The 55,249-nt window shown below is 60.4% G+C and carries 57 protein-coding genes, 1 tRNA gene and 1 pseudogene (2 of these 59 cut by a window edge); 31 read left to right on the top strand and 28 right to left on the bottom strand.

Annotated elements, in window-relative coordinates:
* Window positions 1-1,063, bottom strand: partial view of an MATE family efflux transporter gene (locus tag ACR3FE_RS12290; protein ID WP_458207420.1) — the 5' portion only. It extends 341 nt beyond the left edge of the window; only the first 1,063 of its 1,404 coding nucleotides appear in the window; its start codon is at window positions 1,061-1,063; its stop codon lies beyond the left edge, outside the window.
* Window positions 1,064-1,244: 181 nt separating this feature from the next.
* A complete protein-coding gene (locus ACR3FE_RS12285; protein WP_458207419.1) occupies window positions 1,245-1,559 on the bottom strand; it encodes a DUF378 domain-containing protein in 315 nt (104 codons plus the stop codon).
* Window positions 1,560-1,637: 78 nt separating this feature from the next.
* Here ACR3FE_RS12285 and lipA point away from each other — a divergent pair, with 78 nt between their 5' ends.
* The 4 genes from lipA to ACR3FE_RS12265 all read left to right on the top strand — a co-directional run bounded on the left by lipA (window position 1,638) and on the right by ACR3FE_RS12265 (window position 6,556).
* Window positions 1,638-2,672, top strand: coding sequence for a lipoyl synthase (gene lipA / locus ACR3FE_RS12280; protein WP_458207418.1), 1,035 nt, complete (start codon window positions 1,638-1,640; stop codon window positions 2,670-2,672).
* A 265-nt stretch (window positions 2,673-2,937) separates the two neighbouring features.
* Window positions 2,938-4,059 carry a pyruvate dehydrogenase (acetyl-transferring) E1 component subunit alpha gene (gene pdhA, locus ACR3FE_RS12275; RefSeq protein WP_458207417.1) on the top strand — a complete coding sequence of 374 codons (1,122 nt, stop codon included), beginning with the start codon at window positions 2,938-2,940 and terminating at the stop codon, window positions 4,057-4,059.
* 3 nt (window positions 4,060-4,062) lie between these two features.
* Window positions 4,063-5,058, top strand: coding sequence for an alpha-ketoacid dehydrogenase subunit beta (locus ACR3FE_RS12270; protein WP_458207416.1), 996 nt, complete (start codon window positions 4,063-4,065; stop codon window positions 5,056-5,058).
* Between the two features lies 1 nt (window position 5,059).
* On the top strand, window positions 5,060-6,556 hold the full coding sequence (locus ACR3FE_RS12265) for a 2-oxo acid dehydrogenase subunit E2 (RefSeq protein ID WP_458207415.1): 1,497 nt from the start codon (window positions 5,060-5,062) through the stop codon (window positions 6,554-6,556).
* Window positions 6,557-6,598: 42 nt separating this feature from the next.
* Here ACR3FE_RS12265 and ACR3FE_RS12260 read toward each other — a convergent pair whose 3' ends face one another.
* Window positions 6,599-6,784, bottom strand: coding sequence for a hypothetical protein (locus tag ACR3FE_RS12260; RefSeq protein ID WP_458207414.1), 186 nt, complete (start codon window positions 6,782-6,784; stop codon window positions 6,599-6,601).
* A gap of 125 nt (window positions 6,785-6,909) precedes the next feature.
* Here ACR3FE_RS12260 and lpdA point away from each other — a divergent pair, with 125 nt between their 5' ends.
* Window positions 6,910-8,334, top strand: coding sequence for a dihydrolipoyl dehydrogenase (gene lpdA, locus ACR3FE_RS12255; protein WP_458207413.1), 1,425 nt, complete (start codon window positions 6,910-6,912; stop codon window positions 8,332-8,334).
* Between the two features lie 193 nt (window positions 8,335-8,527).
* Here lpdA and ACR3FE_RS12250 read toward each other — a convergent pair whose 3' ends face one another.
* On the bottom strand, window positions 8,528-10,039 hold the full coding sequence (locus ACR3FE_RS12250; protein ID WP_458207412.1) for a DNA-directed DNA polymerase II small subunit: 1,512 nt from the start codon (window positions 10,037-10,039) through the stop codon (window positions 8,528-8,530).
* Between the two features lie 85 nt (window positions 10,040-10,124).
* Here ACR3FE_RS12250 and ACR3FE_RS12245 point away from each other — a divergent pair, with 85 nt between their 5' ends.
* Both ACR3FE_RS12245 and ACR3FE_RS12240 read left to right on the top strand, forming a co-directional pair.
* Complete coding sequence (locus ACR3FE_RS12245) at window positions 10,125-10,877, top strand: S24/S26 family peptidase (RefSeq protein ID WP_458207411.1); 753 nt, start codon at window positions 10,125-10,127, stop codon at window positions 10,875-10,877.
* A 74-nt stretch (window positions 10,878-10,951) separates the two neighbouring features.
* Complete coding sequence (locus ACR3FE_RS12240; protein WP_458207410.1) at window positions 10,952-11,170, top strand: DUF7569 family protein; 219 nt, start codon at window positions 10,952-10,954, stop codon at window positions 11,168-11,170.
* Window positions 11,171-11,430: 260 nt separating this feature from the next.
* Here ACR3FE_RS12240 and ACR3FE_RS12235 read toward each other — a convergent pair whose 3' ends face one another.
* Window positions 11,431-13,512: a S9 family peptidase gene (locus tag ACR3FE_RS12235; RefSeq protein WP_458207409.1), complete on the bottom strand. Its 2,082-nt coding sequence runs from the start codon at window positions 13,510-13,512 to the stop codon at window positions 11,431-11,433.
* 163 nt (window positions 13,513-13,675) lie between these two features.
* Between ACR3FE_RS12235 and ACR3FE_RS12230 the strand changes: the two genes are divergently transcribed.
* The 3 genes from ACR3FE_RS12230 (at window position 13,676) to ACR3FE_RS12220 (ending at window position 17,884) form a co-directional block, all read left to right on the top strand.
* Entirely contained in the window at window positions 13,676-14,689 is a 1,014-nt protein-coding gene (locus tag ACR3FE_RS12230; RefSeq protein ID WP_458207408.1) for a TAXI family TRAP transporter solute-binding subunit, read from the top strand.
* A 136-nt stretch (window positions 14,690-14,825) separates the two neighbouring features.
* The gene (locus tag ACR3FE_RS12225; RefSeq protein ID WP_458207558.1) at window positions 14,826-15,209 is read left to right on the top strand and encodes a DUF1850 domain-containing protein; all 384 of its coding nucleotides are present in this window, start codon (window positions 14,826-14,828) and stop codon (window positions 15,207-15,209) included.
* A complete protein-coding gene (locus tag ACR3FE_RS12220) occupies window positions 15,206-17,884 on the top strand; it encodes a TRAP transporter permease (protein ID WP_458207407.1) in 2,679 nt (892 codons plus the stop codon). The genes ACR3FE_RS12225 and ACR3FE_RS12220 overlap by 4 nt, the downstream gene beginning before the upstream one ends.
* Window positions 17,885-17,965: 81 nt before the next feature.
* Here the strand turns inward: ACR3FE_RS12220 and ACR3FE_RS12215 are convergent, their stop codons facing one another.
* Window positions 17,966-18,160, bottom strand: coding sequence for a hypothetical protein (locus tag ACR3FE_RS12215; protein ID WP_458207406.1), 195 nt, complete (start codon window positions 18,158-18,160; stop codon window positions 17,966-17,968).
* Between the two features lie 273 nt (window positions 18,161-18,433).
* Window positions 18,434-19,153 carry a DedA family protein gene (locus ACR3FE_RS12210; RefSeq protein WP_458207405.1) on the bottom strand — a complete coding sequence of 240 codons (720 nt, stop codon included), beginning with the start codon at window positions 19,151-19,153 and terminating at the stop codon, window positions 18,434-18,436.
* 89 nt (window positions 19,154-19,242) lie between these two features.
* On the opposite strand from ACR3FE_RS12210, the gene hemB reads away from it, so the two are divergent.
* Both hemB and ACR3FE_RS12200 read left to right on the top strand, forming a co-directional pair.
* A complete protein-coding gene (hemB, locus tag ACR3FE_RS12205; protein ID WP_458207404.1) occupies window positions 19,243-20,223 on the top strand; it encodes a porphobilinogen synthase in 981 nt (326 codons plus the stop codon).
* Between the two features lie 65 nt (window positions 20,224-20,288).
* The gene (locus ACR3FE_RS12200) at window positions 20,289-20,849 is read left to right on the top strand and encodes a hypothetical protein (protein ID WP_458207403.1); all 561 of its coding nucleotides are present in this window, start codon (window positions 20,289-20,291) and stop codon (window positions 20,847-20,849) included.
* Between the two features lie 25 nt (window positions 20,850-20,874).
* Here ACR3FE_RS12200 and ACR3FE_RS12195 read toward each other — a convergent pair whose 3' ends face one another.
* Complete coding sequence (locus ACR3FE_RS12195) at window positions 20,875-21,273, bottom strand: hypothetical protein (protein ID WP_458207402.1); 399 nt, start codon at window positions 21,271-21,273, stop codon at window positions 20,875-20,877.
* 407 nt (window positions 21,274-21,680) lie between these two features.
* On the opposite strand from ACR3FE_RS12195, the gene ACR3FE_RS12190 reads away from it, so the two are divergent.
* Entirely contained in the window at window positions 21,681-23,378 is a 1,698-nt protein-coding gene (locus ACR3FE_RS12190; RefSeq protein WP_458207557.1) for an ammonium transporter, read from the top strand.
* A gap of 80 nt (window positions 23,379-23,458) precedes the next feature.
* On the opposite strand, the gene ACR3FE_RS12185 is transcribed toward ACR3FE_RS12190, so the two are convergent.
* The 3 genes from ACR3FE_RS12185 to ACR3FE_RS12175 all read right to left on the bottom strand — a co-directional run bounded on the left by ACR3FE_RS12185 (window position 23,459) and on the right by ACR3FE_RS12175 (window position 25,954).
* On the bottom strand, window positions 23,459-24,235 hold the full coding sequence (locus tag ACR3FE_RS12185) for a DUF7089 family protein (protein WP_458207401.1): 777 nt from the start codon (window positions 24,233-24,235) through the stop codon (window positions 23,459-23,461).
* Window positions 24,235-24,327, bottom strand: a complete 93-nt coding sequence (locus tag ACR3FE_RS12180; RefSeq protein WP_458207400.1) for a hypothetical protein — start codon at window positions 24,325-24,327, stop codon at window positions 24,235-24,237. Before ACR3FE_RS12180 ends, ACR3FE_RS12185 begins: the two co-directional genes overlap by 1 nt.
* A 148-nt stretch (window positions 24,328-24,475) precedes the next feature.
* Window positions 24,476-25,954 carry an MATE family efflux transporter gene (locus tag ACR3FE_RS12175; RefSeq protein ID WP_458207399.1) on the bottom strand — a complete coding sequence of 493 codons (1,479 nt, stop codon included), beginning with the start codon at window positions 25,952-25,954 and terminating at the stop codon, window positions 24,476-24,478.
* Window positions 25,955-26,399: 445 nt separating this feature from the next.
* Between ACR3FE_RS12175 and ACR3FE_RS12170 the strand changes: the two genes are divergently transcribed.
* Window positions 26,400-27,221 (top strand): hypothetical protein, encoded by an 822-nt coding sequence (locus ACR3FE_RS12170; protein ID WP_458207398.1) that lies wholly within the window; start codon window positions 26,400-26,402, stop codon window positions 27,219-27,221.
* A gap of 57 nt (window positions 27,222-27,278) precedes the next feature.
* Here the strand turns inward: ACR3FE_RS12170 and ACR3FE_RS12165 are convergent, their stop codons facing one another.
* The 3 genes from ACR3FE_RS12165 to ACR3FE_RS12155 are packed head-to-tail and all read right to left on the bottom strand — an operon-like array spanning window position 27,279 to window position 29,025.
* A complete protein-coding gene (locus ACR3FE_RS12165) occupies window positions 27,279-27,992 on the bottom strand; it encodes an OapC/ArvC family zinc-ribbon domain-containing protein (protein WP_458207397.1) in 714 nt (237 codons plus the stop codon).
* A complete protein-coding gene (locus ACR3FE_RS12160) occupies window positions 27,992-28,378 on the bottom strand; it encodes a DUF2073 domain-containing protein (protein WP_458207396.1) in 387 nt (128 codons plus the stop codon). Before ACR3FE_RS12160 ends, ACR3FE_RS12165 begins: the two co-directional genes overlap by 1 nt.
* A 5-nt stretch (window positions 28,379-28,383) precedes the next feature.
* Complete coding sequence (locus ACR3FE_RS12155; protein WP_458207395.1) at window positions 28,384-29,025, bottom strand: Era-like GTP-binding protein; 642 nt, start codon at window positions 29,023-29,025, stop codon at window positions 28,384-28,386.
* 1,521 nt (window positions 29,026-30,546) lie between these two features.
* Here ACR3FE_RS12155 and ACR3FE_RS12150 point away from each other — a divergent pair.
* From ACR3FE_RS12150 to ACR3FE_RS12140, 3 genes and pseudogenes are all read left to right on the top strand, one after another.
* A complete protein-coding gene (locus ACR3FE_RS12150) occupies window positions 30,547-32,037 on the top strand; it encodes a Cdc6/Cdc18 family protein (protein WP_458207394.1) in 1,491 nt (496 codons plus the stop codon).
* A gap of 216 nt (window positions 32,038-32,253) precedes the next feature.
* Window positions 32,254-32,658, top strand: a complete 405-nt coding sequence (gene tnpA, locus ACR3FE_RS12145; RefSeq protein ID WP_458207393.1) for an IS200/IS605 family transposase — start codon at window positions 32,254-32,256, stop codon at window positions 32,656-32,658.
* A gap of 4 nt (window positions 32,659-32,662) precedes the next feature.
* Window positions 32,663-33,904, top strand: a pseudogene (locus ACR3FE_RS12140) (RNA-guided endonuclease InsQ/TnpB family protein).
* 10 nt (window positions 33,905-33,914) lie between these two features.
* Here ACR3FE_RS12140 and ACR3FE_RS12135 read toward each other — a convergent pair.
* A complete protein-coding gene (locus ACR3FE_RS12135; protein WP_458207392.1) occupies window positions 33,915-34,157 on the bottom strand; it encodes a ferredoxin in 243 nt (80 codons plus the stop codon).
* A 119-nt stretch (window positions 34,158-34,276) separates the two neighbouring features.
* Here ACR3FE_RS12135 and ACR3FE_RS12130 point away from each other — a divergent pair, with 119 nt between their 5' ends.
* From ACR3FE_RS12130 to ACR3FE_RS12120, 3 genes are all read left to right on the top strand, one after another.
* Window positions 34,277-36,544, top strand: a complete 2,268-nt coding sequence (locus ACR3FE_RS12130) for an ATP-dependent DNA helicase (protein ID WP_458207391.1) — start codon at window positions 34,277-34,279, stop codon at window positions 36,542-36,544.
* Entirely contained in the window at window positions 36,541-37,047 is a 507-nt protein-coding gene (gene cgi121, locus ACR3FE_RS12125) for a KEOPS complex subunit Cgi121 (protein ID WP_458207390.1), read from the top strand. Before ACR3FE_RS12130 ends, cgi121 begins: the two co-directional genes overlap by 4 nt.
* Before the next feature lie 61 nt (window positions 37,048-37,108).
* A complete protein-coding gene (locus tag ACR3FE_RS12120; protein ID WP_458207389.1) occupies window positions 37,109-37,489 on the top strand; it encodes a DUF5789 family protein in 381 nt (126 codons plus the stop codon).
* 53 nt (window positions 37,490-37,542) lie between these two features.
* On the opposite strand, the gene ACR3FE_RS12115 is transcribed toward ACR3FE_RS12120, so the two are convergent.
* Window positions 37,543-37,776: a hypothetical protein gene (locus ACR3FE_RS12115; RefSeq protein ID WP_458207388.1), complete on the bottom strand. Its 234-nt coding sequence runs from the start codon at window positions 37,774-37,776 to the stop codon at window positions 37,543-37,545.
* Window positions 37,777-37,874: 98 nt separating this feature from the next.
* Window positions 37,875-37,947: transfer RNA gene (locus ACR3FE_RS12110), tRNA-Gln, on the bottom strand.
* Between the two features lie 133 nt (window positions 37,948-38,080).
* Between ACR3FE_RS12110 and ACR3FE_RS12105 the strand changes: the two genes are divergently transcribed.
* On the top strand, window positions 38,081-38,680 hold the full coding sequence (locus ACR3FE_RS12105) for an IMP cyclohydrolase (protein WP_458207387.1): 600 nt from the start codon (window positions 38,081-38,083) through the stop codon (window positions 38,678-38,680).
* A gap of 25 nt (window positions 38,681-38,705) precedes the next feature.
* The gene (locus ACR3FE_RS12100) at window positions 38,706-39,365 is read left to right on the top strand and encodes a metallophosphoesterase family protein (RefSeq protein ID WP_458207386.1); all 660 of its coding nucleotides are present in this window, start codon (window positions 38,706-38,708) and stop codon (window positions 39,363-39,365) included.
* Window positions 39,366-39,911: 546 nt separating this feature from the next.
* Here ACR3FE_RS12100 and mdh read toward each other — a convergent pair.
* Together mdh and ACR3FE_RS12090 are read right to left on the bottom strand one after the other, a co-directional pair.
* Window positions 39,912-40,826 carry a malate dehydrogenase gene (mdh, locus tag ACR3FE_RS12095; protein ID WP_458207385.1) on the bottom strand — a complete coding sequence of 305 codons (915 nt, stop codon included), beginning with the start codon at window positions 40,824-40,826 and terminating at the stop codon, window positions 39,912-39,914.
* A gap of 173 nt (window positions 40,827-40,999) precedes the next feature.
* Window positions 41,000-41,680 (bottom strand): class I SAM-dependent methyltransferase, encoded by a 681-nt coding sequence (locus ACR3FE_RS12090; protein WP_458207384.1) that lies wholly within the window; start codon window positions 41,678-41,680, stop codon window positions 41,000-41,002.
* Window positions 41,681-41,770: 90 nt separating this feature from the next.
* Between ACR3FE_RS12090 and ACR3FE_RS12085 the strand changes: the two genes are divergently transcribed.
* The 4 genes from ACR3FE_RS12085 (at window position 41,771) to ACR3FE_RS12070 (ending at window position 45,150) form a co-directional block, all read left to right on the top strand.
* On the top strand, window positions 41,771-42,211 hold the full coding sequence (locus tag ACR3FE_RS12085) for a DUF2391 family protein (RefSeq protein WP_458207383.1): 441 nt from the start codon (window positions 41,771-41,773) through the stop codon (window positions 42,209-42,211).
* Between the two features lie 48 nt (window positions 42,212-42,259).
* A complete protein-coding gene (locus ACR3FE_RS12080) occupies window positions 42,260-42,850 on the top strand; it encodes a DUF7090 family protein (protein WP_458207382.1) in 591 nt (196 codons plus the stop codon).
* A 243-nt stretch (window positions 42,851-43,093) separates the two neighbouring features.
* Window positions 43,094-43,951, top strand: a complete 858-nt coding sequence (locus ACR3FE_RS12075) for a universal stress protein (protein ID WP_458207381.1) — start codon at window positions 43,094-43,096, stop codon at window positions 43,949-43,951.
* Between the two features lie 50 nt (window positions 43,952-44,001).
* Window positions 44,002-45,150, top strand: a complete 1,149-nt coding sequence (locus ACR3FE_RS12070) for an inorganic phosphate transporter (protein WP_458207556.1) — start codon at window positions 44,002-44,004, stop codon at window positions 45,148-45,150.
* Window positions 45,151-45,163: 13 nt separating this feature from the next.
* Here ACR3FE_RS12070 and ACR3FE_RS12065 read toward each other — a convergent pair whose 3' ends face one another.
* Window positions 45,164-46,162, bottom strand: a complete 999-nt coding sequence (locus ACR3FE_RS12065; protein ID WP_458207380.1) for a prepilin peptidase — start codon at window positions 46,160-46,162, stop codon at window positions 45,164-45,166.
* A gap of 152 nt (window positions 46,163-46,314) precedes the next feature.
* Here ACR3FE_RS12065 and ACR3FE_RS12060 point away from each other — a divergent pair, with 152 nt between their 5' ends.
* Window positions 46,315-46,452, top strand: a complete 138-nt coding sequence (locus tag ACR3FE_RS12060; protein WP_458207555.1) for a DUF3238 domain-containing protein — start codon at window positions 46,315-46,317, stop codon at window positions 46,450-46,452.
* A gap of 6 nt (window positions 46,453-46,458) precedes the next feature.
* Here the strand turns inward: ACR3FE_RS12060 and ACR3FE_RS12055 are convergent, their stop codons facing one another.
* The 3 genes from ACR3FE_RS12055 to ACR3FE_RS12045 all read right to left on the bottom strand — a co-directional run bounded on the left by ACR3FE_RS12055 (window position 46,459) and on the right by ACR3FE_RS12045 (window position 48,930).
* On the bottom strand, window positions 46,459-47,088 hold the full coding sequence (locus ACR3FE_RS12055; RefSeq protein WP_458207379.1) for an NAD(P)-dependent oxidoreductase: 630 nt from the start codon (window positions 47,086-47,088) through the stop codon (window positions 46,459-46,461).
* A gap of 121 nt (window positions 47,089-47,209) precedes the next feature.
* A complete protein-coding gene (fer, locus tag ACR3FE_RS12050) occupies window positions 47,210-47,599 on the bottom strand; it encodes a ferredoxin Fer (protein WP_458207378.1) in 390 nt (129 codons plus the stop codon).
* 134 nt (window positions 47,600-47,733) lie between these two features.
* A complete protein-coding gene (locus ACR3FE_RS12045) occupies window positions 47,734-48,930 on the bottom strand; it encodes an inorganic phosphate transporter (RefSeq protein WP_458207377.1) in 1,197 nt (398 codons plus the stop codon).
* A 75-nt stretch (window positions 48,931-49,005) separates the two neighbouring features.
* Here ACR3FE_RS12045 and hisA point away from each other — a divergent pair, with 75 nt between their 5' ends.
* A complete protein-coding gene (hisA, locus tag ACR3FE_RS12040) occupies window positions 49,006-49,728 on the top strand; it encodes a 1-(5-phosphoribosyl)-5-[(5-phosphoribosylamino)methylideneamino]imidazole-4-carboxamide isomerase (RefSeq protein WP_458207376.1) in 723 nt (240 codons plus the stop codon).
* Window positions 49,729-49,770: 42 nt separating this feature from the next.
* Here hisA and ACR3FE_RS12035 read toward each other — a convergent pair whose 3' ends face one another.
* Window positions 49,771-49,947 carry a hypothetical protein gene (locus tag ACR3FE_RS12035; protein ID WP_458207375.1) on the bottom strand — a complete coding sequence of 59 codons (177 nt, stop codon included), beginning with the start codon at window positions 49,945-49,947 and terminating at the stop codon, window positions 49,771-49,773.
* A gap of 135 nt (window positions 49,948-50,082) precedes the next feature.
* Here ACR3FE_RS12035 and hisB point away from each other — a divergent pair, with 135 nt between their 5' ends.
* Window positions 50,083-50,670: an imidazoleglycerol-phosphate dehydratase HisB gene (hisB, locus tag ACR3FE_RS12030; protein WP_458207374.1), complete on the top strand. Its 588-nt coding sequence runs from the start codon at window positions 50,083-50,085 to the stop codon at window positions 50,668-50,670.
* A gap of 129 nt (window positions 50,671-50,799) precedes the next feature.
* Here hisB and ACR3FE_RS12025 read toward each other — a convergent pair whose 3' ends face one another.
* Entirely contained in the window at window positions 50,800-51,555 is a 756-nt protein-coding gene (locus tag ACR3FE_RS12025) for a class I SAM-dependent methyltransferase (protein WP_458207373.1), read from the bottom strand.
* Window positions 51,556-51,599: 44 nt separating this feature from the next.
* Window positions 51,600-52,169, bottom strand: a complete 570-nt coding sequence (locus ACR3FE_RS12020; RefSeq protein ID WP_458207372.1) for a putative glycolipid-binding domain-containing protein — start codon at window positions 52,167-52,169, stop codon at window positions 51,600-51,602.
* 85 nt (window positions 52,170-52,254) lie between these two features.
* Here ACR3FE_RS12020 and ACR3FE_RS12015 point away from each other — a divergent pair, with 85 nt between their 5' ends.
* A complete protein-coding gene (locus ACR3FE_RS12015) occupies window positions 52,255-52,758 on the top strand; it encodes an ACT domain-containing protein (RefSeq protein WP_458207371.1) in 504 nt (167 codons plus the stop codon).
* Here the strand turns inward: ACR3FE_RS12015 and ACR3FE_RS12010 are convergent.
* Entirely contained in the window at window positions 52,755-53,429 is a 675-nt protein-coding gene (locus tag ACR3FE_RS12010; RefSeq protein ID WP_458207370.1) for an HAD family hydrolase, read from the bottom strand. The genes ACR3FE_RS12015 and ACR3FE_RS12010 overlap by 4 nt on opposite strands.
* 127 nt (window positions 53,430-53,556) lie before the next feature.
* On the opposite strand from ACR3FE_RS12010, the gene ACR3FE_RS12005 reads away from it, so the two are divergent.
* Window positions 53,557-54,186, top strand: coding sequence for an IMPACT family protein (locus ACR3FE_RS12005; protein ID WP_458207369.1), 630 nt, complete (start codon window positions 53,557-53,559; stop codon window positions 54,184-54,186).
* Between the two features lie 33 nt (window positions 54,187-54,219).
* On the opposite strand, the gene ACR3FE_RS12000 is transcribed toward ACR3FE_RS12005, so the two are convergent.
* Window positions 54,220-55,249 carry the 3' portion of an inorganic phosphate transporter gene (locus ACR3FE_RS12000; protein WP_458207368.1) on the bottom strand. Its footprint extends 155 nt past the window's final position, so the window shows 1,030 of its 1,185 coding nt (coding positions 156-1,185); its start codon lies beyond the right edge, outside the window; the stop codon is at window positions 54,220-54,222.

Raw genomic sequence — 55,249 nt, 5'->3', positions numbered from 1 at the left:
CGGGGACGAACAGGTTCGTCAGCAGTTCGGGGATGAACCACTGGACGATTCCGATGATAGTGAGACCGACGGTAGCGATGCCGACACCGACCCACGTCGTTCGACTCGCACGCAGTGGATTGTTGGCCCCGATGTTCTGTCCGATGATACTCTGTGCCGCCTGTGCGAGGCCACCTGCGGGAATGAAGGCGACGCTCGCGATTCGTGCACCGACCGTGTACGCCGCGACGGCAGCAGTGCCACCGGCCACGGTGACGATGCCGACGATGATGATGCGGACAGACTGCCCGGCAGCGCGCTGGCCGAACATGGGAAGCCCGATATCGAGGATCTCACGGTAGTCGTCCAGGCGAAACGTCATCGACTTCTGGGTCAACGTGTACCCGTTCCGTCCACGAACCATCATTCCGAGGGCGAGAAGCGCTGAGCCACCGTAGCCGAGGATAGTGGCCAGTGCTGCACCAGCGATATCGAACCCGTCGAATCCGGGAATGCCGTAGCCGAAGATGAGGAACGGATCGAGAACGATGTTGATGACGACTGCGACGATGTTGATGTAGAGTGCAGCGCGCGAATCACCCCATCCGATGAATCCCATCTCGATAGCATCACCCATCCCCGCGAGTGGTATTCCGAACGCGAGCGTGGTCAAGTAGACGATGGTGAGCGACGTGACTGTCGGTGTCGCACCGAACAGCGGTATCAGCTGCGGGGCGGCGAAGATGACGATAATGGTGAGCATCGAACACAGAACGAATGCCAATGTGATTCCATGAAACACCGCGCGACGAGCACTCGATTCGTCGCCAGCGCCGACACGTTGCGACACGAGCACCTGTGTCCCAACGTTGGTGATCGCGAAAACGGCGAACAGGAGAGCCGTGACGGGAAAGCTCAATCCGACTGCAGCAACCGCATCCTCGCCGAGTCGACCGACCCAAAACGTGTCGACGACCTGCTGGGCAACCTGTACAAAATTCTGCATGACGAGAGGTGCTGCAAGAAGCACGAGGGCCCGCCCTAATGACCCGTCGGTTATTTCGTCTCGTGATACCTCGAACATGGTTTTCTGGATATACAAGTTATAAATCCTGATAGTATTTATAGGTATTGAGATCGAATGTAGTAAATCATTTTATAGGAGAAAAAATGAACGGTCGGTCGGGGAGAGACAAGGTGGGTCTCTGTCACCAATCGCATCGAGAGAAGCGACTCGAACTAGTCAGTTCGGTCTGCTGTGTGAGCTACTCTGTCTGCTGTGCGGGCTGCTGGCGTGCCTGTCTGCTCGCACGACCGATCTTGTAGCTGGTGTAGATGAAGTACAACCCTGCCAGACCGACGAGAATGTAGATGAGGTTCGTGACCGTCTGGGCGACATCAGGGAGGAACAACAGTCCCATCGCCTGCTGGACGACGTTCAGCTGCTCGCCGATCAGCGCCGTCAAACCGATGATTCCCCAGTTGAGTGCCCCGATTACGATGAGGAGCATACTGAACCAGTCTAGCCCGTTCGTGTTCATGCCCTGGTTCGTCGCCATGCTGCCTTCGTTCGTAGCCATGTCACAAAAGTAGACGAATGAGCGTCATTGTTATTTGCTACTTGTACCGCACCGAATGCGGGTACTCCGGAGTTTCCGGTGGACAATCGAGGAATACACGTGGATTTCGAGTCAAGCTGGCGACCTTCCTCGAATACCCTATCCTTTTGTCGTGGTAGCGCTAAGCTGCCACTAATGAGTGGGCGGCGCAAGCCCGACTGGTTGAAGATGCGGCCGCCGTCGGGACAGGAATTTACGGGGATCAAACAGACGCTTCGAGAACACGACCTTAACACCGTCTGTGAGGAGGCTAACTGCCCGAATCTCGGAGAGTGCTGGAGTGGCAGAGACGACGATGGTGGTGGGACGGCCACCTTCATGCTGATGGGCCACCAGTGCACGCGGAGCTGTGGCTTCTGCGACGTGGACACCGGCGGCGGAGAACCACTCGATCCAAACGAGCCCGTGAGCGTGGCGAGCGCCATCGCGAAGATCGGTCTCGACTACGTCGTTCTCACGTCGGTCGACCGCGACGACCTCGACGGGCAGGGGGCGGGCCACTTCGCGCAGACGATCCGAGAGATAAAGAAACGCCATCCGGGAATCCTCGTGGAAGTGTTGATTCCCGACTTCCAGGGCGAAGAACACCTGATTCAGAAGATAATCGACGCCGAGCCGGACGTTATCGCCCACAACGTCGAGACGGTCGAACGACTCCAGCGAACCGTTCGTGACCCGCGTGCGGGCTACGAACAGAGTCTCGGCGTGCTCGAACAGGTCGAGCGTGAGTCGGACATCTACACGAAGACGAGTCTGATGCTCGGCCTCGGCGAGTACGACCACGAGGTGTACCAGACGCTGTCCGATCTTCGAGAGACCGACGTGGATATCGTCACGCTCGGCCAGTATCTCCAACCGTCTCGCACGCACCTCGACGTGGAGGAGTACGTCCATCCCGCGAAGTTCGAGACGTGGCGGCAGGTTTCGGAGGACGAACTCGGGTTCCTCTACTGTGCGAGCGGGCCGATGGTTCGGTCGTCGTACAAGGCTGGCGAGTTGTTCATCGACGCGATCCTTCGGGACGGGAAGAGCGTCGAGCAGGCGAGGCGGGAAGCGCGTCGCGCTTCCGTATGAGTGAACGGTGAAACCGTGAGGCGCGAGGCCCTCCGGGCCTCGGTCTGAGACGCGACGAAGACTGTGTGCAATGAAGTCCGTAGACGCCCTAACTTGTACAGATCTGTCCATCGTGAGACCGACATCCGGACAGCAATTTTAAATGTGCAATTTATCTCGCCAGTTGTAGCACAAACCTGCAAAAATGACATACGGAGCGGTTCCTATGGGAAGTTAATTACGAAAACCCTATAATGCGCGCGAGAGTTTTTTCGCACATGTCAGGATGGGTTCGACCGTGAGCATCGTACACCAAGACCCCCAGGAACGAGTACAGATACTGGACGAAGACGGCACGGTGCTGGACGGTGCGGAGGTGCCGGACCTCTCCGACGAGGAGTTGGTGGACATCTACCGCAAGATGCGACTCGCACGTCACTTCGACGAGCGAGCAGTCAGCCTCCAGCGTCAGGGCCGGATGGGTACCTACCCACCACTCTCGGGACAGGAAGGCGCACAGATCGGGAGCGTCTACGCGCTCGGCGACGACGACTGGATGTTCCCGAGCTACCGTGAACACGGTGCGGCGCTCGTCCGTGGTCTCTCGCTTAAACAGACCATGCTCTACTGGATGGGCCACGAAGCGGGCAACGAGATTCCCGCGGACTCGAACATCTTCACCGTCGCAGTTCCGATTGCAACGCAGATTCCCCACGCGACGGGCGCTGCGTGGGCATCGCGCCTGAAGGGAGAGGAGAAAGCGTTCCTCTGTTACTTCGGCGACGGCGCGACGAGCGAAGGCGACTTCCACGAGGGACTGAACTTCGCGGGCGTCTTCGACGCACCCGCCGTCTTCTTCTGTAACAACAACCAGTGGGCTATCTCGGTGCCACGAGAACGCCAGACCGCCTCGAAGACCATCGCCCAGAAAGCACAGGCGTACGGTTTCGAGGGTGTGCAGGTCGATGGGATGGATCCCCTCGCCGTGTACAAGGTGACGAAAGAAGCCGTGGACAAGGCGAAAAATCCCGGTGAGGACGAACTGCGTCCGACGCTCATCGAAGCGGTGCAATACCGCTTCGGCGCGCACACCACCGCCGACGATCCGACCGTCTACCGCGACGACGACGAAGTCGAACGCTGGAAAAAAAAGGACCCGATCCCGCGTATGGAGAAGTTCCTGCGGAACACGGGCCGGATCGACGACGACGGCGTCGAGGAAATCGAGGCCGACATCAAACAGGAGGTCGCCGATGCCATCGACGAAGCAGAGGCTGTCGAGCGACCCGACCCCGAAGAGATATTCAAACACGTGTACGCGGGCATGCCGAAGCGATTACAGGAACAACGTGACTGGTTCGAGCGCATCCGCGAGCAGTACGGGGACGAAGCACTTCTGGAGGACTAAGCAATGAGTCAGGCAACCACTGAATCGGAAAACCTCACGCTCGTGCAGGCAGTCCGCGACGGGCTGTACACTGAAATGAAACAGGACGACGACGTCATCGTCATGGGCGAGGACGTCGGCAAGAACGGCGGTGTGTTCCGCGCCACGGAAGGCCTCTACGAGGAGTTCGGTGACGACCGCGTCATCGACACGCCGCTGGCCGAGTCCGGTATCGTCGGGACGGCCATCGGGATGGCCGCCTACGGTCTGAAGCCGGTGCCGGAGATGCAGTTCTCCGGATTCATGTATCCGGCATTCGACCAGATCGTCTCGCACGCGGCCCGCCTGCGCACGCGATCACGCGGACGGTTCACCTGTCCGATGGTCGTTCGCGCACCGTACGGTGGCGGAATCCGCGCGCCCGAACACCACTCCGAGTCGATGGAGGCGTTCTACACCCACCAGCCCGGCCTCAAGGTCGTCATGCCGAGCACGCCATACGACACGAAGGGACTGCTCACGTCGGCGATTCGAGACCCCGACCCGGTCATCTTCCTCGAACCGAAGCTCATCTACCGCGCGTTCCGCGGCGACGTGCCAACGGAATCCTACGAGGTGCCGCTGGGTGAGGCCGCAGTTCGCAAGGAAGGGACGGATATCTCGGTGTTCACGTGGGGTGCGATGATGCGCCCGACGATGGAAGCCGCCGAGGAGTTGGCGGATGAGATCGACGTGGAAGTCGTCGACCTTCGAACCGTGTCGCCGCTCGACACGGACACCATCATCGAGTCGTTCAAGAAGACCGGACGCGCGGCGGTCGTCCACGAAGCCCCGAAGACGGGGGGGCTCGCTGGCGAGATCGCGGCGACGATCCAGGAGGAGGCCCTCCTGTATCAGGAAGCACCGGTCGAGCGCATCACCGGCTTCGACACGCCGTTCCCGTTGTACAGCCTCGAAGACTACTACCTGCCAGAGCCAGCCCGCATCAAGGAAGGCATCCGCGACGCGGTGAACTTCTAACATGGTACGCGAATTCAAACTCCCGGACGTTGGCGAAGGCGTGGCCGAGGGTGAACTCGTCAGTTGGATGGTCGAGGAAGGCGACCCGGTCAGCGAAGACCAACCGGTCGCGGAGGTCGAGACGGACAAAGCCATCGTGGAGGTTCCCTCGCCCGTCAACGGATCGGTTCGTGAACTGCGAGCCGAAGAGGGCGAGGTCGTCCCCGTCGGCAACGTCATCATCACGTTCAACGTGGAAGGGGAAGAGGACGAAGAGCCGACCACCGAGAGCGCCGAAGCAGACCAGCCGACCGAGTCGCAGGAAGAGGTCGCCGAAGAGCCGGAAGTCTCAGAGGAGACGACGACGCCAGAGGGTCGCGTATTCGCTGCCCCGAGCGCGCGCCGACTCGCACGCGAACTCGGTGTGGATATTGGCGGAGTCGACGGAACCGGCCCGAGTGGCCGAGTGACGGAACAGGACGTTCGGTCGGCAGCAGAGAGCGAGACCGAATCGGTCGAAGCCGAGGTAAGCGACATCGAGACGGACGACGAGATCGAGATCCAGCCGGCCAACGGCAGCGACAGTTCTGGCGGTCCGTCGTCGACCACGGTCGAATCGGCAGACCGCGACCGCACGCTGGCCGCGCCCGCGACCCGGCGACTCGCCGACGAGCAGGGTGTCGACCTCGACGCCGTGCCCGCAACTGAAGAACGCGACGGCGAGGCGTTCGTCACGCCCGAAGCCGTCATGGAGTACACCGAGGCACAACAGCAGGCCCAGGCCGCAGACGCCGCGGCAGTCGCCACGGGCGAGACCGGGCCGCGCGAAGAGCGCGTCCCCTACCGCGGTATCCGACGCACCATCGGCAAGCAGATGGAGAAGTCGAAGTACACCGCGCCGCACGTCACTCACCACGACTCCATCGACGTGACGGAACTGGTCGAGACGCGCTCCGAACTCAGGGATATCGCCGAAGAACAGGGTATCAAGCTGACCTACATGCCCTTCGTGCTGAAGGCCATCGTGGCGGCACTGAAAGACTTCCCGTATCTCAACGCCGCGCTGGACGAGGAGAACGAGGAGATCGTTCTCAAGAACTACTACAACATCGGCATCGCGGTGGCCACGGACAACGGCCTGATGGTGCCCGTCATCAAGAACGTCGACCAGAAGGACATGCTCCAGATCTCCTCGGAGATGAACGAGCTGGTCGAGAAGGCCCGCGACCGCACCATCTCGCGCGAGGAGATGCAGGGCGGGACGTTCTCCATCACGAACTTCGGTGCCATCGGCGGCGAGTACGCGACGCCCATCATCAACTACCCCGAGGTCGGTATCCTCGGACTCGGCGAACTCAAAAAGCGCCCCGTCGTCGTCGGCGACGAGGTCGAAGCCCGCTACACGCTCCCCATCTCGATGTCCATCGACCACCGCATCGTGGACGGAGCGGTCGTCGCGGCGTTCGCCAATCAGGTGCTCGAATACCTGAACAACCCGAAACTGCTCCTGTTGGAGTAATCGGGAGTCGCTGATTTTTCGTCCGACGATTCGTTTTCCGGCTCACTCCCACAGCCAGTCGGTCACCCACGCCAGCACAGCGATAACGACCATCGACGCACCGACGACATCGGCTCTCGGGACGAGCAGTACTGTTACGCCGATCAGCATCAGCAGTAGTGCCAGTAGCTCGTCGATGTATCGCGTGGCGAACTCCCCCACCGCCGAACTCGAAACGACGTCGTTCATGATTCTATCTGATGTTAGAATCGGAGAAGGGCAACACCTTGGCTTGCTATGGCATGCCGCTTTATTGCTCCAGACGACACCCGAATCCACCTGATTTTTTACCCGGTAGCCACTCTGTCCAGGTAATGGTCGTCGGAGATATCTCGACTGGAACGGACGTGCTGGTTATCGGCGCAGGACCGGGCGGTTACGTCGCCGCCATCCGCGCAGGCCAACAGGGGCTCGACGTGACGCTCGTCGAAAAGGACGCCTACGGTGGAACTTGCCTGAACTACGGCTGCATCCCGTCGAAGGCGATGATTACGGCATCTGACCTGGCTCACGAGGCGAGCAACGCCGAAGACATGGGCATCTACACGAAACTCGACGTGAACTTCGGCGAGATGGTCGAGTGGAAAGACGGCGTCGTCTCGCAGTTGACCGGCGGTGTCGAGAAACTCTGTAAGGCAAACGGCGTCTCCCTGATGGAAGGCCGGGCCGAGTTCGCCAACGAGAACTCCGCTCGCATCGTCCACGGTGGCGAAGGTCAGGGCTCGGAAACGGTCGATTTCGAGCACGCCATCATCTCCACCGGGAGCCGCCCCATCGAGATTCCCGGCTTCGAGTTCGACGGCGAACACGTGCTCAACTCGCGGCAGGCACTCGCGCTGGACGACGTGCCGGAGAGCCTCATCATCGTCGGCGCGGGCTACATCGGCATGGAACTCGCAGGCGTCTTCGCCAAACTCGGCTCCGACGTGACGGTCGTGGAGATGCTCGATTCGGTGCTGCCGGGCTACGAGGACGACCTCGCACGACCGGTCAAGAAGAAGGCCGAGGAACTCGGCATCGACTTCCACTTCGGGCAGGCCGCCAAGGAGTGGGAGGAGTCGGGCGCAGGCATCACCGTCATGACCGAAAACGAAGACGGCGACGTCTCCGAGTTCGGTGCCGAGAAGGTGCTCGTGGCGGTCGGTCGCCAGCCGGTCACCGACACGCTCGAACTGGAGAGCGCAGGCATCGAGACGGACGAGAAGGGATTCATCCAGACGGACGACCGCGCGCGCACCGAGCAAGAGCACATCTACGCCATCGGTGACGTGGCGGGCGAACCGATGCTCGCGCACAAGGCGAGCAAGGAGGGGCAGGTCGCCGCCGAAGTCATCGCTGGTGAACCATCGGCCATCGACTACCAGGCCATGCCCGCCGCGGTCTTCACCGACCCCGAGATCGGCACGGTCGGCCTGACCGAAGCAGAAGCCGAAGAACAGGGCTTCGAACCCGCCGTCGGCAAGTTCCCGTTCCAGGCCAGCGGCCGCGCGCTCACCACGGGCCACGCCGATGGCTTCGTCCGGATCGTCGCCGACGAACCCAGTGGTTTCGTCCTCGGCGCGCAGATCGTCGGCCCCGAGGCCTCCGAACTCATCGCCGAACTCGGACTGGCCATCGAGATGGGTGCGACGCTGGAAGACGTGGCCGCCACGGTTCACACCCACCCGACGCTCTCGGAAGCCGTCATGGAGTGTGCCGAGAACGCGCTCGGACACGCGATTCACACACTGAATCGGTAGAAAACCGTTCTATCCGGTCGCTTTTTGTGTCGGCTGTCGTTCGTCAAGTCGCCGAACTGAAATCAAGTACGCCGACGGACCGCTGTTCGAAATTCACAACTTTTCCAGAGTTTTCTCAATCTGGCAGTGGGAATTAACCCCCTTCGTTTCAACTGGAGAATCAGGAGACGAAGACGGGTTTTTGCGAAAATCGTCAGGCGAACTTTCGAACCGTCACGTCGAGCGTATCCAGATCGACGATGGGCGCGAACCCGGCGTCGGGGTCGATGTTCACGCTCTTCTGGAAGTCGGTCTGGGACTGCCAGCAGCCGGAGTTGATAGCGAGCACGTTGTGATACTTGCCGAAGCCGAGTTTGTGGACGTGGCCGGTGTGGAAGATGTCCGGCACCTCGTCGATGACGAGGTAATCTTTCTCCTCGGGTGCGACACGGGTGTGACCGCCGTACTGCGGCGCGACGTGGCGCTTCTTGAGGAGTTGGTACATCGCCTTGTGGGGTTCGTCGTAGCTCGCCTTCTCGGCGGGGAGTTCGGCGATGACCTCGTCCAGCGAGACGCCGTGATACATCAGCACCGAGACGCCTTCGATGGTGACCGTGGAGGGGTTGCCCGTGATGCGAGCGTCGTGAACGTCCATGATCTCGCGGAGCTCGTCGTCGAAACCGGGTTGTGGTTCGGCGAGGCGCACCGCGTCGTGGTTACCGGGGATCATGACGATCTCCATGTCGCCGGGCACCTCTTTCAGGTACTCCGAGAACTCCTCGTACTGCTCGAAGATGTCGATGATGTCGAGTTCCTCGTCCTGATTCGGGTAGATACCGACGCCTTCGACCATATCGCCCGCGATGAGCAGGTATTCGACGTGCTGGGCCTCGTCGGTGTGGAGCCAATCCGTGAACCGCGACCACGCATCGGCCATGAACTCCTGGCTGCCGACGTGGACGTCGCTGATGAGCGCCGCCTGCACGTGGCGGTCAGCAGTGGAGGGCTGGTAGGTTCGAGGTACGTCGGGGAAGTGAAGCGAGTCCACGAACAGGATACCTGCGTCACCTGCGAGTGTTCCCTCCACCGCGATGGTCTCGTCCAACAGGAGTTCGTCCACGACGTCGGCGAACTCCTTGTCCTTCATCACGAGACAGGGGAAGGTACCGTTCGTATCTTCGAGTTCGATAAGCCAGTGGCCGTTCGCAGTCGAGCGGATGTCGCTTATCATCCCGACCATCGCAGCGTCACTGCCACCGGGCATCTCGGCGACGGCATTCGTCGGGCGAGCGTTCACCCGACCACGGAGTTTGCCCGAGAGTCGCTGGAATCGGTCGCGGAACACCGTGACGAAATCGTCGTACTCACCGGTTCCGGTACTCTGGCCCGTGACGTCGCCCGCGATATCAGGCTGGTGAGGGTTCCGACTCTGTGACGTCGACCCCTTTGTTTCGACTGGAACAGCACCGCCGTTTGCTTGCGGTTCGACCGCCGCCTTTCCAGTTGAAACGGAGGGGTTTCCGTTCCCGGTCGGTGTCGTATCGAGAACGCTCCTAACGTGCTCGACAGAGAGTTTGAGGGCGTCATCGGGCGCGTGTTCGACTGCACGGTCGAGCGCGCTTTCAGGGTCGGATGCGCGCGCGAGAAGCGTCACTGCCTCGCGGTCCGCGTTGTACCCACGGCTTGTAATCTCACTGACTATTCGAGCCGGGGTTTCGAGTGGCACGTTTCTACTCGACACGGGGAGAGGCAAAAAACGTAGCGAACCAACCCAGAAGGTTAACAACTGGAGACGGTCTACGGATAGCGTAATGAGTCCCCCAGACGAGTCGTCGCCAGACGGCGTTCGGGATACTGGTCCCGATGGTTCGGGGCCGGTCGCGTGGCTTCGCTGGTTCCGGCACACCGATAACGGAACGGTCGTGTTCGTCCGTGAGATGCTGGAAAGTGTCGCCGTCGTCGCTGCGATCGGTCTCGTACTCTTCGCCGTCAGTGGCGTCTGGCCGCCGATGGTCGCCGTCGAGAGCGGAAGCATGGAGCCACATATGGAACGTGGCGACCTCATCTTCATCGTCGACGAGAATCGCTTCGTCCCGGACGCCGCACAAGGGAGTACGGGCGTCGTCACCTACCAACAGGGATCGGAATCGGGCTATAAGAGTTTCAACGACTACGGTGACGTGATAATCTACCGGCCTGATGGAAGTAACTACGAGACGCCCATCATCCATCGGGCGCACTTCTGGGTCAGCGACGGAGAGAACTGGTACGACAGAGCCGACCCCTCGTACATCGCAGGCGCAGACAACTGCAAGGAACTCCCGAACTGTCCCGCACCCCACGCCGGGTTCATTACCAAAGGCGACAACAACGGAGCCTACGATCAGGTCGTCCGCATCAGTGAACCCGTCCAACCGAACTGGGTTCGCGGCACCGCCGAGGTGAAGATCCCGTGGCTCGGGCACGTCCGCCTGTTCTTCTCCAGTACGAGCGCCTCGGTCGGGATGCAGTATCAACCGCACCAGCCAGGCGCAAACGGAACACAGTACGCGCCACCGACATAACGTCGTTCACGCACCGATACCTTCTGCGATTCTGCCTGACGAGTTTTATATATCCGGCGTCACATTGACCGCTCATGAGCGACGACAACGAACCCGACCCGTGTGATAACTGTCAAGAGCCGCTGACAGATGCGCTTGCACGAACGATTCGACTGACGGTAGACCGCTCGCAGATCGATAGCCAGCGACTCTGCCCCGAATGTTTCGCCGACTGGATCGACCGCTACGAACGCCGGATGAAACCCGATACGGATGGCTCGGAGAACGAAGGCTCCGAGATCATCGTCGACTAGTCCCCTTTATTTCAAGTAGAAAACCGACTGGAAGCACCGGAGGAGTGGCGGTTCTGAACGCTACCGAGATCCCCCTCAGTAGTTCTATCGAGCGGACAGTATCCCGATCTTCGAAGCCGGGTCATCAACCCCCTCGTTTCCACTGAAAAAACGCTAGCAGACACGGTGATTTCTGAAATCGAGACCGCGAACGAAACGCACCCCCCGTTGTGAAAAGTTGTCGTGGGTCGGCTCTATCGACCTTCGATTTTTCGTCCTATTTATCGCTCTTCCTCACTGCTCTCGTCTTCGTCGTTACTCTCGTTTTCATCACCGCTTTCGTCGTCATCGTCTTCGTCGGCTGCCGCCGACAGACCGTCGTCACCGCGCTCTAACGCCGTCGGCACCTCGTGGTAGTCCGAGTAGCCGTCGAACCAACGGATGATGCGCTTCAGTCGGTCGACGACGTGAGCCGGTTCGCCGCTTCGGGAGAGTTCGTGACCCTCGCGTGGGTAGCGCACGAGGCGGGTCTCCACGTCGTTTTTCTTGAGGAGCAAGTAGAGCATCTCCGCGTTGTTCACCGGAACGCGGAAGTCGTTGTCGCTGTGGATGACGAGCGTCGGCGTCGTCACGTCCTGGATGTATGCCATCGGCGAGCGTTCCCAGAGGAACTCGGGTTCTTCCCACGGCGTCGTGTCGAAATCCCACTCGATGAGCTTGAAGGCGTCCGTCGAACCGTAGAAGCTGTTGAGTTCGTAGACACCGCGCTGGGTCACCGCACCCTCGAACCGGTCGGTGTGGCCGACGACCCAGGTAGTGAGATAGCCGCCGTAGCTCCCGCCGGTGACGAACATGTTGTCCTCGTCAACGTAGTCGCGTTCTGCGACGGCGTCGGTTCCGGCCATCACGTCCTCGTAATCGACGGTTCCCCAGCCACGTTCGATGGCGGCCATGTGGTCTTCACCGTACCCGGTCGAACCGCGTGGGTTGCTCCAGAAGACGACGTACCCCGCCGCTGCGAGCGTCTGGAACTCGTGCCACATCGTTCCGCTCGTCGACCACATCGAGTGAGGCCCGCCGTGGATCTCGACCGCCAGGGGGTACTGTTCGTCGGGGTCGAAATCGGGGGGCGTCAGTACCCATCCCTGCACTTCGGTTCCATCGTCCGATTCGAACCAGAGTTCTTCGGGTTGACTGACCGCTCGCTCGTCGAGATACTCCGCGTTGGCGCGGATGAGTCGCCGAGTTTCGGCACCACCGGGCGTGGAAACGAACACGTCGCCCGGATGATCCCATTCGGATTTCGCGTACGCGACGGCGTCCGAACCGACCGAGAAATCGGTGATGTGCCCTTCGCCGAGAACCAACTGGGGTTCCTCGCTTCCGTCGCCGGGAACGCGCCAGACGACGTAGTCGCCCTCGTCGGGCGTACCGAAGTAAACCGTCTGTTCGTCGTCGTCCCACTGCGGGCCGATAGAGAGTGTTCTGTCGAGCGACTCGGTGAGCGTCACCGTCTCGCCGCTCTCGCGGTCGAGCACCTTGATCTCGGTCTGTCGAAGCGTCGCCTTCTCCTCCGGCGTGTAGAGGTAGGCGATCCGTCCATCCTCGGTCGCCGCGATGGACGCCCCCCAGCCGGTCGTCTGGACGACCGACTCTTCCTCGCCGGATTCGATGTCGTAGGCGACGATATCGACGGTGATGTTGTCGTCGGGGTCACCTTCGCGCCGAGCGCCGTAGTAGAGCGTCGTCGCGTCTCCCCACTCCGGCCCCACGAAGTCGAAGTCACCGTCAGTGAGTCGCTCGGCCGAGTCGTCGTCCGCGAGGTCGACGAGATAGACGTGGCTTCGTTTGCCGTCGAAGTACTGTCTCCCCGCGCGGTAGACCTTCCGATCGATGACGCGGGGATCTGGCGGTTCTGGTTCGTACTCTTCGCCATCGAGTAAGATATCTCGCTCCTCATCCCGGTCGTCTTCGGTGCTCTGCTGGACGAACGCGATCTTCGTTCCGTCGGGTGACCACGTCAACTGCGAGACACCACCTGCCACGTCCGTGACCTGTCGTCCTTCACCACCTGACGTCGGCAGCACCCACAACTGTGGGCGGTCGTCGTCCGCACCGCGCGTACTCACGAACGCAAGCCGGTCGCCACTCGGACTCCATCGTGGACTGCTGTCCACGCCTTCGCTGATGGTGAACTGTGTCGGTTCGCCACCACCGATCGGGACGACGTACACTGTCGCTTCGTACTGTTCGTCGTCGTCTGGCACGGAGCGGACGAACGCCACTCGCTCGCCATCCGGTGAGAGCTGTGGGTCACTCACTTTGGCGATGTCGTGATATTCGTTGGCACGTATCGTTTCCATACCCTCGTACTCGTATCGGGAGTCAAATACACTTTCGATTCGAAACCCCTCGGGAAAGGTATTGTTTCCTCTCGGTATTCGACGTTACCGGCAGGTATCGCGGGGTTTCTCGCCCAAAGCGTCGATTGGATATATGAACTCTCAGGGAGAGGTCGACTGTTGTATGGTGGGGGAACTCAACAGACGAACGTTCGTAAAAGCAGCAGGTGTAACAGGACTCCTCGGCCTCTCCGGGGACGCGCTGGCACAGCAACAACGATTGACGTGGTTCGCGGGCGGTACCGGGGGGACGTACTTCCCGCTCTCGAACCAGTTCAAGACGATTATCGAGGATAACACTGACTTCACGGTGCAGGTGCAGTCCACAGGTGCGAGCGTCGAGAACGTCGGCGGACTCGCGCAGGGGAACGCCGACTTCGCGCTCATCCAGAACGACGTCGCCTTCTTCGCATTCAACGGGTCGGGAATCGAGGAATTCGAGGGGAACGCCATCGAAAACCTCCGAGGTGTGGCGACGCTCTATCCCGAGACGATCCACATCGTCACGCTCCAAGGAAGTGACATCGAGACACTCGAAGACCTCGAAGGCGCGACCATCAACACGGGTGACCTGGGAAGCGGAACGCAGGTGAACGCGCTCCAGATCCTCGAATCGGTCGGCATCCAGCAGAACGACTTCACCGAGCAGAACACCGGCTTCTCGCAGGCGGCAGACCAACTGCGGAACGGCGACATCGACGCCGCATTCGTCGTCGGCGGTTGGCCCGTCGGTGCGATCGAGGAACTGGCGACGACGAACAACATCGCCTTCGTGGAGGTCACCGATCAGGCGCGAGAGAACATCAAACAGCAGGCGAGATGGTTCGCGGACGACGAGATTCCTGCCAACACCTACAGCGGGCAGAACGAAGCCGTCCAGACCATCGCGGTGCAGGCGATGATAGCGACGACGGAAGACCAGTCGAACGAAGCCGTCCGAGGAGTGACACAATCGATCTTCAACAACGTCGGTCAGTTGACGCTGAAACAGCAGTTCATCGGCCGAGACAGTGCGCTGGATGGGATGTCCATCCCGCTTCACCCCGCGGCACGAGAGATATTCGGCCCGGCGACGACGCAGGGTGGTGGCAACCAGACAGGAGGGAACCAAACCGGTGGGAACAACAGTTCGTCGTAATTCCGGCGGCGTGCTCCGGGCGCTAACGCTTTGCGCCATCCTCCTCCTGACGGGGTCGGTCGTCGCGATTCCGACGGGCGCGCAGGCGGGCGAGCACACGCAGACGGACACTCGTGAGCAGACCGACCTGGAAGAGATGATCCTCGTCGTCGCAGACGCAGACACTGGCGAGCCGATCCTCGTCGTCCCGGTCGAAAACGGGACGCGAGTAACACTCGCGTACAACCATAGCGTCGAGAAGACGCCGGTCCACGACGTGTACGCCGTCAACGGGAGCGAGTTGGAGATGGTCGAGATGCGGTTCCAATCGTACGGCGCGGGACTTCCGGCCCGAGCGAACGTCACCCGCGAGGATGGCTGGTTCGTCTTCGACCCGGAGGGAAGCTACGCGAGCATCCCGATCGCACCCGGCGACATCGCGGGCCACGAACTCGTCGTCGGTGAGCAACGCTACGACCTCGTCGCACTCTCGGGTGGCGAGTCGGTCGAACTGTTCGTCACCCAGCGGTGTTCATCATGAGCGACACACTCACCGAGGAAGAACAGGAAGAGCTCGTCCAAGAGCTCGAGCATCGGCGCAGACTTCGAGGGACGGCAGCCATCGTCACCTCGGTTATCGCTATCGTGTTTTCCGCGTTCCAGATGTGGCTTGCCGCCCGTGGCTTCATCTTCAGGGTGACGCTGCCAGTGGTCGGTGAGGTTCGAATCGCGGCGCTCCAGTTGTTGCAGGTGAACGCCATCCACGTCACGTTCGCCCTGCTATTGACCTTTCTGCTGTTTCCGACGACGACCGGACGAGGATTCTTCACGCGACGGTTCGGGCAGATCGTTCCGTACTTCAGGGAGCGATTCGGATCAGACAACCCTCTCACGCGCGGTCTCGCGGGCGTCCGACGAGGCGTTCGGTGGGCGATGATCGACCGCGACAGGACGCGGATTACGCCCGTCGATTTCGTGATGATGGGGATAGCGATACTGTCTGTCTCCTACATGCTCACCGATTTCGGTGAGATTCGTCGGATGCGGGCGCTCGGTCTGGGGTTTGGACGGACGATTTCTGAGGTGTATCCGTTCCTCTCGCCGGTCGTCGAAGCGATCTCTCTCCTCGGGATTCCACTGAACGAGGTGTCCTACGCCTTCGTCCTCGGTGCGCTCGGTGTCCTCCTCGTACTGGATGCGACCCGGCGTGCGCTCGGCTTGTATCTGATGACTATCGTCGCGCTGTTCATCGTCTACGCGCGATGGGGGTATCTCATCCCCATCGACGCACCCGTCGTCGGCGTGCTCTCGATCCCGCCACTCGACTGGAGTTCCATCGTCCAGAACCTCTGGTACAACACCGAGAACGGCGTGTTCGGGATTCCCGTCACGGTGAGCGTTCGGTTCATCTACATCTTCATCCTCTTCGGCGCGTTCCTGGAGATGAGCGGCGCAGGCCAGTGGTTCATCGAGCTGGCCTACGCCGCGACCGGGCGGCGCAAGGGTGGTCCCGCGAAGGCGTCCATCCTCGCATCGGGCTTCATGGGCACCATCAGTGGGTCGTCGATCGCAAACACGGTGACGACGGGTGCATTCACGATCCCGCTGATGAAGCGATCCGGCTACCGGTCGGAGTTCGCGGGCGCGGTCGAAGCCTCTGCGTCCTCCGGCGGGCAGATCCTCCCACCAGTGATGGGGGCGGCAGCGTTCCTCATCGTGGAGTACACGCTGACGCCGTTCCGTGACGTGATCATGGCGGCGGCGATTCCGGCGGTCGTCTTCTTCTTCGGCGTCTGGGTGATGGTTCACCTCGAAGCGTCGAAAGAGAGCATCGGTGGACTGGCAGACACGGAAATCGTGACGCTTCGTCCGCATCTGCTGCGTGGCTGGTTCTATCTCGTTCCACTGATACTGCTGCTCTACTACCTCATCATCGAACGTCTCTCCATCGAGCGAGCGGCGTGGTTCACGCTGATCGCCATCGGTGCCCTCATCGCGCTCGTCGCCGCGTACAACCGGAGTTCGAGGGTTCCCCTGCTCGGCACTATCGCAGGGGTGGTCGTCCTCCAGTTCGCCGCATTTTCGACTGCGGGCGTCGGAATCGTCTCGCTGCTCGCTGGCGGCGGTGGCGCGGGTATGACGACTGCTGGCGCACTGGGTGCGGTTGCGGGACAGCTCGGCTGGATCATCCTCGCGGTGAGTATCGTCACCCTCGTCGCCCGGCCACTCGAAGACGCGCCGCTCCTCGATTTCGACGGCCAGGTCGATAGCGCGGTGGCGAAAGGGGCGAAGGCACTACAGCGACCGCGACTCGCCGACAACAAGGCGTTCCAGTACGGCGGGTTCGTCCTCAAATCGATGGACTCGGGGGCACGAACTGCGACCACGGTGGTCATCGCTGTCGCTGCGGCGGGCATCATCCCCGGCGTCATCAGCGTCAGTGGTCTCGGGCCGAACCTGACCGCACTCATCCGAACCGTGAGTGGTGGTTCCATCGTCGTCCTGCTGGTGCTCACCGCCATCTCCTCGATCATCCTCGGGATGGGGATGCCGACGACGGTGACCTACATCATCCTCGTCTCGATGCTCGGCGACGCCATCGCCGGATTCGGTATCCCCATCCTCTCGGCACACCTGTTCATCCTCTATTTCGGCGTCATCGCAGACATCACGCCCCCGGTGGCTGTGGCCGCCTACGCAGCCTCCGGGATCGCTAAATCCGACCAGTTCCAGACAGGGGTGGAGGCGTTCTCGCTCTCGCTGAACAAGGCAATCGTTCCTTTCGCGTTCGTGCTGACGCCGGGCATCCTCCTCCTGCGCGGGGTTGGAACCGGACAGGAGGTTCACGTCATCGGTCTCTCCGACGTGACCCAACTCGGTTATTTTATCCCCGAAGTGCTGATACCGGTCGCAGGGGTGTTCGTCGGGGTCATCGCGCTCGGTGCGACCGTCATCGGGTATCTCTATACCGACGTGAGTCGAGCAGACAGGACGTGGTTCGCGCTCTCGGCGCTCTTGCTCATGGCACCGCTCTTGCTGTTCAACACCGTCGTCGGTCTGTTCGGTCTGGTCGGACTGCCGACGTTCGATCCGGGGTCGTTCGACCTCGTGCTCCGGGCTGTCGGCGTGGTCGCCTTCGGCGCGCTGGTGCTCAAAAACCGGCGACGGGCCGACCGACTGGCCGCCGAAGAGCCCGGAGCGACCGAAGTTGCCTGACCGAATCCACCCTTCGAGTCTCTCTTCGATCATCGACGAGCGCGAGTTCGTTCCTCACAGACGACCTCGAATTCGGGTTCGTCACCGATAACCGAGACTCGTCACGACGAAAACGAATCCGACGAGGATGGTGACGAGAATACCGATAGCGAGACGGTGACGAGCGAACGCCGAAGGAATGCTGTTCACTTGGAGTGCGAGGTAGACACCGAAGACGAGAAAAGACAGTCCGAAGACCAACAGTAAGACGCGCTCGATGATCGACTGCTGGGACATCACTAGAGAGTCGCCGTTCGATGATAAATAGCCCATTACTGCCGAGATACTGTCCCAACCAGCTATCGATGTAACTCACGTTTCGATGGAAAGTGCGCCCGCGCGGCGTTCATAGCATGGCACGCGACAAACGGCACACGGGCGCACTGGAAAGTACGTTTGGGTCGCTGTTAGGTCTATCGCTATGATAGCATGGCGACCATTCGGAAACGAACACAGTTCCGTCGAGAGGTTCGTGACAACCCTACAGATGTCAACGAAAGGTAAGGCGAGTCAGAACGGGAGCGAATCGAAGATGCCCAGTTCGACTGCGTACAGTGCGGCGGCGGCGAGCCACGACTGGAAGATGAGCGTCCCGAGTGCCGAGAGGACGATGAACTCCCAGTCGCGCATCTCCGCGAATCCGGCGGGAACGGTGAGCATCCCCCGAGTGAACAACAGGGCGTTACTCACCGGGACGACGACGCGACCCCATCGCTGGAACCAGCCGTCGAATCGGTTGATCGACGATTCACTGACCCGGAACCACGGTTTTTCGAGGAGATACTCCCGACCGCCCCGCTTCGCCAGTAAGAACAGGGCGTACTGGCCGATGGTCGCACCGATGACGGCGACGAAGATGACGATGGCGATACTTCGAACGTCCTCCGGCGACGCGATCACGTGAACCGCGACGGGAACGAGGCTCTCGCTCGGTGCGAAGTACAACAGCATCGCACCCTCCAGGATGAGGATGAGAAAGAGCGCCATGAGACCGTACTGGTCTAACCACTGTCTGGCGAGTTCTTCGTCACCGAACACGAAGAGGAGGATACCGACGAGGGCGGCGACTGCGATTCCGGCGACGAGCAGTATCACACCGTAGTCGGCGACGAACGTCCGCAGCGACCGTGAACCGGGAGCGAACGAGAGGATAGCGACACCGAATATCGAGAGGGCGAACAGGGCGACGGGTATGGACGGCTCGATTGCGACGAGCGAGGCGAACTTCATCAGATGCGAGTATTGATGTGATGGAGTAAATGCGTTGTGACCCATCGATGGAACGACGCGGTTTTGGGTGTTCCACGGGTACGACCTGTATGAACCCCATCGAGCGCCCTCGCCGTCTTCGCCGGGACGGCCTCCGAGAACTGGTTAGCGAGACGAGCCTCGACGCGAGCGACCTCATCGCACCGGTGTTCATCGACGCGACGACCGACGAGCGAGTCGCCATCCAGTCGATGCCGGGACACGAGCGAGTACCGATCGACGAGAGCGTCGCCCGTGTCGAAGAAGTGCTGGAAACAGGCGTCGAGACCGTGATGGTGTTCGGCATCCCCGAATCGAAAGACGACCGGGGTACCCGCGCGTGGGCCGACGACGGCGTCGTCCAGGAGGCCACGCGCCGAATCATGCGAGAAACAGACGCGACGGTCATCACCGACGTCTGTCTCTGCGAGTACACCGAGCACGGTCACTGCGGGGTGCTGGAGGACGAGGCGGCGGACGACCCGCGACTCACCGTGAAGAACGACGAGACGCTCGACCTCCTGCAGAAGATCGCTGTCTCGCACGCCGAGGCCGGAGCCGAGATGGTCGCACCCAGCGGGATGATGGACGGGATGGTCGGCGCGATCCGCACCGCGCTGGACGACGCGGGCTACTCGGACGTTCCCATCATGAGCTACGCTGCGAAGTACGAGAGCGCCTTCTACGGCCCGTTCCGCGACGCGGCAGACGGCGCGCCAGCCTTCGGCAACCGGCGCCACTACCAGATGGATCCGGCCAACGCGCGGGAAGCCATGCGCGAAGTCGCCCTCGACGTGGAGCAGGGCGCGGACGTACTGATGGTCAAGCCCGCGCTCCCGTACCTCGATATCGTTCGGGACATTCGGCAGGAGTTCGACCACCCTGTCGCCGCGTACAACGTCTCCGGGGAGTACGCGATGCTCCACGCCGCCGCCGAGAAGGGGTGGTTGGACCTAGAGGAGACGGCACTGGAGTCGCTACTGTCGATAAAGCGCGCCGGGGCAGATCTGATCCTGACTTACTTCGCAGAAACGATCGCCGAATCACTGTAACCAGGTGAGAATCAAAGATCGACCAGCGGAAGATTTTATACCAAAATACAGAAAATAAACCCGGGATGACCGATACTCGTTTCAGCAGGATGCCGATTCGTGACGAGTTCAAGCGAGGGGTAGTTGGAGGTGTACTTCTCGCTGCCATCTACATCAGCGGCTATCTGTTCCTCTATCAGTTCGTGACGGCCGATGACGAATCCGCGTGGAGCATCGGTACGTTCGGACTGAGTACTGGTCTACTACCAGAGACGATTCATCTTGGATTCCTCGTCCTTCCGGGATTCGTCGTGAGTGTCGCCGTCGTCGGTTTCCACCGATGGCATTCGTCTGAACGAGACCGACGCACTGACGCTTCCCTCTTGCTCGTTCTGATCATGATACCCGTACTCATCGGTGCCGTCGTCGGGATTGGACTCTCGCTGTTGGTGTTCGGTCGGTTGCTGTTCTCAGGCGGCATCGGAGAGGTGGTGTCGTTCGTACTAGTTCTTATTCTGACGCTGGCCGTGATTCTCGTCAACGGAGTAGTGATGTTGGCAGCCATCGCAATCGGTGCGCTGGCAGGATATCTCGTCGTCGGAACGATGTCGGCTATCCTCGAGTTTAGCACGACCGACGGGACCTGAAGAGGGTTCAAGTCCTCCTCGTGGCTTACCAGGGGAAGCGGGGATCGAGTTCGCCTTCGATTCGTGACCTTTTCAGTTCGTGTCCATCCTCACCAGAGGTTAACACCGGGTGTGGACCGTACGCGGTGAAGAAATCGAAGTATTTCTCGTAGCCTTTGTGGGTGTGCGGATAGAACGGTAACCGCACGTCTTGTTCCTCGAACACCCATTGCGTGAACCGTGGGTTCAGATTCTGGTTCTTCTTCCATTCGCCACCGTTAAGCAGCCCTCCCTCCTCGAACTCGGTTTCGTCCTGCTTCATTTCTTCGACGTAGAGGTAGTGTTTCGGGTATCGACTGCTATCCCAGACCCGGGCGAGTTTCGTTCCGTCGCTCATCAACACCAGTTCCAAGAAGGTGTACATCGTCGGCGGGCGGTAAGCCACTAGTCTGTTTCCAAATCTCCAGTTGAAATCATGGAGGGTTCGTTCCCGCGGTCTCCACGGTTCGGACGGAGAAGGTCGCCAGTCGTCGCGCGCATTCCCGGTAATAGGACAGGATGCCAGACGAGCGGCGGATCGACGATTGTCCAGAAATCTGCAGTTAGAACGGCTACTTTCTGCCCAATTTACAACCTTATACAGACGATATGCGATAATAAATCGAGCGTTCGTCCAAGGCCAATGGCAATAAACTGTGTTCTTCAACAATCAATCTTATAAGGTAGACTACTGTCGTGTTATATCGTGATGCGAAATACAGACGTTGTAGAAGATTTGATTTTCGTGGACAGTCGTCCAGATGATATGGTGATAGTGCCGACGAAGGAGGTAGAGGAGTGAGCGATCCGGTCATGCTCGCGCAGGGAACGAGCGACCTCGAAGTTCTCGCGGAGGGAATCAACCTCCTGTGGGTGCTCGTCGCCACGTTTCTCATCTTCTTCATGCACGCCGGGTTCGCCATGTTGGAGGCCGGACAGGTGCGCTCGAAGAACGTCGCCAACCAGTTGACGAAGAACCTTCTCACGTGGAGCGTCGGCGTTCTGGCGTTCTTTCTGGTGGGCGCAGCGGTCTCGAACGTCGTCGGCTATCTGACCGGCGCAGGCGGAGCGTGGACGCTCGGTGGCGAGTTCGGGACCGTCCTCGATCCCGGTGGCGTCAACGCGTGGGTCGATTGGTTGTTCGGCGCGGTGTTCGCGATGACCGCGGCGACCATCGTCAGTGGTGCCGTCGCCGGGCGGTGTAAGCTCCGCACCTACGTGACCTACACCGTCTTGCTCGCAAGCGTCATCTACCCCGTCGTCGTCGGATTCACGTGGGCGGGCGGTATCCTCGCAACCATCGGGTTCCACGATTTCGCTGGCGGCATGGTCGTTCACGGCATGGGTGGTGTCGCCGGACTGACCGCGGCGTGGGTCGTCGGGCCGCGTCTCGGTCGGTTCGACGACGAGGGGAACGCGAACGTCATCCCCGGTCACTCGGTGACGTTCGCCGTCCTCGGCACGCTCATCCTCGCCTTCGGCTGGTACGGCTTCAACGTCGGCACCGCCGCGACGGTTCTCACCGTCGAAGACGGGTCACTCTCACTGGCCGCATTCGAAACGGTCGGTCGGGTCGCACTGGTCACGACGCTTGGGATGGCCGCCGGTGCGATCGGAGCAGGGGGGGTCTCACTGCTCCGCACCGACAAGGTAGACACCCTCTACGTCGCAAACGGCCTGCTCGCCGGACTCGTCGGCGTCACCGGCATCGCCGACGAAATCGTCTGGCCCGGCGCACTCGTCGTCGGCTTGCTGGCCGGGGCACAGCTCCCCTTCGTCTTCGAGTTCGTCGAGAAACGATTGCACATCGACGACGTGTGTGCAGTCTTCCCGGTTCACGGGTCTGCCGGAATCCTGGGAATGCTCGCCTATCCCTTCGTCGCCGTCGGAACCTGGCAGAGTTTCAGCGTGGGAGGTGTGCTCTCGGGACTCGCAGTACAGGCCACTGGTGTCGTCCTCATCGCCGTCTGGACCGTCGCCACAACCAGTGCCGTCTTCGGTGGTGCGCGTGCGCTCGGACAGGCTCGCGTCACCCCCGCACACGAGCGCGAGGGACTCGACGTGGCCGAGCACGGCGTCGAAACCTATCCCGAATTCGGTGTCGGCGGGCCGGGAGACGTCTCTACCGACCGATTGCGCGCGGATGGCGGCCGCGTTCCGAACGACGGCGGAATAAAGCTCGTCACCGCAATCGTTCGCCCCGACCGACTCACGAAGGTGAAGCGGGCGCTCGCCGACATCGGCGCGCCGAGTCTCACGGTGACGAACGTCAGCGGGCGCGGGAGCCAACCCGCCAAACTCGGCCAGTGGCGCGGCGAGGAGTACGTCGTGGATCTCCATCAGAAGGTGAAAGTCGAGTGCGTTGTCGCCGATATCCCCGCAGAGGACGTTATCGAAGCGATCCGTGACGCCGCGAACACGGGCGAACCCGGCGACGGGAAGATATTCGTCGTCCCCATCGAGGACGCCTGTCAGGTTCGAACTGGGAAACGGGGGACGGAGGCAGTATAGGAAGGAAAATTAAGCAACGTAGAAAAGGCGATGGACGATGTAGCAAAAGAACGAGTAGGTCGCTGAGACGGAAACGAACGCTAGTCCGACCGTAGCGTTTTCTCCGTCCACTTGATGGCGTAGCTGACGCCGTGGTCGCGGTACGCCTGCGTGTCGAGTGCGGCGAAGGGTGGTGGCGGTTCGATACCGTGTTTGATGGCGCTGCAGGCGAACTCGGCTGCGTCCGTGAAATCGGTTTGACCGCTAGCGACCTCACGGGAGATGGTTTCGAGTCGCGGTTCGATTCGTTCGCCTGCGTCCTGCCACGCTTCGAAAAGGCGTGGGTGGGTGCCGTCCCAGTCGGCGAACACCTCACGGGTATGCAGTCCTTTGGAGGCGTCGTGGAGAGCAGCCGCGAGCTGGTACGTGCTTCCCGAATCGAGTGGGACGGCGTCGGCGAATCTCGGGTACTGCTCCCCGAAGAATTCGAGGAAGTGTTCGGGAAGTTCGAGACCGACCTCGACCAGCGCCTCCGCCAGCAGGAAGTCCACGAAATCCTCGGGTGATCCCTGGACGCGCGCCTTCACGAAGAGGACGGGTGGGTCGGTCTGGCGTGTCCACGCGACGCTGCCGTCGCCCGGCATCCCGACCACGAGGTCGGTTCCCGCATATCGCCGGAGGAGTTCGGGAGCGTCGTCCGGAAGCCACTCGTCGGGGGCAGAGAAGGGACGGATATCGTCCGTCAAGAATGCGAGATCGTCCCGCACTGGAACCGGGAGCGTCTCGAAGTCACGATTGCAGTCGAGGACGAGCGAACCGGGAGCGTGTTCGTCTCGAACCGCCGCCACGTCGTCCGGAAGCGTTCGTTCGCTGAACATCAGGCAACGAGCCAGAAGTTGGCGATGACAGCGATAGCAGCCAGTGCTGTCAGTCCGACGGTACCGATGACGACTTTCGTGGGAGTGCTCATACCCCATGGTTTCCACTCGAACGCTTAAAACCTGCCTACTCCGGTCGAAACCCCTTCGTTTCCACTCGAAATTCGTTATTTCCGGTTGATTCGAGCCTGCTCGAACCGACGCGATCCAGCCGGATCGACGGAGAGATAGCTGTCCACGTCAGTCGGCGCGTGTCCCCACCCCGACGTCGGATTCGCGGGCGATCTGTTTCCATTCGCCCGTCCAGAATCGGAATGTGTTGACGGCGGCACGGAAGTACATATCGCCCAGGATGGCAGCGTAGACGCCGAGCAGGCCGAGACCGATGCCCGGTGTGAACGACCAATCGCCGAGCGAGAAGAGGACGACTCCCGACGGAACTGCGAGGAACGAGACGGGGAGTTTGTAGAGGTACGTTCCGGCGAACGTTCCGTACAGGGGCCATCTCGTGTCGCCTGCTCCCCGAAGACTTCCGCGCATGGTTCGGGACACGCTGAACGCCGCGACGCCGAGACCGAACACCTGGACGAGCTCGACGGTCAGATCGAGATTGGCCGTGCCGAAACCGCGAGCGATGGGTCGGGCCGCCACGATGAGGATGGCGGCGAGGAGCAACTGGGTCGTCAGCGCGATACGGAGGGTCTGCCAGCCGTACTCGTCGGCCTCGTCGTTGTTACCCGCACCGATGCTCTGTCCGACGAGCGTACTGGAGGCCGTTGAGTAGCCCCACGCAGGCATCAGTGCGAGGAGCATCACCCGCCGACCGATGGCGTAGGATGCTACGACACCGGTTCCCAGGGTGCCGAGCACGAAGAGGAATGGGAACCGACCGAGCGTCCGCGAGAGTCGGGTTCCTGCGAGCGGGAGTCCGACGCGGACGATCTCGCTGGCGATGGCGGTATCCCACTGTTTGCCGCCGAGGCGGAGTCGAACCGAGTAGCGCCCGGAGAGCAGGACGGCGGTGAACAGCACTGCCGCAAGCGTGTTAGCGATAGCAGTTCCCCACGCCGCGCCCGCGACGCCCATCGGATCGAACGGGCCGAGTCCGAAGATGAGAACCGCGTTCAAGAGGATATTCGTCGGGAGCGTGAGTAGTCGGATGTACATCGGTGTCCGGGTGTCGCCGCTCCCCGCGAGCGCGCGGGCGGCGATCATGCTCCAGAAGCGAAACGAGACGGAGAGCATGATGATCTTGAGGTAGAGAGCACCGAGTTCGATGACGCGCGGGTCGTCGGTGAGCACGTCGATCATCGGTTCCGCGTAGAACCACGTGGCGGCTGTCATCGGCACCGCGATAACGAGCGAGAGCCACAGCGATTGCTTGATAGCGAAGTTCGCTTTCGCGTGCTCGCTTGCGCCTTTGAACCGGGAGACGACGCTGATGGTTCCGCTCGTGAGTGCCAGCGAGAGGCCGAACGGAATGAAAAAGTATTGGAAGCCGAACTCCAGTGCGGCGACCGCGTTCTCGTCGAGGGCGATACTCACCATGAAGAAGTCGGCGACGCGAAGCAGGGTTCGCATCCCGCCAGTGACCATCACTGGAATAGCGAGGTCGAACGCCTCCTCGCCTTTCTCCCGGTCGAGCAGTCCGAGACTGGCAAGGGCGGCGGGAAAGAGAAAGAGCACCCGCTGAACTCGTCGTCTCGCGTCACCCAACATTCGTTCGTGGCTCGAAGTCCGCACTAAAGGCTCTTGGCAATCCGGCTATCGGTTCGTTTCTGTTCGTGGTTCATTTCGACTCTCGATTCGTTCTATCGAGGCTGTTTTCAGCTCAAACGAGAGGAGAACGAGGATCCGATGAAAGGGGGGTAGTTTCGGGTGGAACTGCATACGAGGTGAAATGGTTTCGGTGGAATAACACGGAGATGGCGAAACCAGTGCATATAACAGGAAATTCATGGTGGAAACCCACCAGAACGAACTAATTAATTATTAATAGTTAATTATCTAACATTCGGTTATGGGGTACGGGGGAGACAAATCTGACACGAAAAAGAGTGAACGGACAGAGGAAAGCAAACGAGCGGATGCCATTGTGAAGAGCGTTCTCGACCGAACGGAATCAGTTAAGAAACACCTACTCGAAGGAGTGGAATCGATTCTGATGCACTGGGAGCTCGTCTTCATCAGTATCATCGTAGTCGTAACCATTCTCTCGGTGATATACATCGCGTGGCCCGCGGGTAAATTCATGCTTACCGACGCAGGCGCAGATCCGGATCCGAGTCTCGATGCGAACTACAATGGTACCACGACGATCGACTACGTTTACAACGTCGAGGAGTTCGACCTCGTCATCAACTGTACGACGGACGTAGAGTTTCTTCCGACGAGATCAGACGCATACGACTGTCGGTATCAGTTCGTTTCCGTTGGAACGAACCAACCGAAGGCGTTCAACAACACGACGCTATCTATCTCTCGAATCAACGAAACCGCACCGGAAGTCATCTGGGCTCGGTGGATGCGCGACATCGACGAAGATACTGACGATGAGATCGTCTCGTCGAACGTCGTGCTCGCAAGCTATCTCGAACGAACGAACAATTCGAGTGGAAACGAGACGTACATCGCAGGCGAGTTCACGGTTCGGGCACCAGCAAAAGAAGGTTACCACGAGTTGCTCATCGCACCCGACCCGCGACTCTCGGGAACCACGTGGTACGAATTGAATCGATCCACGAACACCGTGAGAACGTACGACCCGATGAAGATCGCCGAGATCAGGTATCGGAGAGTCGTCTTTCCGTTCCAGTTTCTGGTGGTTTTCGGTGTGGTCGTCGCTGCTGGACAGTTAAGTGTGAGTCTCGGAGAGCGGTGGCACTCGAAATACTCGAATCGGTCGAGGCAGGACGGAAAACGAGCGAAACAGGACGAAGATCGAACGAAGCGAGAGGAGGAGCAAGCGAAACGATACGAGGAGTGATCGAAATGAAGAGTAAAACCTCCATCGTACGTCGCAAATCGTACATCCCACTCGGGATCACTGGTTCGCGGATTTCGACCACGAATCGGAGACCTGGATCACGTACCGTCCGTTCTCCTTGAGTGCGATGATGTACTCGTCGCGTTCGTACAGTTCCATCAAGTTGAGTTCGTACTGGCCGGGTTCGACGACCTTGATGCTCTCGAACTGGCTGTTGAGTTCCTCGCGGAGTTCTTCGAGGCTGGGTTGGGCGTCGCCCTGTGGTTCGACAACCGTCCCCTCTTCGTCCGCCGGTGGCTCGGGAAGTTCGTCGTCTGTCACGACGTCCGAGCGCGCACTCGCCTGTGCGCGGTCTTCTCCCGGTTCGACGTCCGACTCTACAGTCGAACTGTCTGCTTCGGTCGTCTGTTCGGCGTCGGCTGCTTGCGTGCCTTCGGATTCAGACGACTGCGCTCGGTCGGCCCGAGATGGTCGCGTGGTATCTTCCTTCGTCGTCTTCGAATCATCGCGCGACCCCACCCAATCTCGGACGGTCGACGCTGCACGACCGACGGCACCGGAACTCGAATCCGAATCGTGGGTCGATTCGGATTCCGGATTCGATGCGGCGTTCGCACTCGCTCCGGTCGCCGTAGAGGCCTTGGTTTCGTCTGGAGACACCCCGGCAGGCTGGAACTGGAACTTGTTACCCCCGCACTCCGGACAGCCCGAGAGCATCTCCTTTGACCCGTCGGCGAACGTACGCCCACAGTTCGTACACTTGTGCGGCATTATTTCCGAGAGATGAGGGCACTGATGAGGTTCTCATCCTTGTGAAGCGTCTCGATCTGGTTTGCGGGACCGATAACGGTGAGTTTCGAACCAGTCGATTCACGACCCATCAGACGACCGAGCAGCCCGCTGTCGGAGGTCTGCGAGCGCGGATACGTTTCGATCTCGATACCACTGAACTCGTCGGGACTGATCTCGGTCATCGTCACCTCGATGAGTTTGCTCTCCTCGTCGGGGGAGAGTCCCTCCTCCAGGATGACGATGTTTCCGTCACGGACACCGTCCAGTATCATCCGGATCTTCTCCATACTGGTCTTTCCCGACATCCGTTCGCCACCGATGAGGTCGATTTGGACGCCGTCGTCTGTTTTTTTCACTTCTGGCATCGAGATCACCCGAAGTACTCCGCGATCTTCGTGTACACTTCGTCCATGTTGTCGCCTTCCAGCGCCGAGAGCGGAATCGTCTCGTGCTGTGGATAGGCATTCCGGATACGCTGGACGCTCGAATCCTCGAGGTCGGTCTTGTTCGCGAGGATGAGAACCGGCAGATCCTGGCTTTCGATGATGCCGATGAGCATCGTGTTCACCTGCGTGAACGGGTCGGTGGAGCTGTCGAGCACGTAGATGACGCCGTCGACGTCCTCCCGAAGCCAGTGCATCGCTTCTGCGACACCCTCGGTCGCCTCGCGAGAACGGCGTACCGCGTCCTCTTTGTTCATGTCGTGTTCGAGGAACTCCTCGTAGTCGACCTTCGTGGTGACACCCGGCGTGTCTACGATGTCGATGGTGACGGTTCTCCCGTTGCGCTCGATCTCGACGTTCTCTTTTCTTCGCGCGCGTCGTGTTTCGTGTGGGACGTGGCTCTCCGGGCCGACGGCGTCACCAGTCCAATCACGAGCAATGCGGTTAGCGAGCGTCGTTTTGCCCGCGTTCGGTGGTCCATAGATACCGATCCGTTTCGGCTCTTCTGACGCGAAGAGCTTATCGGTCACACGTGTAATACTTTGCCTGAGACCTGTAAACAATCCCATCCTATTTCCTCCCAGACCTCGGCTGTCGGATAATCACACCAGAGAGGTCTACTATCGGGTGATTATACCGAAGACGCGAGGCTGTTGAAAGTAGAACTTTACGCCATTCACTTAAACCTACGTCAGACAACTCTTGACACAAGGCACCTGTTCGACCATAGGAGACTCGAAGTGATATGGTGACAAAAGTATTAAGATTCCGTAGCTTTGGTGGAGTTAGCAGCGATAGTTGAACTGATGGCGGTGGTGAAATTGACTGTGGTGAGGTGGGATCATGGTAGTAGAGTGGTAAGGAGGTGAGGTGATAGTGGGAATGGAGTCGATGGCGGTGATGACGATGATGGAGCTGGCGAAGATGACAACGATGATGACGATACCAGACGTTGATGGGTGCGACTTCAGGGTATCGTGATGGCTGGCGGTCAGGAGAAGGTATTTCGCGGTTCCTGATATCTCGTTGACTCGAAATCGCTAGACACCCACCCCCTCGTTTCAGGTGGAACTAGTGGAATGTGGGTGCTAGTGTGTTAAGTGAAGGTAAGTTACACCCAGGATTCCCTTCTAGAAAAATCTTTGCTCTAGTTTGCGGATATTGTTTCTTTGGCATTGTGATAAAGGTTCCTGTTCTAGTTTCCCCTCTCACCCTACCCACCCTTTCTCGTGTTCCACTCGAAACAAAGGGGTGGGGGGGTAGCTTCGTTAGTGGCTACCACGTGCCACACTCTCGTGTTACTCCTCGAATTGTGACAACTGATTTGGATCTAACGACACGATCTCGTCCCGTATTTCGTCTCCAGTCGTTATTCGAGACTACTATTCCGAGACTACTAATCCGGGACAGCCATCGTCTACTATCCCCTCCATCCACCCGTCCTGTGTCCTTACGGCACGACGAGAGTTGGAAGATAGCATCCCCTATCGGTCATATCGTCCTGCGTTCCACTCGAAATAGGGGGGTTCGAGTGGGTGAACTGATTCGAATGCGTATTCCGAGTTCGAGTAGACGTGGTGCCTTCGGATGGATGGGCCGACCTGGAATGAGCGAGCCTCGGCAGTCCGTTCCACTCGAAACAGACGGGTACCGGTACGAAACGGAGAGAACTCCCGATCGAGAATTATTCACGAAATATATCAATATCTGAAAACATCACTTGATGGAAATAACACTGGATACGAGATTCTTCAGGTACCGGACGAAAGAGGACGAACAGCTCCGAGAAAATTCGATTTTGAGACGCCTCAAAAATATCAAAAAAGATGACTTTACACCCGAACTGATGTCATCTGAACGAATCGAAAGCTTCGATTCGACGTGAAACAGTGGCCAGAACGCGTGTTTTATCCATCATCCGGTGAATGAGAAAGATTTTAATACTCTGCTGTACCTTTTGTTCATCTGCATCAACTGGACGCGCTGACGCTTCTATTGGGTACGAATCGGGGCGTTCTCCCCGACGTGACCCCGTCTCTCGCTACTCAGCGCGATAACTCCAGTGGAAACGAAGGGGTAGTAGTCGACGTATGCCAAACGAAAACACCGATCCGCCGGACGATTCAGACCACGCGAACAGTGGGTTCGAGGGCGTCGATCTGGATGAGGTCGTGCTAGACGACACAGGCGAGGGCAACCAAGGGTTGTTCGACGACCTGCTCAGCGGTGAGCCGATCTTCGAGAACAAAGAGGTTCTCCGGCCCTCGTACACACCGCACGAACTTCCACACCGGAAAGAGCAGATCAACCGGATGGCGACCATCCTCGTCGCTGCACTTCGAGGTGAGACTCCCTCGAACATCCTCATCTACGGAAAGACGGGAACCGGGAAGACCGCGAGCGCGAAGTTCGTCAGCCAAGAACTCGAACGCACGTCACAGAAGTACGAAGTTCCCTGTGAAGTCGAGTACATCAACTGCGAGGTAACCGACACACAGTATCGCGTGCTCGCACAGCTCGCCAACAAGTTCATCGAGAACAACCACATCGATATCGACGAGAAGACCGAGAAGCTAGAGGAGATCCGAGAAGACGTGGAAGCCGATCCGACACAGATCGAGAACACCGACTACTCCTCTGTCGACGAAATCGACGATCGGATCGAAGAACTCGAAGACGATGCCGATGAGATGGAGTCGGTTCCGATGACCGGGTGGCCGACCGACCGCGTGTACAACACCTTCTTCGAGGCCGTCGATTACCGAGAGCGAGTGGTCGTCATCATGCTGGACGAGATCGACAAACTCGTCGAGAAGTCGGGTGACGACACGCTATACAACCTCTCGCGGATGAACTCGGAACTCGAAAACTCGCGCGTATCCATCATGGGTATCAGCAACGACCTGAAGTTCACCGACTTCCTCGACCCCCGCGTCAAATCGAGTTTGGGTGAGGAAGAGATCGTCTTCCCCCCCTACGACGCGAACCAACTCCGTGATATCCTCCAGCACCGTGCCGATGTGGCGTTCAAACCGGACGCTCTCTCTGACGACGTGATTCCACTGTGTGCTGCGTTCGCCGCACAGGAGCACGGTGATGCCCGCCGCGCGCTCGACCTTCTCCGCACTGCCGGTGAACTCGCCGAACGCGATCAGGAGGAGTTCGTCGAGGAAGGCCACGTCAGAAAGGCACAGGACAAGATCGAACTCGACCGCGTGGTCGAAGTCGTCCGCACCCTTCCGACGCAGTCGAAACTCGTCCTCTACTCTACCATCTCCCTCGAAAAGAATGGCGTTCACAACATCAACACGGGTGAAGTGTACAACGTCTACAAACATCTCTGCGACGAGATCGACGCCGACATCCTCACCCAGCGCCGCGTGACCGACCTCATCAGCGAACTCGATATGCTCGGTATCGTCAACGCAGTCGTCGTCTCGAAAGGTCGCTACGGCCGCACGAAAGAGATCAGCCTCTCGGTTCCGATCGACGAGACCGAGGCCGTCCTCCGTTCAGACTCACGGCTCGGGAACATCGAGAACTTGCAGCCGTTCATGCAACAGGCGCGCTTCGACAGCTAAGCGAAGATCCGAGGTTCTCCACCCGAAACACTCCCCCCTTTTAGCTGAATTGAGGCGCTAAGCCCCCTTCCTCAGCGAGCGCCGACCGAAGGGAAGGCGCGAGCAGGGAGGGGATACAGCGCCGCACAGTTCTCATATACGATTCGGTAGCAGGCCCACAGACCCACGCAGTCGCAATGTTTTTGCAGTAGGATAGCATAATATTGACCGAACCTAATGGAGTATGACCTCGACTCGGGAGCGCACTCGACGTATTCCCTGCACTACCACCTGATACTCACCACGAAGTATCGGCGCGGAGTGCTAACCGAGGAGCGAACCCAATTCATCCACGAGGTCATCAGCGGGTTCACGGACAACTACGGTGTCGAACTGACTAACCTCGACGGCGAAGACGACCACATACACATCCTATTCCGAGCGAAGCCAACCACAGACCTCGTGAAGTTCATCAACACGGTCAAGGGCGCGACAGCCCGCCGTATCCGCAACGAGTACGTGGACGAACTGAAGACCGACCTGTGGGGCGACTCGTTCTGGAACGACTCCTACTGCCTCATCTCGACGGGGCAAGTGTCGTTGGATGTGCTGAAACAGTACGTCGAGAATCAACGCGAGTAGCGCCATGTACTACGCCTACAAGTACCGTCTCAAGCCGTCCGACGCCCATTTCGAGGAGTTGGACCGCCACCGAGACACTTGTAGGCAACTGTATAACCACACACTCTACCGCCTCAACGAGTACCAAGACGAACACGGCGAACTGCCGTCCAATGACCACGCTTCGGTCGGAGCTACCCGACCTCAAGAAGTGGTGGGACGGCCTCTCGGACGTGTACTCGAAGGTTCTCCAAACCGTCGTGGAACGCCTGTTCGACAACCTCAACGGCCTCTCCAAACTCAAGGATAACGGCTACGGTGTCGGTCAACTCAAGTGGAAGCCACCACGGGAGTTTCGTAGTTTCACGTACAGTCAGTCTGGCTTCAAGCTCGACAAGAAGGGCGGTCAGACTGTGCTGTCTCTCTCGAAACTCGCGGACATACCGATTCGGCTTCACCGACCCATCCCCGGCGATGCGACAATCAAACAGGTCACGCTCAAGAAGGAACCGACGGGCGAGTGGTTCGCCACGTTTGGCGTCGAAATGGACCGTGAACTACCCGAGCCGCCCGAGAATCCCGTAAAGTGCATCGGCATCGACGTAGGGATTCTCAAGTACGCCCACGATACCGACGGCACGGCGGTCGAGTCACTCGACCTCTCCGACGAACGTGAACGCTTGGAGCGCGAGCAACGGAAGCTCTCGCGGAAGTAACACGGCTCTGCCAACTACGAGAAGCAACGGCGTCGGGTCGCGGAGTGCCACGCCGACATCCGACGGAAGCGCCGCGACTTCTTGCACAAACTCTCGGCGTACTACGCACGGGAGTACAACCTCGTGGCGGTCGAAGACCTGAACGTGAAGGGAATGATGGAATCGCCGTCGAACAGCCACAACACCGCGTCTGCCGCGTGGCGGACGTTCCTCTCGTTGCTTGAATACAAGTGTAAACGAGCAGGAACGCACTTCGTGGCGGTCGAACCAGCAGGGACGACCAAGGAGTGTGCGGTGTGCGGCGTTTCGACGGATAAGCCGTTGTGGGTTCGTGAACACTCCTGTCCTGCTTGCGGGTTTGAGGCGGACAGGGACGCGAACGCGGCGTGGAACATCCTTTCTCGCGGCCTCGAAGACGTAGGAGTGGGACACTCCGAATCAACGCCTGTGGAGACTGCGCTCCCTGCGGATACGCCTGTATCTGCACAGCGCGTCGTGGAAGCAGGAAGCCTACCCTCAAGGAGCGAACGGCGTCAGCCGTGAGCGAGTAGGGGAGGTAGTTCACACGATCCGTTCACCGTCGTCGTCGTACACTTTGATGGCGTCCACAGGACAGACGCGGGCGGCCATCTCGGCGTCGAACTCCGCACCCTCGGGCACTTCGCGCACGAAGATATCTTCTTCCTCTTCTTCGCTTTCTAGCAGGTCGGCTTTCCCGTCGTCTCGATTCTCGACGAAGGCATCCCACTCGGCGGTACACTGATACATCCCGGTGCACGTGTCGCGGTCGAATTCGATCTTCATATCCGAAGGTCGGGTGGGAGGGGTGAAATGATTGACGGAGCACCCGACAGTTTAAACCAGAGGACGCGCCAAACGGAGGTAATGACCGGATTCGCATCGCGCACGCAGGGTGAGCGTGCGTGAAAGTCGCCGATTTGACGGGATTACCCGACGGCGTCCCCGAACACTTCGAAGCGCAAGGTATCGAGGAACTGTATCCGCCGCAGGCTGAGGCAGTCGAGGCGGGCATCACCGACGGCGAGAGCGTCGTTGCCAGCATCCCGACCGCCAGCGGGAAGACGTTCATCGCCGAACTGGCGATGCTCTCCAGCGTCGCTCGCGGCGGGAAGGCGCTCTACATCGTCCCGCTCCGCGCTCTCGCCAGCGAGAAGAAGGCAGAGTTCGAGGAGTTCGAACAGTACGGCGTCTCTATCGGTGTTTCGACAGGGAACTACGACAGCGATGGTGATTGGCTCGCGACGAAAGACATCATCGTCGCCACGAGCGAGAAGGTAGACTCGCTCGTTCGTAACGGCGCGAAGTGGGTAGACGACCTCTCCTGTGTCGTCGCGGACGAAGTTCATCTCGTCAACGACGCACATCGTGGTCCCACGCTCGAAGTCACGCTCGCCAAACTTCGGCGTGTCAACCCGAACCTCCAGACCGTCGCGCTCTCGGCGACGGTCGGAAACGCGGACGAGATGGCCGACTGGCTGGATGCCACACTCGTCGATTCGACGTGGCGACCGATCGACCTACAGAAGGGCGTTCTGTACGGCCAGGCTCTCCACTTCGACGACGGCACCCAGCGGGAACTCCAGCGTGGAAACGAGAAGGAGACTGCCGCACTCGTCCGTGACACGCTCGGCGACGAGGGGTCATCGCTCGTGTTCGTCAACTCCCGGCGAAACGCGGAGGCCTCGGCGAAGCGACTCGCGGACGTGACGAAATCTTCTCTCACCGACGAGGAACGACGAAAGCTCGCCGAGGTCGCAGACGAGATTCGGGACGTGAGCGACACCGAGACGAGTGACGACCTCGCAAACGCCGTCGAAAAGGGGGCAGCGTTCCACCACGCCGGATTGGCGAGCGAGCACAGAAAGATCGTCGAGGACACGTTCCGAGACCGATTGGTGAAAGTCATCAGCGCGACCCCGACGCTCGCAGCGGGTGTGAACACGCCGAGTCGGCGCGTCATCGTCCGTGACTGGCGGCGCTACGACGGCGACGTCGGCGGGATGCAACCACTCGACGTGCTCGAAGTTCACCAGATGTTCGGACGGGCGGGCAGGCCGGGTCTCGATCCCTACGGCGAGGCCGTGCTCATCGCCAAAAGCCACGACGAGTTGCAGGAGCTGTTCGATCAGTACGTCTGGGCTGACCCGGAGCCCGTCCACTCGAAACTCGCAGCCGAACCGGCACTCAGGACACACATTCTCGCGACCGTCGCCTCCGGCTTTGCCGGTTCGGAAGACGAACTGCTGGATTTCCTCGAACGAACACTGTACGCGACTCAAACTGACGAAACCGGTCGCCTCGAAACGGTCACGCAGCGCGTACTCGAATATCTCGAACGAAACGGCTTCCTCGAGCGCGACGACCGATTGCGGGCGACCGGTCTCGGCCATCGCGTCTCGCAACTCTATCTCGATCCGATGAGTGCCGCCGAGATCATCGACGGACTGCGGACGGCAACGGGGAAACCGACCGCGATGGCGCTGTACCATCTCGTCTCTCGAACACCGGACATGTACCAGCTCTACCTGCGATCGGGTGACCGAGAACGCTATACGGAGATCGCCTACGAGCGCGAGAAGGAGTTCCTCGGGTCGATGCCATCCGAGTTCGAAGACCACGCATTCGAAGACTGGCTCTCGGCGCTGAAGACCGCCAGACTGCTGGAAGATTGGGCGAGCGAACTTGACGAAGACCGCATCACGGAGCGCTACGCCATCGGTCCCGGAGATATCCGTGGGAAGGTCGAAACGGCGGAGTGGCTGCTGAACGCGGCGGAGCGACTCGCCGCCGAACTCCAGCGGGACGAAGCCGAAGGGATCCCGTCGGAGACGACCACCGCCGTCCGTGAAGCGCGAAAACGAGTCGAGTACGGCGTCGAAGAAGAACTCCTCGACCTCGCGGGTGTTCGTAACGTCGGTCGGAAACGTGCTCGTCGGCTGTACGAGGCCGGGATCGAATCGCGGGCCGACCTCCGCGAGGCGGACAAGTCGGTCGTCCTGGGTGCACTTCGCGGGCGGCGCAAGACCACCGAGACGATCCTCGAAAACGTCGGGCGGCAAGACCCGTCACTCGACGATGTGAAGGCCGACGCAGACGCGAAAGCGAGCGCAGCAGCAGCCGATTCGGCGGGAAGCGACGGAGGTCAGCAGAGCCTCGGTGATTTCGAGTGAGGCTGGTCGAAGGACGAATCGAGATCAACGACCTCGACGCCTTCCTCGCTCGATTGGGGGCGATCGGAGAGGAGTTCAACTGCGCGGTACAGGCCTTCGATGCGCGCTACGTCGCGGGCCGAAAACATCTCGAATCGGCGGTCGAACACGCGAACCGCGCGTTCGACCGCGAGGAGAACGTCGCCCGTGACCGCGCTGTGGAGATATTGCTGTATGCCGCAGGCCGCCGTCAGATAAACCAGGCACTCGAAATGGGTGTCTCGGAGGGCGAACAGCCGGTCGTCGTCGTGATCGATGCTGAGCAAGGTGGAATGGATAAGCAAGAGCAGAAAGCAGCAGAAGAAGTCACCCAGCTGCTCGAACCCGCCGAGACGCTCGGCCAGACAGACCGCGAGCGACTGTTCGAGTTCTTCGACATCTCGGAGCAAGAGCTGACCGCGACCGGGGCCACGCTCACCGACCTGGTCTGCGAGCGGGTCGCTCTGCTCGAAGTCGAGAAGTAGTATGGACAGTATAGATGAGAGAGCCAGTACGGATTTCCGACGCCCGACCATACGTCTGACTATGCCCGAGGACGACCACGACCCCGAGAGCGTGCAGGAGAGCGCCCGCGAGCGACAGCACGAACGTGCGGAGACCGTCGAAGACATGCTCGGCGAGGCGGGTCAGATGCTCGGCGAGCACAAGTATCCGACGACGAGCGAGGAACTCGCGGCGGAGTACGGCGACCAGCGACTCGACCTTCCGAACGAGACGGAGACGCTGGGGAGTGTTTTCGACCGCCTCGTCGACGAGCGATTCGAATCGGCGGACGAAGCACGCGAAGCGGTTTATAATGAGGTTACAGGTGAGGCGAGTGGGATGGAGGAGTACAACGACGAGCGAGCGTTAGGGGAGATGGACGAGACGGAACGCGACGACGAATCGAACACGAACTGGCAGTAACTGTGGGGGACAGTTCCAGTTGAAACAGGGGGGTATGAAGAATCACTAGATTTCTACGGCGACACACATCGAACGACGAATCGCATCAGGATTCGGCGTCTGGCCTTGGAATTACTCCCGTTCGTTCGCGTCTCGGCGCGAACGACGCGTTCGAAGCTTCCGAAGGGGAAAAATCCCGCTTTCTCCCCGGACTGATCTTTGATGACGACGCCGTTCTCTGTTTCACTGAACCCATGGCAGGTTGCGAGCGTACCGTTCTCGTTTCCGACGACATGGAGTTTCGACATCGCACTTCAAACCAGGGCTTCCAGGATAAAAAATCGGGGCGACTAGTCAGTTATTTAGACTGTTCGATCTGTGGTCTGTAAATTCAAACGGAGAGGAATAGTCCCACACGGATTCGAACCGCGGTCGTTGCCCCCAGAAGGCAACAGGATTGGCCACTACCCCATGGGACTGCTTACTGCAGAATACCGTACCGGCCGCTTGCTTGTAAGCGTTGCGCGTTCGGCGTCCGTATGTTACTGTGACACACCCCGTAACCATGCACAAACCAGCACCTATTTCCGCTCTTATTGCACACGGTCGTGTATGTACGTCGGACGCTTCATCGTTATCGGTCCGGAGGTGGGCGCGTATCGCGTCTCCTCACGCTCGTTCCCGAATCGCAAGGCAGTCGCTCGCGACGACACGGTGACCATCACCCCGACCGAGAACGCGCCGGAGACGGACAACCCCTACATCGCCTACAACTGCGCCCGGATCGCTGGCGACACCGCCGTCATCGGCAACGGCTCGCAGGTCGACCCCATCGCCGAGAAGCTCGAACTCGGCTACCCCGCACGGGATGCCCTCGCCGAGAGCTTGCTCGCGCTGGACTACGAGAAAGACGACTACGACACGCCTCGAATCGCGGGCACGATTGGCGAGGAATCGTACATCGGCATCGTCCGCCGGGACGCCCTGCTGGTCGAGCAGGTCACGGAACCGACGCTCGTGGCGACTTACGAGAAGGATGCCCCCGAATCGTTCGCGTTCAGGGTGACGAGCGGGAATGGGACAGTAAGTGCGGACGAGGCGGCGAGTGCGGCCTACGACCTCGACTTCGAGCACCCTGTCTGTGCGGTCGGTGTCGCTGCCGATGCGGACGGAGATGGCGAGTTCGAATTCGCCGTCGAGAACGGGAATTAAGTCAGCGGCAGTCGTATCACCCTTCATGAAAGTCGGCGTCATCTCCGACGTCCACGCGAATCGTGTCGCACTCGACACCGTGCTCGACGATATGCCACCGGTCGATGCCCTCCTTTGTGCAGGCGACGTGGTCGGCTACAACCCATGGCCTGCCGAGTGCATCGATATCCTCCGCGACCGCGTGGATGCGAGCGTGATGGGAAACCACGACCGTGCGGTCGTCACGGGAACTGCATTCCGGTTCAACAACATGGCCAGCGCGGGCGTCGAGTACGCGCGCGACCAACTGAACGACCTCCAGCGTGAGTGGCTGGCGAACCGCCCCGACAGCACCACCGCCTGCGACGGGCGGGTGCGGATCGTCCACGGTCACCCGGACGACCCCGACCACTACACCTATCCGAAGGAGTTCGAACCGGGGTTGCTCGGCGACGCGGACGCACTCGTCATGGGTCACACCCACGTCCAACATCACGAGGTGTACGACGAAGGAATCGTCATGAATCCAGGGAGCGTCGGACAGCCCCGCGACAGCGACCCGCGCGCCGCGTATGCCATCCTCGATTTCGACGATTCGAGTGTCGAAGAGCACCGCGTGGAGTACGACATCGACATCGTGCAGGAGGCTGTGCGGAAGGCGGGATTACCCGAGAAGATCGGAACCCGGCTGAAAGATGGTCGGTAGAAGGCGGGTTGCTGGTTCGTTCTGGCAGTACATTTTAGTACAAATCAGTAGATTTCAGTACAATACGATCGTCGGCGGTTCTCTGGCGCTTTCGATGTGTTTCTCTGTACCTAGACCGCTCTCGAAGTAACGACCGATGTAGCAATGTCTCGGAAAGCCCTCGCAGGCTATGCTCGCCCTTTCAGTCACCAGGAAGAGGTTTGGACGGGCCGGGGCGCGTTCGTGTCGAATTGGTGTGGACGCTCTGCGGTTGGGTGGCCGTGCGCGCGCGAGGTCGTCGTGAACGAATGTGAACGACTGCTCGTCGAAGCTTGTCTCCGACGGTGGACTGAAAGGGCCCGAGCGTAGCGAGGCTAGCCCGGCAGGTCGAGCGACCGAGGGCTTTCAAAGACACCATCACTGCGGTGATTCGGTCGTCACAGCAAGAGCACTTCCGAGAACGTTCGAGAACACGACCACAGAGATACGCACCGCTACACCCCGACTGATTCGAAGAAAACAAACGATTCCGACGCTACTTGCCCCAGTCGCGGGTTACTCCGCTCGTTATTCGATCTTGCCGTACTGCTCTGTGAGTTTGTCGGCGGCCTCGCCGAGCTGTTCGCGTTCGAACTCGGTCAAGTCCCACTCGACGATCTCCTCGACGCCGTTCTTCCCGAGTTTGACCGGAACGCCGAGCGCCACGTCGTCGTGGCCGTACTCACCGTCGAGTTTGACGGAGCCGGGGACGACTTCGCCCGTGTCGCGCAGGACGGCTTCGACCATGTGGCCGACGCCCGTCGCCGGACCCCACTCGGTCGCGCCCTTCTTCTCGATGACGTTCATCGCGCTGGTCTTGAGCTCGCCGAGGATCTCCTCTTTCTCGTCGTCCGAGAACTCGGGGTCGGTGCCGTTCACGCGCACCTTCGAGAAGACCGGCACCTGCGCGTCACCGTGCTCGCCGAGGATGGTCGCCTCGACGTTCTGGACGGGCGCGTCGAACCGCTGGCTGAGGACGTAGCGGAACCGGGCGCTGTCGAGTCGGCCGCCGAAGCCGATAACTTTCTCCCGTGCGCGGTCACCCGTCTCGTAGAGGTGCCGGTTGAGCAGGTCGACCGGGTTCGACGTGGTGATGGTGACGAAGTCGTCGTTGTGCTCCGCGATAGACGAGCCGATGTCCTCCATGATGGGCGCGTTGTCGCCCGCGAGGTCGATGCGGGTCTGCCCCGGCTGACGCGGGATTCCGGCGGTGATGACGACCACGTCGGATCCGGCGGTGTCCTCGTAGGTGCCCTGTCGGACGACCGTGTTCGAGTCGTAGGCGGCCCCGTGGTTCACGTCCGCGGCCTGCCCGATGGTGTCGTCTTCTTTGTCCGGGATGTCCACGAAAACGAGTTCGTCTGCGATGCCACGCAGCGCGATGTTGTAGCCTGCGGCGGCCCCGACGGTACCTGCCGCGCCGACTACGCTAACTTTCGCCATATCACTCGAAAATCCCCCTGCGATTTGGTTAAATCCTCCGGAACCGCGTTTCGTCTCTCCACAGTCGGTGACTGTCACAATCGATAACTATCTAGTTCCACCTGAAATGAAGGGGTTCACGAGAGAGCGATGACGACCTCATTGCGGTCGCAGACGCGGAGAATCGAAACGCTTCAGGGTGCGACGCCGACCGTCAACAGGGTTCCCAACTCGCGGTAGCGTTCGACCATGGCCTCACGGCTGTCCCAGTCGTCGGTCGGGAACGCCGATTCGTCGGGGATCTCCGTGTCGCGGTCGGGGACGTTGTCCTGCTCGGCGACGTAGAATCCGGCGTCACGAAACGCGGCGCGGTACTCCGGCCCACTCCACCGGGTCATCTCCACCGAGATGTTCTCCTGCCACTCGTGGGAGTAGACGTTCTCCTCGTAGTAGTTCACCGCACAGAAGAAGGTGCCGCCGGGGCGGAGTACGCGCCGAAGTTCCCGGAGCGTCTCGTGTGGGTCGTTCGCGTAGTAGAACGCCTCCATCGTGAAGGCGTGGTCGATGCTATCATCTTCGAACGGAAGATGGTCGAAATCGCCGACGAGGAACGAGACGTTCGAGTCGTCGGTGTATCCTCGTGCATTCTGCGCCATCTCGGGTGACCCATCCAGTCCGTACACCCGTCCCGCATCGTCCGCATCGCGGAGTGCTCGCCCGGCGTATCCGCTTCCTGCACCCAGATCGAGAACGGTGTCGCCCGCCTCGACCGGCATCCGGCCGAGGACGTACTTCGCCGTGTGCCAGTGGCGCTCTTCCATGCCTTTGTCTCTGCCGTCTGCCGCCCAGTCGTCGAACTCCTCGCGTACGCTCATGCGTGACCGGACGAACGCCCGAGACAAAACGCTCTCGAAAGGCGTGGACGGCACGAGTGCTTTACATTCCCTCGGTGCCTCGTCGCGGGTATGGTCGGTTCGAAAAAGCGATTCGCCCTCGCCGACAGCGCCCAGCAGGTCGTCGGCGGGTTCCTCCTCGCCGGGCCGTTCGTCGTCACCGAAGAGGTCTGGCGACTGGCGACGAACATGTCTACAGTCCACGCACTGGTCACCGTCTGCATCGTCTTCGCTATCGGCTACGGCGCACTCTACAAGGCCGACCACGAACGCGACCCCGACCGGGAAGCCGAGGTTGCGGGCGTCCCCGCACGGTTCATCTCGCTGATGGGCGTCTCGTTCGGGTCGGTTGCCGTCCTCGCCGTCGTCTTCGCGGCACCCGAGACGTTCCTCGGTGACGGAATCCTCGACGGTGAGACCTCCAGGGCGGTGATGATGACGACGCTCAAGGCAATCAGCGTCGGTGCCATCTTCAGCGTCGTCGGTGCGGCCACTGCGGACAGCGTCTTCTGACCCGGATTCCCGTATATTTTAAGTCGATGCCACTGGTTACCGGACGATATGGATTATCGACTCGCCATCGAGAACACGCCGGAATCCGTCCCCGGTGGCACTGGTATCCTTCTCTTGCATCCGAGCACGGGAGAGACAGACCGAATCGACACCGACTTTCTGAAGACCGACACCGACCGATTTCTCGTCATCTCGACGCGGACGACGGCCCGCGAGGTGAAACAGAAACTCGACCACTACGACGTAGACGAGTCCAAAGCTGACATCCTCGATACGCTTTCCATCGAGCGCGGCTACTCCCGCCGGAGCACCGACGACGTCCACTACGTTTCCGCGCCCGACGACCTCGAAGGCATCCTCACGGTGACCGAGCGATTCCTCTCGCAAACCGACGGCAAACGACGCATCAGCTTCGACTCTATCACCGAGATGGCCTACTACGCCGACGAACAGCGCGTCTACGAGGCGATTCTGCAGGTGCTCGACCTGCTCGAAAAACACGACGCTGTCGGTCTGTTCCACCTCTCGAAGGGCGTCCACGACGAGGAGCAGATCGAGCGGTTCCTCGGCCTCTTCGACGCCGTCGTCGATCTGGACAGGGACGGTAACGTCGATAGCGATTTCTCGAAATCGGAGTAACTCGCACCCATCGGATCGGAGTTAACTCGCACCCGTCGGCGTTGTGTCCGCGCTAGCGCTGGAGCAGTGCGTCTACGATGGTTCTCGGTTCTGGCTCGCCGGAGTCTCTTCTCCTTTCTCTCCACCTGAAACGGTGCCCTTCTCAACGATATCTTACTCGGTTGTGCTATCTACCGACTCGTCTCTCGATGAAACCCTATGTGAGCCAATGCTTTTGCCAGCAGCACTCGTATCTTTCGTAAAATGGGCGAATCGAGCGACTATCGCGTCGCGGTCGCAGTAGCGAATCCAGATAACGCACCGCAGTTGACTCGCACTGCTGTAGACCTCGCGCGAGAACGAGACGGCGAAGTCCTCGTGTTCAGCGTCGTCATCACAGAACGCGAGTCGCCGTTCTCACTGTTCACCGACGAGGTCATCATCCGCGAATTCGGCGGCGAACAGCAGGAGATCCTCGACCGAGTGGTCGAAACCGCTCGCGGAACCGTTCCCGTCCGCGGGCAGTTGCTCGCCTCTCACGACATCGCCCGGGCGCTCACGGACGCCGTGGTCGAGTTCGACTGCGATACGCTGATCGTCGGGTGGCACGACCGCGAGCGACCGAGGGAGATCGTCCTCGGGAGCAACGTCGATCGTCTCGTCGCTCGTGCGCCGTGTGACCTGCTCGTGGAGAAGCTCGCCCCCGCAAACGGCGTGGATTCGATCCTCGTCCCGGTTGCAGAAGGGCCACACGCAGAACTCGCGGCAGACGTCGCGCGTGCCATCGCGGTAGCGAACGACGCCCGCATCCACCTGTTCCGTGTCGTCGAAGGGCCGCATCACGAAGCCGAGCATATATTTACGTCTCTAGCGGAACGAGTGAAACCTATGCCAGTCGAGACAGAGGTTCGAACCGGGAGCATAACCGACACCATCGTCGAGGAGGCGTCGGAACACGACGTGACCGTTCTCGGCTCGACTCGTCGTGGAATGCTCCGACGACAACTCGTCGGTACCGTGCCACAGGCAGTGGGCAGACAGGCAGACACGACAGTCATCATCACTCGTCGAGCAGTCGGCATCCGTCCCCGATTGAATCGGCTACTCCGGGAAACACTGTGACCACAGGAACTATTGTCGTCGTTTTCGTCGCCGTGTTAGCGAGCCTCTTCATGGCGTGGGCGCTCGGTGCGTCGAGCAACTCACCACCGTTCGCACCTGCGGTCGGCGCGAACGCGATTCCGACGATGCGCGCGGCGTTCTTCATCGGCGTGTTCGCCGCCCTCGGTGCCATCGCCCAGGGTGGAAGCATCTCCGAGACCGTCGGGACGGGACTGATAGACGGCGTCTCGATCACTCCACTGGGTGCCGCCGCAGGGCTGTTCACGTCGGCGATGTTCATCGCTATCGGTGTCTCGACAGGCTATCCCATCCCGGCGGCGTTCGCCACGACCGGGGCGATGGTCGGGGTCGGCTTGGCGCTCGGTGGCGACCCCGCAGTGGACACCTACCGCCGTATCGTCACGTTCTGGGTTGCGGTTCCGTTCGTCTCGGCGACCATCGCCTATACGACCGCTTCGCTCCTACGCAGCGACTCGATACCTGAGACGGTCGGCGTCCCCCTTCTCGGTGGATTCGTGGGATTCGTCCTGGCGAACGTCGACCTCGCCATCGTTCCCGGCCCGACCGGCCAGCAAACAGTCGCACGATACGTCTCACAGCAGGTCGGCGGGACACCGACGCTGTTCAGTGGGTACGACGTAGTGATGCTGGTGGTGAGTCTAGTCGCCGGAGCGGTGGTCTTCGCCGCGCTTCGGCGCTCGATGGAACGGTCGATGGAGGCGGGTATCAAACAGTTCCTCGTCGGACTCGGTGCCGTCGTCGCGTTCTCCAGCGGTGGGAGTCAGGTCGGTCTCGCAACCGGCCCGCTCGAACCCCTCTTCGGCACCTTCGACGTGCCCGACGTGACCCTGCTCCTCCTGGGTGGCACCGGTATCCTGCTCGGCGCGTGGATGGGGTCACCACGCCTCCTGCAAGCGGTTTCGCGCGAGTACTCGAAACTCGGGATGCGGCGGTCAATCGCCGCGCTCGTCCCCGGATTCCTCATCGCACAGGCGGCCATCGCGCTGGGTATCCCTATCTCGTTCAACAACATCATCATCTCCAGCGTCATCGGCAGCGGTCTCGTCGTCGGGTCTGGGGGTGTCTCCGGGCGAAAGATCGGGTTCACGCTCAGTGCGTGGCTCGTTTCGCTCGTCGGCGCTGGCACCATCGGCTACGGGATGTATTCCCTGTTGACGATGGTGACCGGCATCAGGTGAGTAGAGTCACCAATCAGATCGCTGCGAACCCAAGCATCCCGAGCACCCCGGAGAGCACGTCACCGTAGCCGAACGCGACGACAAGCCCGACGAACATCGGGACGATGAAGGGGATGCCGGGCGATACCCACATCTCGTCTTCGGTGACCAGCACGTCCAATCCGTCCCGTAATTTGCTCGGCGTCGTTCCATAGGCATCGTGGTCGATCTCTTCCAAGAATCGGGCTGCACCCCACGGGTCTTCGTAGCCCGACGACTCCGCTGTCGCATCCCTTCCGACGACTTTCCCCCCGTCAGTCATCGCTTCGTGAGATACTGCCCCATCGGTCGGCGGATTCGGGTTCTCTGGCAGAGTCACGGGGTCGCGCAGGTCGTGCGCTCGCTCGCGCAGGTCGGCTAGCGTGATACCCCGCCACCGAAGATACATCCGCACAGCATCCAGATCGACGCCGTTGCGGCTGGTTCCATCGGGTGTTTCGAGCAGTCGGCCGTGGGCCGTCGGAATCTTGTCCCACCGGACGATGTGGCCGACGAACATCACCGACGAACGTCGGCCAGCGAGCAGGTTCCGGGCGAACAATGCGGCGGGATAGAGCGCCCCGAGCAGTACCGTATTCGTCAGGATAGTGAGCGAGAACACGCCGAGAACGGTACCCTGCACGGGAAATAGCCAGTCTCCGAGATGGTAGACGGGATAGGTGGGGAACAGCACCGCGACGACGAGAAACGCTTTCGCGTCCGCACCACCGAACGCTCTGAACCACCAGAATGCGAGCACCAGCGGCGCGACGAATCCCAGGCTCACCGCGACACGGAAGAGGAACCATCGTTGTTCGAGCCCTCCGGTTTGCATCGCCGCGAGGCCGTCCCACGCCAGTAGGACGACTGCGAGGAGGGCCAGCGGGTACCACGTCTCGTTGGGGACGCGGCGCGTCTGGATATCGCGCCACGCAGCCCATCCGAAGACGGGGATGGCGAGAAGTCGCAGGAGGTCGGGAATCGAAGTATGCACCAAACGGGAGGCGTCGGTCAGAGATGTTAGGTGTTGCGGTCTTTCAGAAACGAAATGATACTGCTCCACCGATTATACTCGTCCGACAGATGATCCCGCGTTCATGAACGGACAGAATGCCGACTTCGTGAAGGTTCGGGCCAACACGACGGATTTGCCGTTTCGGGTTCTACGTCCAGACCGATTTCGGCGAGTTTCGGACGCTGTATCGCCACGACTTCCGCGAGACGGGCGATACGGCTGCTGCGCTGGCGGGGCCGAAGAAGTACGAGTTCGAAGCAAGTCTGTAGACTACCTCACCCTGATCCGATCTTCGGCAGTTGCTCCACGTACTGCTCGTTCTCGACACAGTCGAGGATGAAATCCGCAACGTCGGCGCGTGGAACGCCCTCGAATCCCGGTTCGACATCACCTGTCCGGTAGTCGCCGGTTCGCTCGCCCTTGGTCAGCCGCGGTGCCCGAACGACCGTCCAATCGAGATTCGACGCCCGGACGTGGTCGACGTGCATCTTCGCGTCTTCGAGTACGTCACCCGCCAGTAGTTTCAGTGCCGTCCCGATCACCCGGCTACTCAGCGATACCGAGTCGTTCTCCGTGCGGACGCCTGCGCCGACGAGCGTGACCAACCGAGAGACGCCTTCCGCCTGCATGGCTTCGATGATATCGTCCCCGGCGACCGTCAGCAGGTCGTCCGGCCCGGAATCAGTCTGTCCGAGGACGCTGACGACCGCGTCCGTTCCGGCTATCGCCTCTCGCACACCTGCTCCCGTGTAGGCGTCCCCTTCGACGACGGTCAGCCGGTCGTGTTCGACGGTAAGTTTCGTCGGCGACCGAACGAAGGCGACGACTTCGTGACCAGCGACGAGCGCCTGCCGGACGAGAGGGATGCCTGTTCTTCCGGTCGCCCCGAACACGGTGATCTGCATGGCCGCTACTACGGAATCAGTTCACATATGTGTACCTTCGACGCAGAACAGAGCAGCCGGTAGCGCCACTTGAAATAACAGCTGGCCGACAAAACGAAAGCCCCAGAAAATCTTTCGGGGTTTAGATGACGCGGTTCTGCAGGTAGTCGAGGTGCTTTGCGTTGTAGACGATCCTGACCTCGTCGGTCGCCGCGCTACCGATGCAGGTCAGGCGGACGTTCTTGTCTTCGACTTCCTCGTCGCTGAGGATCTGCTGCATGTCCATGTCGATCTCGCCTTCTTTGAGGATGGCAGCACAGTTCGCACAGGCACCTGCGCGGCACGAGAAGGGCCAGTCGTAGCCCTGTGCCTCGGCGGCTTCGAGGATGTACTCGCCTTCGTTGACGTCGAGCGAGCCGAAGTCCTCGCCGTCCAGGCCAGCGTCGGAAGCCTTGTCGAACAGGTCGTCGTCGTTGATGTCCCAGCCCTGGTCGTCCAGTGCTTCGTAATTGAGGTATTCTACGGTAGGCATCACACGAGGCTTCGTCCGGGGGATGGTTAGTAGTTGTTGTTTCGCCCGCCCCAAGTGATAAACCGGGAACGATTGCTGGCGACGATCGCCGGGCGATTGCCAGCGACGACTGTCGAGCGATTACTGGCGACCATTCACGCGGGCGCCAGCGGGACGAACGAGAACAGCAGATACGATGCGATAGCGGAGATCGACGGGGTGAGAATCCAGAGGCCGACGACCCGCGCAGTCGTGGAGGGGTTGAACAGGTCGCTCGCCTGGAGCGTGTTCGGGTCTTCCTCCCCGATCTTCGCCACCTCGTCCTGTTCGGCGGTGAGGACGCTGACCGACATTCCGGGGCGTTCTTCTTCCTGATCTTCGTCACGCCCACGAACCGCTGCGGCGGCGGCGTCGGAGATACGAACGGTTCGCGTTGCTCGGCCCCATCCGAGTCCGACGATACACATCGTCGCACTCACAGCGAGACTCGCGGGAATCCCGATCGACGAGAGGAAGGTGATGAGACTCGCGCTGACGACTTCGACGATGAGCGCCGCGAGCAGTGGCAGGTCGGTCAGGTCGTTCCCGACCGTGTCGAGCGTTCGCCGGGCGATGGTGAACGCACCCAGTGCGATCGCCACGCCAGCGAGCAGGACGCCCTGACTTTCACCGACTGCGCCGCTTCCGACGAGTGGTGCGACCGCGTTCGCCACGTTCGACGCACCCGCCGAGAACGCCATGTAACAGGCGATACCGACCACGAGGATGGTCACGAAGAACTCTTTCGGCGTGGCGTTCGAGGAGATGGTCGGATACGGCACCGATCCGATGCGGTCGAACTCCACTAGTGACCCTTCCGATTGTTCGAGCTTGAACCACACGTCGAGGTAAGGGTAGAGGTAGCGCCCGATGACGGCACAGACCCAGAAGGCGAGAACCGGTGCGATGAGCCACCACGAGATGATCTCGAACATCACGTCCGTCTGCAGCTTGTCGGTTGCGACGCCTAATCCGGCGATGGCACCGACCGCCGTCATCGAGGTCGAGGCGGGCACGCCAAAGAGGTTCGAGATGAGCAAGGACAGGCCGACGAAAAAGAGGACGCCGACGCTGGCGGCGAGGGTGAACTGATCGCTGGGAACGATCTCACCGCCCATCGTCTTGATGACGTTTCGTCCGACGGTCCACCCGCCGAGGAGAGCGAACGCGGTCATCAAGCCTGCTGCGCCCAGTTTCGATACGGTTCCACTACCGACTGCAGGACCGAACGCGACACCGGTCGAGGAGCCGCCGATGTTGAATCCGACGAACACCGCGACTCCAAGACCGATTACCAGCAAGACATCGACCATACTGGTACATTTGGCTCATCATCTTAAACGGTAACGACTCGCTGGATTTACGCGCCCTCCGATGCAACCCGACGTATGTTCCCGACGTTCGAAGTCGTTCCCGCGGTCGATATGCAAGACGGCGAAGTCGTCCAGCTCGTGCAGGGTGAGAAGGGCACGGAGACGACATACGGCGACCCGGTCGATGCGGCCGAACAGTGGGTCGAACAGGGTGCAGAGACACTCCATCTCGTCGATCTTGACGGCGCGTTCGAGGGCGAACGAAAGAACGCTGACGCGGTCGAAGCCATCCTGGATGCGGTCGACATCGATGTCCAACTCGGCGGCGGCATCCGTACCGCCGAGGACGCCATCGACCTCCTCGAACGCGGCGTCGACCGCGTCATCCTCGGCACTGCTGCCATCGAGAACCCGGACATCGTCGCCGAGATCAGCGAGGAGTACCCCGGTTCGGTGATGGTAAGCCTCGACGCGAAAGACGGCGAAGTCCTCGTTTCAGGGTGGACGGAATCGACCGGTCTCGACCCGGCATCGGCGGCGACTCGGTACGAGGAACTCGGCGCTGGCGCGATACTCTTCACGGACGTCGATGTCGAAGGACAGATGGAGGGCGTCCAGACCGACCCCGTCCGACAGGTCGCCGACGCGGTCGAGATTCCCGTCGTGGCGAGTGGTGGTGTCGCAACCGTGGCTGACGTTCGCTCCCTCCGAGAAACAGGTGCTGCGGCAGTCGTCGTCGGGAGTGCTCTCTACCGGGGGGCATTCACCCTGACGGAAGCGCGGGAAGCGCTCGAATAGGATTCGATGAGGAGGGTTCTGTCAAATCTGGTCTAGCTGCGACTAGCGCGTCTGTTCGGCGAGTCGCCGGACGACGTTCGGTCGAGAACCGAGTCGCGGCTCTGCGAGCCAGTACGAACCGGCAGCGGCCATCGGCACACCGAGAACTGCACCGGGAACTGTCCCACACAGCAACAGTCCGATGACGACCGTCAGTCCGCTCAAGACGTCACGCTTCATTTCGAGTATTCATTGGAACCCAAAATAAATATAGTTACGTCAGACGCATGTCGGGCAAACCGAGTAGAACGGGTACTGAACGGAGATGTCTACTGGGAACAGAACCACCTTGTACTTGCGGACGAATATCCGACTATGAGCGACCGAACCGCCGCCGTGACACGCGAGACGGCGGAGACCACCATCGAAGTGACCCTCGACGTGGACGGCGACGGCGACTCCACCGTCGAGACTGGTATCGGCTTCTTCGACCACATGCTCGATAGCTTCGCTCGCCACGGCCTGTTCGACCTGACGGTACGGGCCGACGGCGACCTGCACATCGACGACCACCACACGGTCGAGGACGTGGCGATCACCCTCGGACAGGCGTTCGACGAAGCACTCGGCGACCGCCGGGCCATCCAGCGATTCGCCGACCGAAAAGTCCCGCTGGACGAGGCAGTCGCGGATATCGTCGTGGACGTGAGTGGCCGCCCCCTCTTCGAGTTCGAGGGCGAGTTCTCGCAGGGCAGGGTCGGCGACCTGACCAGCCACATGGCGAAACACTTCTGTCGCTCGCTGGCGATGAACGCCGGAATGACGCTTCATGCGAGCGTGACGGGGGAAAACGCGCACCACGAGATCGAGGCACTGTTCAAGGGGCTGGCGAGGGCGCTGGACGACGCGACGCAGATCGACGAGCGGCGGAGTGACGTTGCGAGCACGAAAGAATCGCTGTAGTAGTCGGTAGTACGATTTTCAGTTTTCATCCCGGAACTGAACTGCTGTCACTGTTAGTTGTGGAGTGCATACTCTCTAACAGAGGGCCGTCTAGTACCGAAGACCTTCGACGGTCGAACCCTTCTCGGGCTATTTTATCAGTTCCCAGACTTGAACGCTGTCACCATCCGTGAGTGGTTCCCCGTCGAATCCGCCCGAAACCGACCACTGCTCGAACGGGGAGAGACGTGCCAATAGCTCGACCTGCTGTGCCGGAAGATGTGAGAGGATGAATGTATCGCGGGCCACGACTTCGTCGTCTGAATCTAAGAGCTCTTGCTCCGCACAGTAGGTCTGTTCCACTTGATTCGCGATGGTCGTCTTGGCTCGCCCCATAAACTTCCGCCCCTCGGATTCGACTTCTCGAATTTCTTGCCACTCGCCGAAGGACTCAGCGATGACATCGTACCTGGGAACGTACACGTCGAACAAGAGTCGGCCACCGGGTTCGAGCACATCGTGAAAGGCCTCAAGAGCCTCGATCTGGTCATCGACCCCCCGAAGATTACAAAACGAGTTGTAGGGAACCAGAGCCAGCGTGTAGGCCCGATTTGCGCCGATCGACCGTAGATTGCCCTCCCAAACCGTCGGAGTCAAGTTTTCGGTAGTAGCCTTCTCCCGAAGGATATCAAGCATCTCGGGTGAGACATCGAACCCATCAGCATCGACATTTCGACGCAGAAGTTCGAGGTAGAGCCGTCCAGTTCCGCAAGCACCTTCCAGCACTGGCCCGCCTGCGTCGGTTGCCGCGTCGAGATAGAACGATTCGTCACCGATGTCACCATAATCGTGCGAAGCCTCGTAAAACACCGCTAACTCCGCCGAGAATCGATTTGTTTCGCTCATATCGGCTATCAACAAGTTTTCGTCAAAAAGACCATCGGATACACCTATGGATACATCCGCCGAAACAGGCCGGGATAATCCAAAACGAGTCCATCGGAATCGACGGGCAGTTCCGCGGTAAATCCACTGTCCAAACTCTCGTACCGGAACAGTCCGCCCGACGAACCAAGCGGTTCCAAACGAACGTATCGTTGCTCGACTGCTTCCACGGTCATCGCTGGCACGTCGAGATAGACGACCGAAATCTTCGCGCTCTCGCCGGACTCCCAGTCGAGTCGCCGGATCGGAAGCGCGTTCGTGAAGGGCGTCACCGCGATATCCACGTCGAAGCACCCAGTGAGTTCAGGGGCGGACTCTCCGTTTTTCGTCCAGTTCCCGTCGCCATCGTGTTCGAGTTCGATTCCGATACTCGCTCCGAGGCTGTCGATTTCGACCTTCTGAACTGCTTCCGATCCGGCGCACTCCACCCGATACCGAATTCGAAACGGTTCTGTTCCGCTATCTCTGTCTGCGATTCCGACGACGACCCCCTCCGCATGAAGGGGGTCGAACTCGACGGTGAGGTGTTCGGTGCCGATTCCGTCTATCGTCTCCCAGACGACATGTCGTTCCATGACCCATCCGTCGAAGTGACGGACGATAAATCGTCCCGCTAAACCCCACAGACTAAATTGTCCGGCGCGTCTACCTTCGACAAGGATGTTCGACAGAATCATGCAGAAGTTCGAGGGCAGTCCGAGCCAACAGCAGGTCATCCGACTGCTCCTCGAACGCGGTTTCTCGGTGAGCGACGAGGGACGCGTCGTCTCGGGCGGCATCGAAATCCCGAACACGCAGATCGCGCGTGAGATCGGGGTCGACCGCCGGGTGGTCGACTCGACCACGGACGCCATCCTGGAGGACGACGAACTGCGGCGCATCTTCCAGAACATCTCCTCGATCCCGAGTCTGATGGATCTGGCTCCCGTACTCGATCTGTCGGTGTTGACCATCGACGTGACCGACGCCGACCAGCCCGGCATCGTCGCCACTGTCACGACGCTGTTGGCGGACAACGACATCTCCATCCGCCAGACGGTGAGCGAAGACCCGGAGTTCACCGACGAACCACGCCTCTATCTCGTGACCGACGAGGACATCCCCGGCGACGTACTGAACGATCTGAAGAACCTCGAATTCGTCCGGAAGATCGAGTTGAGCTAACGTCCGCTTCGTTTCTCCACTATCGTCGCTACGCCGTGTAGATCATCTACTTCGTAGGTCGGGTCGACCGAGAGGGTCACGTCGCTACAGTGCGGTCGGCGGACGAACACCGAATCCAACCCTGCTCGATGGGCCGCGACTACGTCGCTTTCACTGTCGCCGACGTAGAGGGCTGATTCGGCCGTCAGGTCGGCGAGTGCGCGGTCGAGATAATGTGTATTCGGTTTCTTCAGCTGGAGGCTTTCGATGGTCTTCTCCCGGCCATAGTAGGTGTCGAACGACGGTCGCAGATCGAAGAAGTCCAACACGAACTCGATCGTGCTGTGGTGGTTGTTGCTCACGACACCACAGGTCTGGGACAGATTCGTGACAGCAGCGACGTCGTCGTAGCAGTCCCGAGTGCCTGCTCTGAATCTCTCCAGTTGGGAGTTCTCGTCGTGGCGTTCACGCGATTCCCAGAACACCTCCGCGTCGAGGTCGTAGACCGTGCAGATCTCGTGAAGTCCGTCGACGGTCACACCATTTACGACCGCATCGACGTGTCGTTGGCCGGGTGCGTCGACACCGACCTCCCGAAAGGCTGCTCGCGTGGCCTCGACTTGCGTTTCGTATGCAGGCGGATCGACTAGGACGCCGTCGTTGTCGAAGAGAACTGTATCGTACACAGTCACGTACCACCGATACTCGGGATCGCTAATTGATATTTTTGATTCGAAAGCTATCCGAAAACCGGATTCGAACGGAGCTACGTGGCGAAAATCCACGCCTTTTCGGTGTTCCCTCGCGAACCGATAGGCAATGGGCGACACGACGTACCGAACCGTGGCAGGACGAGGAGAGGCGGCGTTCGAAGTCCGCGGCTCGGAGTTCATCGGCTACGCGTCCCCCGCAGATTCGGTCGAGGCCGCGGAATCGTTCGTCGCCGAGATCGACGACCTCCACCCGAATGCGACCCACAACGTGCCCGCCTACCGGGTTCGGGCCGGTGATGGTGCGGATTCTGATGGCATCTTTCGAGAGTATTCGAGTGACGAGGGAGAGCCGTCCGGGAGCGCGGGAAAACCGGCGTTGAACGTCCTCCAGCAGCGCGAGGTAGAGAACGTAGTCGTCGTCGTCACGCGTTACTACGGCGGAACGAACCTCGGTGTCGGGGGACTGGTGCGGTCGTACTCCCGCGCAGTCAAAGAGGCGCTCGACGACGCAGGAATCGTCGAGGAGCGCCCCCACGAACGATTCGTCGTCGTAGTCGACTACGACGATTCGGGGACGGTTCGAGGTATCCTGGAAAGCGAGGGTGTCGAGTTCGAAGGTGAGTACGGCGAAGACGTGCAGTTTTCGGTTCGTGTGCCGGTCTCCGAGACCGACGCGCTGTGCGACCGCCTCCAGAGTGCGACGAGTGGTCGCGCCGAGATTCGAGAGACTGCGTGATTCATGAGATTCCGTGATCAGGCACCGTCTGAATCAAGAGATCGCCCGAACAACCGAGAAGACGCCGAACCCGACGCCCAACGCAATCGCGAGCGAGAGCACCCACGCGAGCACGGTGTAGCCCATCTTCTTCCCACTCACGCCACCGCCGCTGGCGGCGTAGCCGCTTCCGATGATGGCGCTGACGATGATCTCGTTGAACGAGACGGGGATGCCGAAGAAGACGGCGGCTTGCGCGATGGCGAACGCCGGAATGAGCGCGGAGATAGAGCGACGCGGGCCGAGTGCGGAGTAATCCTGTGCGAGCGCCTTTATCATCCGAGGAGCACCCGTCCACGACCCGGCGAGCAGGCCGAGTCCACCGCCGACCAACACCGCGACGAGCGGAATCGTGAAGTCGTCCAGGAGGGGAAGCAGTGGGCCGATGGCGAGACCGACCTGGCTGCCACCTGCCGAGAACGCGACGAGACCACCGAGTGCGAGCAGGAACCGACGCTGCCCACGAGTGGCGTCTAACGTGAGTTCTCTCCGGAGTGCGACCGCGACCGCGCTTGCGAGGACGAGTGATGTGAGGATGGCACCGGAATCGACGCCAGCGACCAGGGGCAGCGCGAGTTCGTTCGCAGACGCTTCCGAGATCGACGCACTCGCTCCCGGTGGGCCGAGGAAGACGAATCCGATGTTGGCGACGATGAGGCCGACGATACCACCGAGAAGTGGGATGGCGACATCTTCGGGCACGTCCTCGTGTCGAAGCGTGCGCGCGGTCACGTAAGCGATTCCACCACCGACGAAGGGAGTGAGTACCCAGAGCGAGACTATCTGCTGGTATTTCGCCCACGCCGGGTCGCCGCCGAGTGCCAATCCGACGCCGACGATCGCGCCAGTGACGGTGAACGCAGTTGCGATGGGGTATCCCGTGAAGACACCGATGGCGACCAGTATCGCTGCCGTAAGGAGGCCCGTCGTCGCAGCGAGCGGTGACAGTTGGACGCCGATGATCAACTCCCGTCCGACCGCTTCGGAGACGTTCGCACCCTGCAATGCCGCGCCCAGAAACCCG

The sequence above is a fragment of the Haladaptatus rarus genome, from assembly GCF_054177585.1.
This window is presented reverse-complemented; position numbering and strand designations above follow the sequence as displayed.

Bases quoted from the DNA above. Each gene is read 5' to 3' on its own strand.
- ACR3FE_RS12180 (WP_458207400.1), bottom strand. From the start codon at position 24,327: ATGAGCACTCCCACGAAAGTCGTCATCGGTACCGTCGGACTGACAGCA.
- ACR3FE_RS12245 (WP_458207411.1), top strand. From the start codon at position 10,125: ATGAGTCCCCCAGACGAGTCGTCGCCAGACGGCGTTCGGGATACTGGT.
- ACR3FE_RS12005 (WP_458207369.1), top strand. From the start codon at position 53,557: ATGGGCGACACGACGTACCGAACCGTGGCAGGACGAGGAGAGGCGGCG.
- ACR3FE_RS12265 (WP_458207415.1), top strand. From the start codon at position 5,060: ATGGTACGCGAATTCAAACTCCCGGACGTTGGCGAAGGCGTGGCCGAG.
- ACR3FE_RS12080 (WP_458207382.1), top strand. From the start codon at position 42,260: ATGGATTATCGACTCGCCATCGAGAACACGCCGGAATCCGTCCCCGGT.
- ACR3FE_RS12135 (WP_458207392.1), bottom strand. From the start codon at position 34,157: ATGAAGATCGAATTCGACCGCGACACGTGCACCGGGATGTATCAGTGT.
- ACR3FE_RS12235 (WP_458207409.1), bottom strand. From the start codon at position 13,512: ATGGAAACGATACGTGCCAACGAATATCACGACATCGCCAAAGTGAGT.
- ACR3FE_RS12270 (WP_458207416.1), top strand. From the start codon at position 4,063: ATGAGTCAGGCAACCACTGAATCGGAAAACCTCACGCTCGTGCAGGCA.
- ACR3FE_RS12185 (WP_458207401.1), bottom strand. From the start codon at position 24,235: ATGTTCAGCGAACGAACGCTTCCGGACGACGTGGCGGCGGTTCGAGAC.
- ACR3FE_RS12240 (WP_458207410.1), top strand. From the start codon at position 10,952: ATGAGCGACGACAACGAACCCGACCCGTGTGATAACTGTCAAGAGCCG.
- ACR3FE_RS12100 (WP_458207386.1), top strand. From the start codon at position 38,706: ATGAAAGTCGGCGTCATCTCCGACGTCCACGCGAATCGTGTCGCACTC.
- ACR3FE_RS12090 (WP_458207384.1), bottom strand. From the start codon at position 41,680: ATGAGCGTACGCGAGGAGTTCGACGACTGGGCGGCAGACGGCAGAGAC.
- fer (WP_458207378.1), bottom strand. From the start codon at position 47,599: ATGCCTACCGTAGAATACCTCAATTACGAAGCACTGGACGACCAGGGC.
- ACR3FE_RS12190 (WP_458207557.1), top strand. From the start codon at position 21,681: ATGCTCGCGCAGGGAACGAGCGACCTCGAAGTTCTCGCGGAGGGAATC.
- ACR3FE_RS12285 (WP_458207419.1), bottom strand. From the start codon at position 1,559: ATGGCTACGAACGAAGGCAGCATGGCGACGAACCAGGGCATGAACACG.
- ACR3FE_RS12220 (WP_458207407.1), top strand. From the start codon at position 15,206: ATGAGCGACACACTCACCGAGGAAGAACAGGAAGAGCTCGTCCAAGAG.
- ACR3FE_RS12120 (WP_458207389.1), top strand. From the start codon at position 37,109: ATGCCCGAGGACGACCACGACCCCGAGAGCGTGCAGGAGAGCGCCCGC.
- ACR3FE_RS12215 (WP_458207406.1), bottom strand. From the start codon at position 18,160: ATGTCCCAGCAGTCGATCATCGAGCGCGTCTTACTGTTGGTCTTCGGA.
- ACR3FE_RS12115 (WP_458207388.1), bottom strand. From the start codon at position 37,776: ATGTCGAAACTCCATGTCGTCGGAAACGAGAACGGTACGCTCGCAACC.
- ACR3FE_RS12020 (WP_458207372.1), bottom strand. From the start codon at position 52,169: ATGGAACGACATGTCGTCTGGGAGACGATAGACGGAATCGGCACCGAA.
- ACR3FE_RS12075 (WP_458207381.1), top strand. From the start codon at position 43,094: ATGGGCGAATCGAGCGACTATCGCGTCGCGGTCGCAGTAGCGAATCCA.
- ACR3FE_RS12045 (WP_458207377.1), bottom strand. From the start codon at position 48,930: ATGGTCGATGTCTTGCTGGTAATCGGTCTTGGAGTCGCGGTGTTCGTC.
- ACR3FE_RS12160 (WP_458207396.1), bottom strand. From the start codon at position 28,378: ATGCCAGAAGTGAAAAAAACAGACGACGGCGTCCAAATCGACCTCATC.
- hisB (WP_458207374.1), top strand. From the start codon at position 50,083: ATGAGCGACCGAACCGCCGCCGTGACACGCGAGACGGCGGAGACCACC.
- ACR3FE_RS12055 (WP_458207379.1), bottom strand. From the start codon at position 47,088: ATGCAGATCACCGTGTTCGGGGCGACCGGAAGAACAGGCATCCCTCTC.
- ACR3FE_RS12200 (WP_458207403.1), top strand. From the start codon at position 20,289: ATGACCGATACTCGTTTCAGCAGGATGCCGATTCGTGACGAGTTCAAG.
- ACR3FE_RS12070 (WP_458207556.1), top strand. From the start codon at position 44,002: ATGGCGTGGGCGCTCGGTGCGTCGAGCAACTCACCACCGTTCGCACCT.
- ACR3FE_RS12155 (WP_458207395.1), bottom strand. From the start codon at position 29,025: ATGGGATTGTTTACAGGTCTCAGGCAAAGTATTACACGTGTGACCGAT.
- ACR3FE_RS12230 (WP_458207408.1), top strand. From the start codon at position 13,676: ATGGTGGGGGAACTCAACAGACGAACGTTCGTAAAAGCAGCAGGTGTA.
- tnpA (WP_458207393.1), top strand. From the start codon at position 32,254: ATGGAGTATGACCTCGACTCGGGAGCGCACTCGACGTATTCCCTGCAC.
- ACR3FE_RS12085 (WP_458207383.1), top strand. From the start codon at position 41,771: ATGGTCGGTTCGAAAAAGCGATTCGCCCTCGCCGACAGCGCCCAGCAG.
- ACR3FE_RS12105 (WP_458207387.1), top strand. From the start codon at position 38,081: ATGTACGTCGGACGCTTCATCGTTATCGGTCCGGAGGTGGGCGCGTAT.
- ACR3FE_RS12175 (WP_458207399.1), bottom strand. From the start codon at position 25,954: ATGTTGGGTGACGCGAGACGACGAGTTCAGCGGGTGCTCTTTCTCTTT.
- pdhA (WP_458207417.1), top strand. From the start codon at position 2,938: ATGGGTTCGACCGTGAGCATCGTACACCAAGACCCCCAGGAACGAGTA.
- ACR3FE_RS12165 (WP_458207397.1), bottom strand. From the start codon at position 27,992: ATGCCGCACAAGTGTACGAACTGTGGGCGTACGTTCGCCGACGGGTCA.
- ACR3FE_RS12025 (WP_458207373.1), bottom strand. From the start codon at position 51,555: ATGAGCGAAACAAATCGATTCTCGGCGGAGTTAGCGGTGTTTTACGAG.
- ACR3FE_RS12225 (WP_458207558.1), top strand. From the start codon at position 14,826: ATGATCCTCGTCGTCGCAGACGCAGACACTGGCGAGCCGATCCTCGTC.
- hisA (WP_458207376.1), top strand. From the start codon at position 49,006: ATGTTCCCGACGTTCGAAGTCGTTCCCGCGGTCGATATGCAAGACGGC.
- ACR3FE_RS12035 (WP_458207375.1), bottom strand. From the start codon at position 49,947: ATGAAGCGTGACGTCTTGAGCGGACTGACGGTCGTCATCGGACTGTTG.
- ACR3FE_RS12260 (WP_458207414.1), bottom strand. From the start codon at position 6,784: ATGAACGACGTCGTTTCGAGTTCGGCGGTGGGGGAGTTCGCCACGCGA.
- hemB (WP_458207404.1), top strand. From the start codon at position 19,243: ATGAACCCCATCGAGCGCCCTCGCCGTCTTCGCCGGGACGGCCTCCGA.
- ACR3FE_RS12170 (WP_458207398.1), top strand. From the start codon at position 26,400: ATGCACTGGGAGCTCGTCTTCATCAGTATCATCGTAGTCGTAACCATT.
- ACR3FE_RS12150 (WP_458207394.1), top strand. From the start codon at position 30,547: ATGCCAAACGAAAACACCGATCCGCCGGACGATTCAGACCACGCGAAC.
- mdh (WP_458207385.1), bottom strand. From the start codon at position 40,826: ATGGCGAAAGTTAGCGTAGTCGGCGCGGCAGGTACCGTCGGGGCCGCC.
- ACR3FE_RS12015 (WP_458207371.1), top strand. From the start codon at position 52,255: ATGTTCGACAGAATCATGCAGAAGTTCGAGGGCAGTCCGAGCCAACAG.
- ACR3FE_RS12210 (WP_458207405.1), bottom strand. From the start codon at position 19,153: ATGAAGTTCGCCTCGCTCGTCGCAATCGAGCCGTCCATACCCGTCGCC.
- lpdA (WP_458207413.1), top strand. From the start codon at position 6,910: ATGGTCGTCGGAGATATCTCGACTGGAACGGACGTGCTGGTTATCGGC.